Here is a 54356-nt window from a genome sequence, read left to right as displayed (position 1 = left end):
GTCCTGATTCTTGGCGTCAACGGCTTCATCGGCCACCATCTGACGCGCCGCATCCTGGAAACCACGCAGTGGGAGGTCTACGGCATGGACATGTCGTCGGACCGCCTGGGCGACCTGGTGAACCATCCGCGCATGCACTTCTCCGAGGGTGACATCACCATCAACAAGGAGTGGGTGGAGTACAACATCCGCAAGTGCGACGTGATCCTGCCGCTGGTGGCCATCGCCACGCCGGCCACGTACGTGCGCAACCCGCTGCGCGTGTTCGAGCTGGACTTCGAGGCCAACCTGCCGATCGTGCGCAGCGCGGTGAAGTACGGCAAGCACCTGGTGTTCCCGTCGACCTCCGAGGTCTACGGCATGTGCGCCGACGACGAATTCGACCCGGAAGCCTCGCCGCTGATCTACGGCCCGATCAACAAGCCGCGCTGGATCTACGCCTGCTCCAAGCAGCTGATGGACCGCGTGATCCACGCCTACGGCATGGAACAGGGCCTGAACTACACGCTGTTCCGCCCGTTCAACTGGATCGGCGCGGGCCTGGACTCGATCTTCGAGTCGAAGGAAGGGTCGTCGCGCGTGGTGACGCAGTTCCTGGGCCATATCGTGCGCGGCGAGCCGATCAAGCTGGTGGACGGCGGCGAGCAGAAGCGCGCGTTTGCCGACATCTCGGACGGCATCTCGGCGCTGATGCAGATCATCGAGAACCGCGACGGCGTGGCCAGCGGCAAGATCTTCAACATCGGCAACCCGAAGAACATCCACTCGGTGCGCGAGCTGGCCGAGATGATGCTGAAGATGGCGGCCGACTACCCGGAGTACGCCGAGGAAGCCCGCAAGACGCAGATCGTTGAGACGTCGTCGGGCGAGTTCTACGGCAAGGGCTACCAGGACGTGCAGCACCGCGTGCCGAAGATCGACAACACGATCGACGAACTGGGCTGGAAGCCCGAGGTGACGATGGAGCAGGCGCTGCGCCGCATCTTCGAGGCCTACCGCGACAAGGTGGTGGACGCCCGCACGCTGGTCGACGGCAGCAACTGATCGCCGTATGGCCCGCATTGCCCTGAAAGTCGACGTCGACACGCTGCGCGGCACCCGTGAAGGGGTGCCCGCGCTGCTGTCGATGCTGTCTCCGCACCAGGCGGAAGCAACGTTCCTGTTCAGCCTTGGCCCGGACCACACGGGCTGGGCGCTGCGCCGCGTATTTCGTCCTGGCTTCCTGAAGAAGGTGTCGCGCACGTCGGTGGTGTCCAACTACGGCCTGCGCACGCTGATGTACGGCGTGCTGCTGCCGGGGCCGGACATCGGCCGCAAGGGTGCTGCCGAGATGCGTGCGGCGGCCGCTGCCGGCCACGAATGCGGCATCCACACCTGGGACCACGTCTACTGGCAGGACAACGTGCGCGGGCGCGATGCGGCCTGGACGCGGCGCCAGATGCAGCAGTCGTTCGAGCGTTTCGTCGAGGTCTTCGGCACGCCGCCCACCACGCACGGCGCGGCGGGCTGGCAGATGAACGAAGAGGCGTTCCGCCAGATCGACGACTGGGGCATGACCTACGCGTCGGATGGTCGGGGTACCGCGCCGTACATCCCGACCGTGGCGGGCAAGCCGTGCCGCCACGTGCAGATGCCGACCACGCTGCCGACGCTCGACGAGCTGATCGGCGTGGGCGACCTGACCGAGGACAATGTCCACCAGGCCGTACTGAAGCTGACCGAAGGCGACGCCGACCACATCTTCACGCTGCACACCGAACTGGAAGGCGGCAAGCTGGCGCCGGTTTTCCAGCGGCTGCTGGCTGGCTGGCGCGCCCAGGGGCACGATCTGGTGTCGATGGCCACCTACTACCGACACATCGATCGCACCGACCTGCCGCAACTGCCGGTCACCTGGGGCGAGATTCCCGGCCGCAGCGGCGAGCTGATCATCCAGCCGTAACCGACGCCGCCCTGGATTCGGTCGAATCCAGGGTCAGGCCACGCCCTTGCGCGTCAGGCGCAGTCCGTTGAACACCACCAGCAGACTGGCGCCCATATCGGCAAACACGGCCATCCACATGGTGCCCATGCCCATGACGGTCAGGGCCAGGAACACCACCTTGATACCCAGCGCCAGGGCGATGTTCTGCCTGAGGATGGACGACGTACGGCGCGACAACTGCACGAACGCTGGGATCTTGCGCAGGTCATCGTCCATCAGCGCCACGTCGGCGGTCTCGATGGCCGTGTCCGTGCCCGCCGCGCCCATGGCAAAGCCGATGTCGGCGCGCGCCAGCGCCGGCGCGTCGTTGATGCCGTCACCCACCATGCCGACCTTGCCCGCATGCGTATGGGCCTGGCCCGCCAGCGCGGCGATGGCATCGGCCTTGTCCTGCGGCAACTGATTGCCGCGCACTTCATCGATTCCCACAGCCTGGCCAATGGCATCCGCCGTGTGCGGGTTGTCGCCCGACAGCATCAGCGTCTTCACACCCAGCGCGTGCAGCTGCTCGATGGCCTGCCGGCTGGTCTCGCGCACCGTGTCGGCCACGCCGAACAGGGCCAGCGCCCGGGCAGGCCGCCCGCCGTCCGGCATCGCCGCCAGCATCACGATGGTCTTGCCCTGCCGTTCGATGGCCTCCAGCCGTGCTTCCAGAGCCGGCGAGCAGGCGCCCAGGTCGTGGATCAGCCGGTGATTGCCCAGGCTGTACGCCACGCCATCCACCGCGCCGCGTACGCCCTGCCCTGGCAGCGCCGCGAAATCGCTCACTTCCAGCCGCGCCACGCCGTCGGCGTCCGCCGCAGTAGCCACCGCACGCGACACCGGGTGGTCGGACCGGGCAGCCAGGCTTGCGGCGATGGCGCGGGCCTGCGGCGCGTCGTCGACGAGCAGCGCCATGTCGGTCTGCGCTGGCTTGCCGTGCGTCAGCGTGCCGGTCTTGTCCAGCGCCAGCCATGACAGATGCCGGCCCTGTTCCAGATACACGCCGCCCTTGATCAGGATGCCGCGCCGGGCCGCCGCCGCCAGCCCGCTGACGATCGTCACCGGCGTGGAGATCACCAGCGCGCAGGGGCACGCGATCACCAGCAGCACCAGCGCCTTGTAGATCCAGGCCAGCCAGGCGCCGCCCAGCAACAGCGGCGGCACCACGGCCACGCCGAGCGCAATGGCAAAGACCACGGGCGTGTAGATGCGTGCAAACTGGTCCACGAAACGCTGGGTCGGGGCGCGACTGCCCTGTGCCGCTTCCACGGCATGGATGATGCGTGCCAGCGTGGAGTCGGTGGCGGGCGCGGTCACCGCATATTCGAGTTCGCCCGACTGGTTGATCGAGCCCGCGTAGAGCGGGTCGCCCTGCGCTTTGTCCACCGGCACGCTCTCGCCGGTAATCGGCGCCTGGTCAAGTGCCGACTGGCCGCGCAGCACGCGGCCGTCCAGCGCCACGCGCTCGCCGGGACGCAGCCGCACCGTCGCGCCAACGCCCACGGCACGTGCCTCCACGGCCTGCCAGGTGCCGTCGGCCTGCAGCACGGTGGCCTGCTCCGGCGCCATCGCCATCAGCCCGCGCACGGCGTTGCGGGCGCGGTCCAGCGAAGCCGCCTCGATGCGCTCGGCCAGGGCGAACAGCACCATCACCATCGCCGCTTCGGGCCACTGGCCAATCACCATGGCGCCCGTGACAGCGATGCTCATCAGCGCGTTGATGTTCAGGTTGCCGTTGCGCACGGCGATCCAGCCCTTGCGATAGACGCCCAGGCCAGAAATCAGCACGGTCGCCAGCGCCAGCGCCGCCGGCAGGTACGGGGCGGCGACCTGGAACCACTCGGCCACTTCGGCGCCGATGGCGGCCGCGCCGGCAAGTGCCAGCGGCCACCAGGGCTTGCCGGGCTCGGCCACCGCCGACTCGGCGTTGTCATCCGACAGCGGTTCGGCCTTCATGCCCAGCGAGGCAATCGCCTTGACGACGGGATCGAGCGAATCGAGCTTGTGATGCACTGTCAACACGCGCTGCATCAGGTTGAAGTCGAGTGCCGCCACGCCGGCCATATTGCCGATCTTGTTCCGGATCAGCGTTTCCTCGGTCGGGCAGTCCATCGCCTCGATCCGGTAGGCAGCGGATCGCGTGCCCGCCAGGGCGACAACGGCTGGGCCGACCGTCAGCGGGGTGCCACAGGTGGTGCCGCAGCCGCAACTCGCCGGCGCCGGGCCGGGTGCGTGGTCATGGCCGTGATCGTGGTCATGATCGTGATCGTGATCGTGATCGTGGCGATGGTCATGGTCATGCCCGTGCGAATGGTCGTGGCCGTGCGAATGTTCGTGGTCGTGCCCATGACCGCGGGCCGCTGAACTGGGCGGCAGCAGGTTTTCAGGGGTGGTACGAGCCATGGCAGTTATCCGTTTGTGCGTGATTGCCTGCTATTGAAGACCCTGTAGCCACTTCAAGGTCAAGCGCAGGCCGCAAAGACCCCGACGATGACACCAACGTAATGCCCGCTGTGGGCGCAGCGGCCTATAATCGCTGCCCATGCGCCGCCTGCTGCTCGTCTTCCTGTCGATTCTGCTGCCGCTCCAGTTCGCCTGGGCCGGCGCTGCGGCCTATTGCGCACACGAATCGGCCGACCAGCCGGCCGCGATGACCAGCCACTTTGGCCATCACACGCACGAGCACGGCAGCGACGCGCACAAGGCGAGCAAAACCGCCGGCAAGGCGGCAGCCAAGTCGGCCAACCTGCCCGATGGCGACTGCACGGCCTGCCACTTCCCCGGCTCGCACGGCGTCTTTGCCGAATTTCGCATGCCCGGTGACTATCGTTACGTCACCCTGCGCTATCAGCCGCGCCACTTCGCGTTCGGCTCCATTCCAGCCCCCGTCCCCGATCGGCCCCAGTGGCTGCGCCTCGCCTAGCCGGCGGGACGCACGACTGACCCTGTCATCCCGATACTGCTGACCGGTATCGCATCGCGTCTCGCCGATTTTCTCCTGCCTGATCTGGTGAATTCGATGAGAAGCCTTTTATTGCCGCTGGGGCTGGCGGCCGCGTTGTGCAGCCCATTCTTCACGCCCTGGGCGTCCGCGCAGGACGCCTCGCAAAGCATCCAGGAGCCGCCCGGCGCCCTGACGCTCGACGCCGCGCTGGCCCTGGCGACGTCGCAGAACCCCACGCTGTCGGCCGCGCGGATCGAAGTCGATGCCAGCGAAGGCGGCATCACCCAGGCCCGCGTCATCCCGAACCCCGAGGTGTCGGTGCAGATGGAAGACACGCGCCAGGCCACGCGTGCCACCACCGCCCAGATGAACCTGCCGGTGGAACTCGGCGGCAAGCGTGGCGCCCGCATCGGGGCCGCGCAGCGTGCACGCGATGTGGCGCAGGCCCAGTTGGGTGCCGCGCAAGCAGATCTGCGCGCCACGGTGATCGGCGCCTTCTTCAATGTGCTGATCGCCCAGGAGCGCATCAGGCTGGCCGCCGGCTCCGTCGACATCGCCCGACGCGGTGCCGACGCCGCGGCGCGACGCGTGGCGGCGGGCAAGATCTCTCCGGTCGAGGAAACCAAGGCCCAGGTCGAACTGGCCAATGCCGAGCTGGAGCGCGCCGAAGCCGATGCCGGACTCGTGGCGGCCCGCCAGACCCTGGCCACGCTGTGGGGCAACCCATCGCCGCGCTTCTCCGAAGCCGATGGCAAGCTCAACGACCTGCCCGCGCGCCCCGCGTCCGCCCTGTTGCGGCAGTCGCTGGACAACGCCCCAGTATTGCTGGCCAGCGAACGCGAGCTGGATCGGCGCCAGGCCGACATCAACGTGCAGCGCAGCCGCCAGTACCCGGACGTGACGCTCAGCGTGGGCGCCAAGCGCGACAACGGCGCCCCCGAGCGGGGCACGTTCCCCGTGGTGGGCATTGCCATTCCGTTGCCGTTGTTCGATCGCAACCAGGGCAACCTGTACACCGCGATCCGGCAGGCCGACAAGGCCGCCGACGAACTGCGCGCCACGCGGCTGCGGCTGGACCACGACCTGCAGCAGGCGTCCAGCCAGTTGAACGTGTCGCGCACCTCGGCACTGACCTTGCGGGAGACCGTGCTGCCCGCCGCGGAACGCGCGTTCCAGGCGGCCACCCAAGGCTTCGAGGCCGGCAAATTCAACTATCTCGATGTGCTGGATGCGCAGCGCACGCTGTTCCAGGCCCGCATCCGCTATCTCGGCGTGGTCGCCAGCAGCTGGCAGGCTGCCACCACGATCGACCGCATTCTTGGCCGCTGACGCGCCAACGCAAGGACCACCGTTATGACATTGACTCGAAAACAAGGCGTAGCGATTGCCGCCATCGTGATCGCTGGCCTGGTCGCCGCGCTGGCGCTGCTGCTGACGGGCCGCGACGACGGCCACAGCCATGAAGGCGAAGGCGAAGCCGCGCATGCGGCGCCCGCCCCGGCTTCTGCCGCCGAAGCTGACCACGCCGACCATGCCGACCATGCCGACCATGCCGACCATGCAGACGACAGCGCCGGCCGGATCGCCATGACGCCGGAGCAGATCCGCAACGCCAATCTCTCCATCGCCAGCGCGGGGCCAGGCAGGATCCGCAGCGCCGTGGAATTTCCCGGCGAAATCAAGTTCAACGAAGACCGCACCGCGCACGTGGTGCCGCGTGTCGCGGGTGTTGCCGAATCGGTGGTGGCCAACCTGGGCCAGCGCGTGAAGAAAGGCGACCTGCTGGCAGTATTTGCCAGCACCCAGTTGTCCGACCAGCGCAGCGAACTGCTGGCCGCCGGGCGCCGGCTCGAACTGGCCCGCACCACCTACGCCCGCGAAAAGAAGCTCTGGGAAGACAAGGTCTCGGCGGAACAGGACTTCCTGGCCGCGCGTACGGCACTGCAGGAAGCCGAAATCGCCGCCCAGAACGCCCGCCAGAAGCTGACCGCGATCGGCGCCACGACGTCGGCCCGTGCCATCAACCAGTTCGAGCTGCGCGCGCCGTTCGACGGCATCGTGGTGGAAAAGCATCTCGCACTGGGCGAGGCTGTGGCGGCCGAAACGGCGGTCTTCACGATTTCCGACCTCAATACGGTATGGGCCGAGTTCGTAATCGCGGCCAAGGACCTGGGCCATGTCAGGCTGGGCGAGGCTGTCCGGGTCACATCGGCCGCATTCGACGGCGCCGCCGAAGGCAAGATCTCGTACGTGGGCGCCCTGCTCGGCCAGCAGACCCGCACGGCCACGGCGCGCGTGACGTTGTCCAACCCACAGATGGCCTGGCGGCCAGGGTTGTTCGTCACCGTCAGCGTCGCCACTGGCGAAAGCGATGCCGCCGTGGTCATCGACAGCGAAGCGCTGCAGACCGATGGCGACCGCCAGCAGGTGTACGTGGAGGTGCCGGGCGGCTTTGCCACGCGCGCGGTCAAGACAGGGCGCACCGATGGCAAGCGTATTGAAATCGTCGATGGCCTGGCGCCCGGCACGCGCTATGTATCCGCGAACAGCTTCGTGCTGAAGGCGGAACAGGGCAAGGCCAGCGCCGAGCACGCGCACTGACCGGAGGCCACCATGTTTGAACGTATCCTCCGGTTTGCCATCGCGCAGCGCTGGCTGGTCATGCTGGCCGTGCTCACCATGGCCGGGCTGGGCGTCTACAACTACAGCCGCCTGCCGATCGATGCCGTGCCCGACATCACCAACGTGCAGGTCCAGATCAATACCGAGGCGCCCGGCTATTCGCCGCTGGAAGCCGAGCAGCGCGTGACCTATCCGCTGGAGACAGCGATGTCCGGGCTGCCGGGCCTGGAGCAGACGCGGTCGCTGTCGCGCTACGGGCTGTCGCAGATCACCGTCATCTTCAAGGACGGGACCGACATCTACTTTGCGCGGCAGCTGGTCAACCAGCGTATCCAGGAAGCCCGCGAGCACCTGCCGTCCGGCATTTCGCCGCAGATGGGCCCGATTTCCACCGGCCTTGGCGAAATCTACCTGTGGACCGTGGAAGCCGACCCCGGCGCGCGCAAGCCCGACGGCAGCCCATATACACCCACCGACCTGCGCGAAATCCAGGACTGGATCATCAAGCCTCAGCTGCGCACCGTGCCGGGCGTGACCGAGATCAATTCGATTGGCGGTTTCGCCAAGGAATACCTGGTGGCGCCGAGCCCCGAGAAGATGGCGTCCTACGGATTGTCGCTGCAGGACGTGGTGCAGGCGCTGGAGCGCAACAACGGCAACGTCGGCGCCGGCTATATCGAGCGGCGCGGCGAGCAGTACCTGGTGCGTGCGCCCGGGCAGGTCAAGTCGATCGACGACATTGGCCAGGTGATCGTCGGGACGGCCCAGGGCCAGCCGATCCGCGTGCGCGACCTGGCCGATGTGGGTCTTGGCCGCGAACTGCGTACTGGGGCCGCCACCGACAACGGCCGCGAGGTGGTGCTGGGCACGGTTTTCATGCTGATCGGCGAGAACAGCCGGGCCGTATCGCGCGCCGTGGACACGCGCATGGCCGCGATCAACAAGTCGCTGCCGGCCGGGGTGAAGGCCGTCACGGTCTACGACCGTACGACGCTGGTCGACAAGGCCATCGGCACCGTCAAGAAGAACCTGCTCGAAGGCGCCGTGCTGGTGATCGCCGTGCTGTTCCTGTTCCTGGGCAATCTGCGCGCGGCGCTGATTACGGCGATGGTGATTCCGTTGTCGATGCTGTTCACGTTCACGGGCATGGTCACGTACCGGATCAGCGCGAACCTGATGAGCCTGGGCGCGCTGGATTTCGGCATCATCGTCGACGGCGCCGTGGTGATCGTTGAAAACTGCGTGCGACGCCTGGCCCATGCCCGGGAACGGCTGGGCCGGCCCCTGACCCGCGAGGAGCGCTTTGCGGAGGTATTCGCCGCGGCCCGCGAAGCCCGCCGTCCGCTGGTGTTCGGCCAGCTCATCATCATGATCGTTTACGTGCCGATCTTTGCGCTGACGGGCGTGGAAGGCAAGATGTTCCACCCGATGGCGATGACGGTGGTGGTGGCGCTGCTGGGCGCGCTGATCCTGTCGGTGACCTTCGTGCCGGCGGCGGTGGCGCTGTTCATCGGTGACCGTGTGGCCGAAAAGGAAAACCGCATCATGGGCTGGGCCAGGCGCTGGTACGAGCCCGCCCTCAAGCATGCGCTGGCCAATACGCCGGTGGTGCTGACGGCTGCCGTGGTGGCCATCCTGCTCAGCGGCCTGCTGGCCACGCGGCTTGGCAGCGAGTTCATCCCCAACCTGAACGAGGGCGATTTCTCGGTGCAGGCGCTGCGCATTCCGGGCACCAGCCTGACGCAGTCGGTGGCAATGCAGCAGCAGATCGAGGCCCGTCTCAAGGCGAAATTCCCCGAGATCGAACGCGTGTTCTCGCGCACCGGCACGGCCGAGATTGCCTCCGACCCGATGCCGCCCAATGCGTCGGACGCCTACATCATGTTGAAGCCACGCGACCAGTGGCCCGATCCGGGTCGCTCGCGCGATTCGCTGCGCGCCGCGATGGAAGCCGAACTGGAGACCATTCCGGGCAACCGCTACGAGTTTTCCCAGCCGATCCAGCTCCGCTTCAACGAGTTGATCTCGGGTGTGCGCAGCGACGTGGCGGTCAAGCTGTTTGGCGACGACAACGCCGTGCTGGACGCCACGGCACAGAAAATCGCCCAGGTGTTGCAGTCGGTGCCGGGCGCCACGGAGGTCAAGGTGGAGCAGACCACCGGCCTGCCCGTGCTGACCGTCGACGTGGACCGTGCCCGCGCCGCGCGCTACGGACTGAACATGATCGACGTGCAGGACACCGTGGCCATTGCCATCGGGGGACGCGATGCGGGGGTGTTCTACCAGGGGGACCGCCGCTTCAATATCGGCGTGCGGCTGCCGGAGGGTATCCGGTCCGATGTGGACGCCCTGCGGCGCCTGCCGATTCCGCTGCCGCGTGGCGCCAATGCCGGCACCAGCTATATCCCGCTTGGCGAAATTGCCACGCTCGACATATCGCCCGGCCCCAATCAGGTGTCGCGCGAAAACGGCAAGCGCCGCATCGTGATCAGCGCCAACGTGCGGGGCCGTGATGTGGGTGGTTTCGTGCCCGAAGCCATGTCGGCCATCGAATCGCGCGTGCAGATTCCGGCCGGCTACTGGATTGCCTGGGGCGGCACGTTCGAGCAGTTGCAGTCCGCTACCGGACGGCTGCAGATCGTGGTGCCGCTGGCGCTGCTGCTGGTCTTTGTGCTGCTGTTCGTGATGTTTGGCAACGTGCGCGACGGCCTGCTGGTATTCACCGGCATTCCGTTTGCCCTGACCGGTGGCGTGCTGGCGTTGTGGCTGCGCGACATCCCGCTATCGATCTCGGCGGCAGTGGGCTTTATTGCGCTCTCGGGGGTGGCTGTGCTCAACGGACTGGTGATGCTGTCGTTTATCCGCGGCCTGCGCGAAGAAGGCGAATCGCTCGATGACGCGGTGTTCCATGGTGCGTTGACGCGTCTGCGGCCGGTGCTGATGACGGCGCTGGTGGCTTCGCTCGGATTCGTGCCGATGGCCATTGCCACTGGCACCGGCGCCGAGGTGCAACGCCCGTTGGCAACGGTGGTGATCGGCGGAATCCTGTCGTCGACGGCGTTGACGCTGCTGGTACTACCGGTGCTGTACCGGTGGGCGCATGGGCGCCGGACAGAAACAGAGGCCGGACTCGCCGGCTCCGTCTCGCGCTGACGTTGGTCAGCCACGCCTGCCTGCGGGAGTGGCTGACCGAAACCTCAATGTTCGCAGTTCACCATCCAGGTCATCTTGAACTTGTCGACCACCATGCCGAAGCCTTCTGCCCAGAAGGTCTTCTGGTACGGCATGATGACCTGGCCGCCCTCGGACAGCGCGTCGAAAATGCGCTTGCCTTCGGCATTCGGCACGTAGCCGACGGACAGCATGAAACCCGAAAAGGCCGGGGTCTGCCCTTCGCGGCCGTCCGACGCCATGATCTGGCTATCGCCGATCTGGATGTTGGCGTGCATGACCTTCTCGGCCCATGCCGCTGACGGCGGCTCGCCGCCGCCCGGCGGGGTGTCCTTGTAGCGCATCAGGAATGTCACCTTTGCGCCCATCACCTGGCCATAGAAGGCCATGGCCTCGTCAAAGCGTCCGCCAAAGTCTAGATACGGTTGCACCTGCATGTCGGTCTCCTGTTAGGCCGCGGACGGATAGTCCGCGCGGCGCCATTATGCGCCTGCCCTACTGACAGAACTGTCAGGAAACTCAAGCTCGAATCGTGTCTGCTCCTCGACACTCGTCACCGACACGCTGCCGCCATGCAAGCGCATGATCGTGTCGACGATCGCCAGGCCCAGCCCGGTGGACCCCGACGAATTGCGGCGCGACGGATCGGCACGGTAGAAGCGGCCGAACAGGTGTGGCAAGGCGTCGGGCTCGATGGCGGGACCGCCATTGGTGACGCTGATCGCGGTCATGTCCGTGCCGTTGCGGCCCACGGCCATGCGCACCGCACTGCCTACCGGTGCGTGGCGCAACGCGTTGTCCAGCAGGTTGATGATCGCGCGCCGCAGCAGGGTCTGATCCGCCACGACCGTGGCGTGGCCCGATACCATCACCGTCAGGTTCCGGTCTGCCGCCACCGCTTCAAAATACTCCGCTACCTTGTCGAGTTCGGCGCGCGCATCGAGCGGCCGGGCGCCCAGGGCCACCTGCGCGTTGTCCGCGCGGGCCAGGAACAGCATGTTCTCGATCATGCGCGACAGCCGCTCGTATTCCTCCAGGTTCGATTCCAGCACAGCCTCGTATTCGGCGGGCGTACGGCGCTGCGCCAGCGTCACCTGCGTCTGCCCCACGAGGTTGCTGATGGGCGTACGGAAATCGTGCGCCAGATCGGCTGAAAACTGCGACAGGCGCGTGAAGCTGTCCTGCAGCCGCGCCAGCATGCCGTTCAACGCGCCGGCCAGGTCGCGCAATTCCTCGGGCGCGCCACCGACATCGAGCCGGGTCGCCAGGCGGCTGGTGGTGACCGCCGCCGCATCGCTGGCCATGCGCCGCAGCATGCGCAGGCCACGCCGGGCCAGCACGAAGCCCAGCGCCGCCGCGACAATCGCCCCGCACAGCACCGCGCCAAGCAGCTCGCCACGGTACTCGCGCATCAGCGCCACCCGGTAACCGGCGTCGCTCAGCACGATGATTTCGACGGTGCGGCCGGTGTCGCCAATCTGCCCCAGGGCCGCCATGCCGCGCGAGGGCACGCCATTGCGCGGATGCCAGGTCTGCAACTGCGTCTTGTCCGGCGCGGTGGAGAGCGGCAGCACGCGCAGCGGCGGCAGGGTTTCGTTATGGGGATTCAGCGAGATCAGGGGATCGCCCGACGCGGTGCGGACGACAAGGATCAGCCCCTCGTGTCCCATCGCAATATCCGCAAAGCGGTGTGTATCGGTGCGAATTTCGGTTTCGTCGGCCACCTCGCGCAACAGATGGCGCACCAGCAGCACTTCGCCGACGAGTTCGCTTTCGTCACGCGACTGCAACTGGTTTCCCAGGGCACTGGACAGATAGGTGGCCACTCCGACCAGAATCGCGGCCGTGGTCAGGCCATAGGCCAGCGCCAGCCGCGTGGTCAGCGACGCCGGCATCCACGCCTTGAGCGCACGCCGCATGCGCACCAGGCGTCTCATGCTTCGGCGCTCACGCTTCTTCGGACTCATCAAGCACGTAGCCCATGCCACGGCGCGTATGGATCAGCTTTTTCGGGAAGGGATCGTCGACCTTGGCGCGCAGCCGGCGAATCGAGACGTCCACCACATTGGTATTGCTGTCGAAGTTCATGTCCCACACCTGCGACGCGATCAGCGAGCGCGACAGCACCTCGCCACGGCGCCGCGCCAGCAGTTGCAGCAGCGCGAATTCCTTCGATGTCAGGTCGATCTTCTGGCCGGCACGTGTGACGCGGCGGCGGATCGTGTCGATCTGCAGGTCCGCCACTTCCATGAATTCGCTCTCGCGCAGGGGGCCCCGGCGCAGGATGGTGCGGATGCGCGCCACCAGCTCGGCAAACGCAAACGGCTTGACCATGTAGTCGTCGGCGCCCAGTTCCAGGCCCTTGAGACGATCCGAGAGTTCGTCGCGCGCCGTCAGGCACAGCACCGGGGTGTCCTTGTCGCGTCGCAGCTCGCGCAGTACCTGCCAGCCGTCGATGCCCGGCAGCATCACGTCCAGGACGATCAGGTCGTAGTGCTGCTCGCGGGCGTGGGACAGGCCGTCCACGCCGTCGCGCGCCAGGTCGGCCACGAAGCCGGACTCCGTCAGGCCCTTGAGCAGGTAATCGCCCGCCTTCGGTTCGTCTTCGACAATCAGGATACGCATGGGGATTCACTTCCGGGCCCGGCCAACGCCGGCGCCCCCTTTTCGGTTTATTGCAGAACCTAGACACTATCCGAGGTTAGACGCATTTTGTGGAACATTGCACGAATGTCATCGTCAATCGGCGAAATCCTGGTGCCAAACACAGTACAATGCCCGCTGCCCTGATTGTGGCAGCCTGCCGCGCCCCTGACCGGGCAGGTCTAGTCAAATTCTGATGAAACGTCTGTTCGCCAGCTTCCTGTTGTGTCTTGCCATGTTCGCGTTGCCCATCCAGGGCGCCGCGGCGGCGGTCATGATGATCTGCAGCGTCACGCAAGCCGCGGGCCTGTCGATGCCGGAACGGCATGCCGCCATCAAGGCGGAAGCCGAAGCCGAGGCGGTGATGGACCACGCGGGCCCCGCGGGTCAGATGGGCCAGATGGACCACGCGCACTGCCACCAGGCGAACGTGAGCGACATCAGCGGCAGCGACGACATGCCCGTCTGGCACGATGCCCAGCCTGCCGGCGCCACGCCTGACCAGCCGACCGATCATTCGCACCACGCCGCAGGCCACTGCAGCGCGTGCGGTGCCTGCGCAGCCAGTGCCATGCTGCTGCCGGAAATTCCCCTCGTGGCGTTGCAACACCGCCGCCACGCCCTGCCGCTGGCCACTCCGGCCAGCTTTGCCAGCCAACTCCCCCTGCCCGCCGACCGGCCGCCTGCCCGTCGCTGCTGACACCCGAGGTGCGTCCTTCGCACGCTCGTCCCCGCGCCTGACCAGGCGCCGAGGGCGCGGTCGACTGATTCGTCCGCGCCGATCCACTCCCGTATTTGCCTGCCGCACGGCCTGAACCGCCGCATGCGGCGGATCACGATGCAAGAGGTTGTCATGCCCGCCGTGCGTACCGTCGCCGTCGCCGTGGCCTGGCTGCTGATGCTTGCCCCGGCCCTGGCCGTGGCTCAGGCATCGGCGCCGGCCGCCCATCCGGCCCATCCGGCCCATCCGGCAGATTCGATCGCGCCGATCGCGCCGATCGATTCGATCAATCCCGCCGACCGGCCCGATCCCATGAACGCCGCCGCGCCCGTGCCGGCCCTGCCGGACATCGCACCGATGGCCGGCTATGTCCCGTACCAGAGCCCCGCGCGTTCGCCCTGGCGCCAGTCGAACGCGGACGTCACGCCGGGTGCCCAACCGGCGGCAGATCCGCATGCCGGTCACCGCATGCCGCAGGGCACGCCCGCCGCGCCAGCTTCCGCCCCGGCCGCCGGCCAGGGCGACCCTGGTGGCCATGCCGGCCATCACGCGCACTGACGGAGGCCCGCGATGATGAACGCTTTCTTCCGGCGCGCCGCCGTTCCGCTGGCTGCTGCGGTGCTGTTGACCGGGTGCGCGGGCTTTGCGCCCGATGGTGGCTTCGGCCCGGTTGCCGACGCCACGCGCGACAGGCTGGGCAAGGACGCCGTCTGGGCGCGCAGCGATGCCGACCGCCATGCGTTGCGCGACCGCACGCGCGAACTGCTGGCGAAGCCGCTCGATGCCGATGCCGCGATCCAGGTCGCGCTGCTCAATAACGCCGGGCTGCAGGCCCAGTATGCCGACCTGGGCATTGCCGAGGCCGACTACGTGCAGGCCACGCGCCTGCCGAACCCTGGCTTCTCGTTCAGCCGCAAGACATCGGGCGACGAACTCAAGATCGACCGGGCGGTCACCATCGGCTTCATGAACCTGCTGGCGCTGCCATTTGCCGCCCGCATCGAGGAAAGCCGCTTTGCCCAGACACGCCTGGCCGTGGCCGACGCCACGCTGCGCCGTGCTGAAGCCACCCGCCGCGCCTGGGTCCAGGCCGTTGCCGCCGAGCAGGCCGCGCGGTATGCCGAACAGGTACGCCGGGCCGCCGAAACCGGGGCGCTGTTTGCCCGCGATCTGGCCCGCGCCGGCAATGTCAGCGCCCTCGATCATGCGCGCGAGCAGGCCTTCTATGCCGATGCGGCGGCGCAGCTGGCACGCGCCCGCGAACGGGCGCTCACGGCGCGCGAACAGCTGACCCGCGAACTGGGGCTGTGGGGTGCCGACATCGGGTACGCGTTGCCAGACCGCCTGCCCGACCTGCCCAAGGCGCGCCCGGCCATGCAGGATCTGGAAGGCTATGCGATCGCGCAGCGCCTGGACCTGCAGGCCGGCCGCCTGCAGCTGGACAGCCTGTCGCGCTCGCTCGGCCTGACCCGCGCCACGCGCTTTATCAGCGTGCTGGACGTCAGCTATCTCCACAACTCCGAGACCAGCCGGCCGCGTGAAACGGGCTACGGCATCGACATCGAGGTGCCGCTGTTCGACTGGGGCGGCGCCCGCGTGGCGCGCGCCGAAGCCGTCTACATGCAGGCGACGGCGCGGCTGGCCGAGCAGGCCATCAACGCGCGCTCCGTGGTGCGCGAGACCTATGCCGGCTACCAGGCGCGCTACGACATCGCCCTGCACTATCGCGATGAAGTGGTGCCGCTGCGCAAGCGCATCGTCGACGAAAGCCTGCTGCGCTACAACGGCATGCTGGTCAGCGTGTTCGAGCTGCTGACCGACGCGCGCGAACAGGTCAGTGCCGTGAACGGCTATCTCGACGCGCAGCGCGACTTCTGGCTGGCCGATGCCGATCTGCGCGGCGCGCTGGGCGGCCGCCTGCCCGCCCCCACAGCCGCGCCCACGGCCGCCAACCCTGCGGCCACGACCCCACAAGGACAATGACAATGGTTTCCCGACGCAATTTCCTGGGGCAGTCGGCGGCTGCCATGCTCGGCACGGCAATGGTGTCGCGCGCGGGCGCGGCCGCCCTGCCCGAAGCGCCGCTGCAACACAGCGCCGCCACCCAGCCGCCGCTTGCGCCCGCCAGCGGCCGCCCCTATCAGCCCGTGGTCACGCTCAACGGCTGGACGCTGCCCTGGCGCATGCGCAACGGCTGGAAGGAATTTCACCTGGTGGCCGAGCCGGTCGAACGCGAGATGGCGCCCGGCATGACCGCCCACCTGTGGGGCTACAACGGTCAGAGTCCTGGCCCGACCATCGAATGCGTGGAAGGCGACCGTGTGCGCATATTCGTGACCAACAAGCTGCCGGAACACACCACCGTGCACTGGCACGGCGTGCTGCTGCCGGCGGGCATGGATGGCGTGGGCGGGCTGTCGCAGCCGCACATCCCACCCGGCAAGACGTTCGTCTACGAGTTCGAGATGCGCCATGCCGGCACCTTCATGTACCACCCGCACTCGGACGAGATGGTGCAGATGGCCATGGGCATGATGGGTTTTATCGTCGTGCATCCGCGCGATGCCGCCGCCCAGCGCGTGGACCGCGACTTCGTGTTCCTGATCGCCGCGTACGACATCGACCCCGGCTCGTATACGCCACGCGTGGCCGAGATGACCGATTTCAACATGTGGACGTGGAACAGCCGCGTGTTTCCCGGCATCGACGTGCTGCCCGTGCGGCTGGGCGACCGTGTGCGCATCCGCATGGGCAACCTGACCATGACCAATCACCCGATCCACCTGCACGGCCACCGCTTCGAGGTAACCGGCACCGATGGCGGATGGGTGCCGCCTTCAGCGCGCTGGCCGGAGGTGACCACCGATGTCGCGGTGGGCCAGATGCGGGCCATCGAGTTCGTGGCCGACAACCCGGGCGATTGGGCCTTCCACTGCCACAAGTCGCACCACACGATGAATGCCATGGGCCACAACCTGCCCACGATGATCGGCGTCAAGCAGAAGGACCTGGCCAGCCGCATGAACGCGCTGGTGCCCGACTACATGCCGATGGGTCAGGCGGGCATGGCCGACATGGGCAGCATGGAAATGCCGCTGCCCGAGAACACGCTGCCGATGATGAGCGGCCAGGGGCCGTTCGGCCCCATCGAGATGGGCGGCATGTTCACCACGCTCAAGGTACGCGCCGGCCTGGCGGCGAACGACTACCGCGATCCGGGCTGGTATCGGCACCCCAAGGGCACCGTGGCCTTTGAATACACCGAGCCCGTGGCGCCGGCGCCGCGCCGTGCGCGATAGGCGCGAATCGCACAGCTTCCCCCGCATTCCCGAAGGACAGACATGAAACACACGATGGCAACCGTAGCGCTGCTGGCCCTGTTGGCCCTGTTGGCCGGCGCATCCCCCGCACTGATGGCGGCGACGCCCGGTGCGCCCGACGCGTCGGTGGCAGCCGCTACGGCGCAGGCGCCGTTACCCGAGGTGGAAGGCGAAATCCGCAAGGTCGATGCGGAGGCCGGCAAGCTGACGATTCGTCACGGGCCGATCGGCAACCTCGACATGGGCGCGATGACGATGATTTTTCGCGTGAAGGACCCGGCGATGCTGACGCGGGTGCAGGCGGGCGACAAGGTGCGCTTCACCGTCGACCGTATCGACGGGCTGCTGACGGTGACCTCGTTGGCCATCGGGCAGTAGCCGGGCGGCCCTGGGCAGCCCTGTGCGGGACAGGCACGCGGCCCGGGCCGCGCGCCGCGTCTTAGTCGACGCGGTAGAAGTCGATCGATTGTCCGGCGTTGACGGCGCGCTGCAGCCAGTCCGGATATTCGCCGGTGCCGTCCCAGGTCTGCCCCATCGCATTGCGATACAGCACGCGCGGCGCGGCAGTGCCTGCCACGGGCGTTTCGGCTTCCTGGGCGGACGGCGCCACATCGGCGCCATCATCGGTGTCGGCATCGGTAAAGCAGCCTGCTTCGACGAGATGGTCGAACGTCAGGCCATGGTGATCCATCTGCTCGCGGATCCATGCCACCGCGGCTTGTTTGGCTGCATCAGATTCGGACATGACTTATCGTGCGCCCGCCATTTTGCGGGCGGGCCGGAGAATTCGATTCGGGGATCGGTCCGTGCAGGGAATCCGGCGGACCAGCACGGATTCTACAGGGTGTTGGGCAGGCACCCGCGGAATCCGGCGATTACCGCCGGAATGTTGCATTCAGCCGTGGCACTTTCCGGGGCCTCAAATGGCGCTGCGCGCCGCGCGCAAACGAATGACGAACATGTCATGCGTTGGTCATGTTGGCGTGGCTGCCCCGCTCATAGACTGCAATCCAAGGTCGCGTGACGACCGGTACAAACCACACCAAACTGCCTCCATCCTCGTATCCCAAGGAGTCTACATGCTCAAGAAAGCCCTGCTCTATACCGCCCTCGCCGCTACGCTGGCCGGCGCCGCCACCATGGTCAACGCTGCGCCGCGCAGTGCAGATCCTTACACCGACGGCGCACGTGTGACCAACCGTGATGGCCTGGTCGAGCGCGTCGGCGCGCGTGACGTCTACACCGATGGCGCCCGCGACGTACGCGATGCACGCAACCCGTTTGTCGACGGCGCCCATGATGTGCGCGATGCGCGCAGCCCGTTCACCGACGGTGCGTGATACAAGCCATGGCCCGCGTGGGCCAGATCCGGGCCGATACGGCCCGAACCGCCAGGCGGCGGCGCTTACTGCGTCGCCGCCTGGCTCATGAATTGCGCGGCGGGCACCGGCCTGCCCAACAGGTAACCCTGCAGCGCATCGCACCCCAGCCCCGCCAGGAATGACTGCTGCGCGGCGGTCTCTACCCCCTCCGCCACCACCTGCAGGTTCAGCGTACGACCCAGCGCAACGATGGCCGACACGATCGCCGCATCCTCCGAATCCTCCGCCAGATCGCGCACAAAGCCGCGATCGATCTTCAGCTCGCTGGCCGGAATGCGCTTCAGGTGCAACAGGCTCGAATAGCCGGTGCCGAAGTCGTCGATGGCGATGCGCACGCCCATCTCGTCAAGCTGCGTCATGATCGCGAGCGTTTCCTCCACATCGCGCATGGCCGTGCTTTCCGTGATTTCCAGCGTCAGGCTTGCCGCAGGGATACCGTGATGCGCCAGCGCATCGGACACGGTCTCGATCATCCCCGGATGACAGAACTGCAGTGCCGACAGGTTCACCGCCATCGACCAGTCCGCATGGCCGATGGCGTGCCAGGTGGCCAGTTGGCGGCAGGCCTCGTCCAGCACCCATTTGCCGATCGTCACGATGGCACCGGTCTTTTCGGCCAGGCCGATGAACTGGTCGGGCATCAGCAGGCCGTGCAGCGGATGATGCCATCGCAATAGCGCCTCGGCCCCCACCACGCGGTTGTCCGTCGCCGCGAACTTGGGCTGGTAATACAGTTCGAGCTGGCCGGTGCGCGTCACGCCGCGCAAGTCCTGGATCAGCGACTGCTGGACGCGCGCCTGATGATTCATCGACCGTTCAAAGAAGCAGTACGCGTTACGGCCCGACGCCTTGGCGTGATACATCGCGGCATCGGCGTTGGTCATCAAGGTGTCCTGGTCGGCGCCGTCGGCCGGATAGAGCGCGATGCCGATGCTGCCCGACACGTGCAGCGCATGACCGGCCACGTGCGCCGGCTCGCGCAGTGCCTCGATCAGCTTCTCGGCCATCACGCCGGCGTCGGCTGGCTCGTCCGCTCTTGCCAGCACCACGAATTCGTCGCCACCCACACGCGAGATGGTGTCCTCGGAGCGGGTGCATGCGCGCAGGCGTCCGGCAATCTCCACCAGCAGGCTGTCGCCCATCTGGTGGCCATAGGTGTCGTTGACGCCCTTGAATCCGTCCAGATCCACGAACAGCACGGCGAAGGTGCCGGGCTGCCGCGTGGCCGCCTGGATGGCCTGCTGGAAACGGTCTTCCAGCAGCACACGATTGGGCAGGTGCGTCAGCTTGTCGTGCAGGGCCAGGAATTCAAGCTCCTTGTTGGCCACGCCCAGGGCGTCGGCCAGCACGGCTGTCCGCATTTCCAGGCGCATGTCGAGCACCGATGTAATCAGCGCCACGGCCAGCACGCACACCGTGATGACCAGGATCGGCAAGGCCAGCGCACCGCTGTTCACGCCCGAGCCCGCCGCGCCGCAGACGCTGCCCAGCGGAAACCGCGCCGCCGCCATGCCCGTGTAGTGCATGGCGGCAATGGCCCCACCCATGACCAGCGCGGCCCCGAACCGCAGTTGATGCACGCGCGGCATGCTGCGTCGCAGACGGAAGGCGATCCACAGTGCCGCGCCCGACGCCGCCACGGCAATCACGATCGACAGCAGGAACAGCCAGGGGTCGTAATCGATGCCGGGCTGCATGCGCAGGGCCGCCATGCCCGTGTAGTGCATGCTGGAGACGGCCGCGCCCAAGGCAAGCGCCCCCAGCGCCAGGCGCCTGCGCGGCAGGTACTCCAGGCTGACCAGCCGCAGCGCGAAGGCCGACGCCAGCACGGCGATCAACAGTGACGCCCCGGTGATGGCCACGTCGTAGCCCAGCGGAATCGGCAGGCTGAAGGCCAGCATGCCGATGAAATGCATCGACCAGATGCCCAGCCCCATGGCCACGGCACCTCCGGCCAGCCACATCCACGCGTAGCGGCCACGGCCGGCCGTGGAAATGCGGCCAGCCATGTCCAGCGCCGTATACGACGCCAGCACGGCAACCAGCACGGAAATCAGAACGAGGGAAGCGTCGAAACGGGGCGACATCATGGCAGCGGGTGACGGGGCAGTGGCTTGCGGCAGGCCGCCATTCTGAAGGGTCAGGCGAACCCGGCGTGAAATTTCCGGCACCGCCAAGGGTTATCGGTCGTTTCAGCCCAGACTGAAGCGGGATTGTGTATCAGCCCGCTTGCCCTGCTGCCCGCCCGCTGATCCCGCTGATCCCGCTGCTTCCGCTGATCCCGGCGCCATACAGCCCACCCAGCCGGCCCATCCCGGTTTCGTACGTTTGCACGGTTGACACGCTGTCCGGGCCCCGTGTTGCGGCCGTCCGACAAATTCCTACAGTGCAATCAGCGCCCGCCGGAAAGGCCCGGCGGCGGCCCGGACCTATCCTTGAGGCGTGATGAACGACAGACGCCGCCGCGCAACACCAGGCAGGACCCGCGCGGCGCCACCGTAGGAGAACATCATGTGGAAACGAATCACAGGCGTTATCGCCATGGGCGCATGCTGCTGGGCCTTCTCGGGCTGCACGGCAACTGGCGCGGTGGCAGGCGGTGTGGTGGGCCATGAGGCCACCCACGGCAGCACGGCCGGTACGGTCGGTGGCGCCGTGGTGGGTGGCGTGATTGGCCACGAGCTAGGTAAGTAATCGACGATTTCCGCGGTCTGGATGGCGGGCAGGGTCATCCAGGTTTGCGCGGCATGGTCTCTTAGATGGGAAGAACATGCCGCCGCGCGTCGCGCCATGAGCACCGGCCTATTGTGTCCTTCAACGATGATCGGACGTTTTCATCGCTGAAAGGCATCGTGGCATGCAACGGTGAAAGATCCTCGCGGATCGTCATGGCGCGGCAGCGGGAAACCTGCACGGCAAAGGCCCCGGGTCCTCCACAGGTCCGGGGCCTTTCCTTTTTCCTGGCTCCTTTTTGCTCTCTTCTTCGGTACCGCGTGCCGATGCCCCCCCCCGGACGCCGTCACCTTCAGTACGACTTCGGCAGCCCCAGCACGCGCTCCGCGACGTGGCACATGATCAGCTGGGCGCTGACCGGGGCGATGCGCGGGATATAGGACTCCCGCAGATAGCGTTCCACGTGATACTCCCGCGCATAGCCCATCCCACCCAGCGTCAGCACGGCCGTCTGGCATGCCTGGTGCGCGGCCTCGGCCGCCAGGTACTTGGCCGCGTTGGCCTCTGCGCCGCAGGGCTTGCCGTTGTCGTAGAGCCAGGCCGCCTTCCACACCATCATGTCGGCTGCCTCCAGCGCCATCCACGCCTGGGCCAGCGGGTGCTGGATGCCCTGGTTCTGGCCGATCGGCCGCCCGAACACCGTGCGCTCTTTGGCATAACGCGTGGCGGCCTCCAGCGCGGCCCGACCCAGCCCCACCGCCTCGGCCGCGATCAGGATGCGCTCCGGGTTCAGCCCGTGCAGGATGTACTCGAAGCCCCTGCCCTCCTCGCCGATGCGGTCTTCGGCCGGCACCATCAGGCCGTCGATAAACAGCATGTTCGAGTCCACCGCGCCCCGCCCCATCTTGTCGATTTCGCGCACTTCGATGTGGTTGCGGTCCAGCGTCGTGTAGAACAGGCTCAGGCCCTGCGTGGGCTTGCTCACGGCATCCAGCGGCGTGGTGCGCGCCAGCAGCAGCATGCGCGTGGCCACCTGCGCTGTGGAAATCCAGATCTTGCGGCCGTCCACGCGGTAGGCGCTGCCGTCGGCGGTGCGCACGGCCTGCGTCTTCAGGTGCGTGGTGTCCAGCCCGGCATCGGGCTCGGTCACCGCAAAGCAGGCCTTGTCGCGACCTTCGATCAGCGGGGGCAGCGCGGCCGCCTGCTGGTCCTCGTTGCCGAACACCACCACCGGGTTCAGGCCGAACACGTTCATGTGGATGGCCGATGCGCCCGAGAATCCCGCCCCGGACGCCGACACCGTCTGCATGATCAGCGCTGCCTCGGTGATGCCAAGCCCCGCCCCGCCAAACCGCTCCGGCATGGCGATACCCAGCCAGCCCGCTCCGGCCATGGCCTGGTGGAACGCTTCGGGAAAGCGGTGTTCGCGATCCAGTTCGTACCAGTACTCGGCGCCGAAGTCGCTGCAGAGCTGCGTCACGGCTTCGACGATGGCGTTCTGCTCGGGTGTCCTCTCGAAATTCATCCGGTGCTCCTTATTCCGGCTGGATGCCCGCGTCCTTGACGAGCTTGTTCCACTTCACCAGTTCGCTGCCGACAAAGGCCGTGAACTGCTGCGGGGTCTGGCCAAACGCCTCGAAACCCAACGCCTCGAACTTTGGCGCCACCTCCTTGCTGGACGCGATCTTCGACAACTCGCGGTTCAACCGCTCGACAATCGGCTGCGGTGTCCTGGCCGGCGCGAATACGCCGTTCCAGGACGTGATGTCGAAGCCCTTCAGCTCCGGTGTGTCGGCAATCGGCGGCAGGTCGGGCAGCAGGCGGCTGCGCTGCGCGGTGGTCACGGCCAGCGCGCGCATCTTGCCCGCCTTGACGTTGGCGATGCCGGCCGCCACGTCGACGAACATCATCGGCACCTGGCCGGCGATCACGTCGGTCATGGCCGGCGGCGTGCTCTTGTACGGCACATGTAGCAGGTCGATGTTGGCCATGCGGCCCAGCGTGGCCCCGGACACGATGCCAGTGCTGTTGCCGCTGGCGTACGACATACCCGGATGCGCCTTGGCGTAGGCAATCAGCTCGCCCACCGTCTTGACCGGCAGCTTCGGATTGATGACCAGCATGAACGGCAGGTTGCCCATGCGCGCGACCGGCGTGAAATCCTTGATCGGGTCATACGGCAGCTTCTTCATCAGCGACGGGTTGGCCGAGTGCGTGGTGTTCGTCGTCATGAACAGCGTGTAGCCATCGGGGGCGGCCTGCGCCACCAGTTCGGCGGCAATCGCGCCGTTGGCCCCCGGCCGGTTGTCGACCACCACGTTCTGGCCCAGTGCGTCGCCCAGTTCCTTGGCGGTAATGCGCGCCACGGCGTCGGTGCCGCTTCCCGCCGCAAACGGCACGACAAGCCGGATCGGCCGGCTCGGATAAGTGTCGGCCGCCTGCACGGCCAGCGGCAGCGCCGCCGTGGGTAGCGCCAGCATGGCGGCAACAAGCGTGCGCCGCACGCGGAAATTCGGCATGGTGATCTCCTCCAGGGGTTTGGGCGGCTGCAAGGCCTTTATGGGTCCGGCTGAATGCGATGTTCAGGCCGGACGAATCACGCGGTCCGGCGATTCCTCGTATGGCGGGGCGTAGATCACCAGCAGCTTCACGGGCTCGTCGCTGATCACCGTGAAGACATGCATGGCATCGGCCGGAAAGAAGCAGCAGTCGCCCGGCCCCAGTTCGCGCGCGTGGCCGTTGACCTCGGCCCGCGCACGCCCTTCCAGCACGTAGCACACCTGCTCGATGCCGGGGTGCGCGTGCGGCAGCGCGCCTTTGCCGCGCTCGATGGTGCCGTGGATGACTTCGAGTTGCGTGGCACCGACATTTTCGCGGCCGATGATGCGGCGGTTCAGGGTGCCAACGTGGTTGGCCGGGTGATAGCCGGCAACCTCTTCGGTACGGACGAAATAGGCGGGGGCCGCCTGCTTGGCGGCGGAAGATGCGGTCATGGGTAGGCTGTCTCCAACATGGCGGCGCCGTACCGGATGGCCGGCGCTCTGTTTTCATGTTTGTGAAACAGATTTTATGCCCATGAAAAATGGCGTCAACTTGGGGTTGCTACCGATGGTGTGGCCCGGCGCCGTTCAGATTAGTCGGCGCCAGTCAGATTTCCGCCCGCGACAGCGACATGTCTTCCATCGTGCTCGTGAACTGGCTGCGGCAGACGGCGTAGAGCGTCTTGAGGCCGAGCCACGGATTCAGCAGGCATCGGCATACCTGCTCGCTGCGCCCCACGCCCGACACGCACCAGGTGCTGAAGTGCTCGCAGTTATTGGTCAGGATGCGATAACGGTCTTCGCCAATCCGCGATCGGGCGCGGGCGACGACATCGCGCCCCGCGAAGCGCGCGTGCGGTTCCGGCTGGACACGCACGCCCCGTCCGCCCGCAAAGCCGCAGAGTGGGACGGTCTCCACGGGACCCCGCCGCGCGGACCGATCGAAGCCGCCGTAATGGATGACCTCGCCGTTGCCCGCATAGATGCCGTGATGCACGTAGCCGTCGCGCTCGCTGACCAGATGGGCGCCAATCTCGATGGCGCGCGCCGCCGCTTCCAGTGCTGGCCAGGCCCCAAGCCGCTCAAGAGACAACGTTTCCATGATCGCTCCGCCCATCGCTGTACATCGCAAGGTCCCGCGCGCAGGCAAAAAGGTGCCCCCGGGGCGATGGCGCCCCGAATACGTCGCATTTGACGTCGTATTTCGCTTGGGAATGGATGCGTTGCCAGCCGGCACCGGCGCAACGCTTGCGGCTTTGGCGATGTACCCGGACTGCGCGGCACCCTCGCTCCTGCCTTGAGGAAATGGTAGGAACGCGCGCCGGGCGCGGCTATTCTACGGTCGGCTCGCAGGCCCCCTACATAGGCGTCGGGCTGTCATACCCACGTATATCCGGGCGCGCCGGCGCCGCGCGAGACGTGGCCGGGATGCCACCCGGCCACGTGCGTCGACGCGCAGTGTTCCACTCAATGCCGCACTCAATGCCGCACTCAATGCAGCACTCAATGCAGCACCCAGTGCCGCGGTCAGTCCAGCGTGATGTTCTCCCGCTGGATCACCGCATCCCAGCTCACCTCCTCTTTCTCGACCCGCTTTGCAAAGTTATCCGGGTCCACCATCACCACGTCGCCCTGCTGGCTCAGCGCCGCCTTGGCCTTCTCGTCCTCCAGCACGCCGCGCGTGGCGGCATGCAGCTTCTGTACGATGGGCTGCGGCGTGCCAGCCGGTGCCAGCAGGCCGATCCAGAACGTGGAATTGAACGGCTTGAGGCCGGCCTCCTCGACGGTCGGCACATCGGGCAGCTGGGTCATGCGCCGCGTGGAACTGACGGCGATGGGCTTGAGCTTGCCGGCCCTGATCTGCGGCAGCGCGGTCCAGGTATCGAACGCGGTATCCAGTTCGCCGCTGATCACGGCCATCTCTGCCTGGGCGGCGGACTTGTACGGCACATGGGTGGTGTTTATCTTGGCCCGGTTGTTCAGCATGGCAAAGCTCAGATGGGCGATGTTGCCGGGGCCCGCCGAGCCGTAGCTGATCTTTCCAGGATTCTGCGACGCGTAGCGGACCAGATCGGGCACCGTGGCCACCGCGTGCTTCTGCGACCATTCGGGGTTGGTCACCAGGATGAACGGCGCCTCCAGCACCAGCGTTACCGGCGCCAGGTCGCGGGCCTTGTAGCTGGCCTTCTTGTAGATGTGCGGATTGATGGTGACGCTGCTGGAATTGGTCACCAGCAGCGTGTAGCCGTCCGGCGCCGAGCGCGCGGCCTCGCCCACACCGATCAGGCCGTTCGCGCCGGCCTTGTTCTCCACCACCACCGGCTGGCCCAGCGATTTGGTCAGCCGCTCGGACAGCACGCGTGCCACGGTGTCGGTGAACGATCCGGCCGGGAACGGCACGATCATGCGGATCGGCTTGTTCGGCCAGTTTCCGACCTGGCCGCCCTGGCCGCTTTGTGCGGCGGCGGTGCCGGGCAACCCCAAGGCCAGCAGGCATCCCATTGCCATGGCGGCAGTCAGTGCGCGTCTTTTCATGTTGTCTCCTTGTGCTCGTTATGTCGTTATGTCGTGATGTTTGAGGTCGGCGTCCCGGCCCTGCGGACCACGACTATTCCCTGGCCGTCTTGGGTCTGGCGGTCTGGCCGGTGATACCCCGATGCTCCAGCGCCGCGCGTTGCTCGGCCCCCAGGCCGAGCACGCTGGCCAGCACCTGGTCGGTGTGCTGCCCCAGCGTGGGCGACACATGGCGAATTGGTGCCGGGCCGCCTGCGCCGCGGAACCAGCTGGTGCTGGCGGCATAGCGGCCAACGTAGGGGCGCTCCACCTCGCACCAGAAGCCACGCGCGTGCAGATGGCGGTCCTGCAGCACCTGCCACATGGGCTTGACCGCGCCGGCTGCGATACCGGCCTGCTGTAGCGCCTGCATGGCGTCGTCGGGCTCGCGCTTCGCGCACCAGGCGGCGATGGCCGCGTCGATGCGGTCATGCTGCGCGCGACGGCCTGCGGCATCGGCCAGCGCCGTGCCTTCGGCCAGGTCCATGCGCCCGATCACCCGGCATAGCGCAGGCCACTGGGCATCGGTCACGCTCACGACGACCCATCCGTCGTCGCCCGCGCAGCGGTAGCAGCCGTGCGGCGCGGCCATCGGATGGCGATTGCCCTGGCGCGGCGTCACCTGGCCCGACACCGACTGCTCGATCATGTACGGCGCGGTAAGCGCCAGCATGGCCTCCACCTGCGACAGGTTCAGATGCCGGCCCTTGCCCGTGGCCCGCTGCGCGAACAGTGCCACCAGCATCGCCGCGCCGGCGTTCAAGCCGCCAATCGGATCGCCGTAGGCATACGACGTCATGGCCGGCGGGCCATCGGGGTGGCCCGTGTAGCACGGCAGTCCGCTGGCCTGTTCCAGCGTGCCGCCATAGGCGCGCGTGTTGCTCCAGGCGTTGCCCAGCCCGAAGGCCGGCATCGACACCATCACCAGCCGGTCGTTGCGGGCGCGTAGCGTGTCGTAGGTCAGGCCGAGCTTGGGCAGCACCTCCGCCGAGTAGTTTTCGATTACCGCATCGGCGTGCGCCACCAGATCCAGCAGCAGCGCCTTACCTTCGGGCCGGGTCAAGTCCAGCGTGATGCCGAGCTTGTTGCGGTTCATCATGTTGAAGTTCGAGTTCTTCTCGTACAGCCTGTCCCGATAGAACGCCTCGGTGAAATTGGCGCCGCGCCACCAGTCCGGGTAGCCCGTGCTTTCCACCTTGATGACCTCCGCCCCCAGATCGGCCAGCGTTCGGGTGGCCAGCGGCCCCGCCCAGCCCATCGTCAGGTCGATGACGCGGATGCCCTCCAGCGGCAGGCGGCCAGCAGGCGCCGGGGCCAGGGCCTGGCGCGGATGACGATCCAGGCCCGCCTGCCGGTAGAACGCGGTGTCCGCACCCAGCGCCGGTGCCTTGCCGCCGGCCAGCGGCCCGGCGTCATCGAGCCGCAGCGGCACCACGGGGCCTTCAAACGTCACGCCATCCAGTTCCACCGGCACAAACGCGCCACGCTCTCGATGCACGGCCTGCCCCAGCAGCGTTGCCATGCTGGGCACCACCACGGCCGGGTGTTTCATTTCGCCCAGCAACGCAAACCATTGCTTGGCCGTCCGCTCCAGCAGCGCGGGCTTCAGGAATGCATCGATCTCGTCGGCCACCACCATGCGTTCGGGCCCGCTCGCAAAGCGCGGATCGTTGCCGAGTTCGGGACGCCCGATGGCCTCGCACAGCGCCTTCCACTGCGGCAAGGTGTGCGTGAAGATGCCGATCCACCCGTCGGCGGTCTCGTAGATGCCGCCCGGATGCGTGCCGCAGAAGCGATTCACGCCCATGCGGCGCAGTGGGTGGCGCTGGTCCTGGACCATGCCCGCTTCCATCTCCACCACGCTGAAAATGCACTCGTGCAGGCTCAGCACGTAGCGCCGGCTGCCCTGGCTGGTGCCCAGCAGCGCCGCCACCGCCGCCGAAAATGCGCTCAGTCCCACCACGATGCCAGTTTGCACGTCGTGCGGCATATGCGGCGGGCCTTCCACCGGGCCGCTGCCATGCACGGCGCCGGCCAGGCCCCGGCACACGGCCTCGGTACCCGCAAATTCGCTATAGGGGCCGCTTTCGCCGAACCACGTCAGCGCGATGTCGATGGGCACGTGTCCCTGTGGCTCGCACGACACGCTCCACACCGGCTGATCGAGCACGGCGATGCCTGCGTCAAGCGCGCGCGCATCGAGCACGACGTCGCACGTGCGGGCCAGTTGGGCCAGCCATGCGTCGTGCTCGGGGCCGCCCGCCGCAACGACACTGCGCTTGTTCGTATTGAGCCAGGCGAACAGCGCGCTTTCCGGCTGGCCGCCACCCGGCACGTCAACCAGCGGCGGCATCCGCCGCCAGGCATCGCCCGTTGCGTCTTCGACCTTGATGACCTCGGCGCCGAAATCCGCAAACAGCTTGCCCGCGTAGGCCAGCGCCGGCCCGGTACCAATTTCCAGCACGCGCAATCCACCCAGCGCCAGTTGCGCGGGGTCTGGACCATTCCTGGTCATGAATGCCTCCTGATTCCTTGGGTTCCGAACATCCACTGGGGGACTCACCAGGCGTCCACAAAGCCGCGGCGCGCCCGGCGGCTGCGCACGTCTGCAGACGCAATGCCCTGCGCGATCCATTTCCGCGTTTCGGCCGGATCGATGACCGCGTCGATCTCCACCGCCGCCGCCGTATTGATCGCGTGGCCACGCTCGTACGATTGCGCCACCAGCCGCTCGAACAGCGCCTTGCGCGCCGGGCCATCGGGCACCGCTTCAAGCTCCTTCTTGAAGCCCAGGCGCACCGCGCCCTCCAGCCCCATCGGGCCAAACTCGCCGGTTGGCCAGGAGATCGTGAAATTCGCGGACCGGAAGCCGCCGCCCGCCATGGCCATCGCCCCCAGGCCGTAGCCCTTGCGTAGCGTCACGGCCAGCAGTGCCACGCGCAGCTTGGCAGCGGTCAGGAACATGCGCGACACGTGGCGCACCTGGGCGCGCGCCTCGACGTCGGGGCCCACCATGAACCCCGGGGTGTCGATCAGCGAGACGATCGGCAGACCATGGGCATCGCACAGCTGCATGAAGCGCGACGCCTTGTCGGCCGCATCCGCGTCGATGGCACCGCCCAGGTGGTACGGGTTGTTGGCCATGATGCCCACCGGCTGCCCTTCCACGCGCGCCAGCGCGGTATGGATGCCCGCGCCAAAGCCGCCCCGCAGCATCAGCACGCTGCCCACATCGGCAATGCCCTCGATGGCCTTGCGCGTGTCGTAGACCCGCAGCCGGTTCTCGGGCACCACGTGCCGCAGGTCGGCCGGATCGGGCGCGCTCCAGTGCGCGACCCGGCCCTGGAACATCGACAGGTAATGCCTGGCCGCCTGCGTGGCTTCGGCCTCGTTTTCCACCAGGATGTCGATCACGCCATTGGCAAACTGCACCGGCGCCGGCCCCACGTCTTCGGGGCGGAAGATGCCCAGGCCGCCGCCTTCGATCATGGCCGGGCCGGCCATGCCGATATTGGCGGACTTGTCGGCGATGATGACGTCGCAGCAGCCCACGAATGCGGCGTTGCCCGCAAAGCATCGGCCCGACACGATGCCCACCACCGGCACCTGGCCGCTTAGTTCGGCAAACGCGGCGAACGATGGCTGGTACAGGCCCGACACCGACGGAAAGTCCACGTCGCCGGGCCGCCCGCCGCCCCCTTCGCCAAACAGCACCAGCGGCAGTTCGTCGCGCAGCGCCACCTCCACGATGCGGTCGGTCTTGATGTGGTTGCGCTTGCCCTGCGTGCCCGCCATCACGGTGGCGTCATAGGCCATCACCGCGCTGCGCGCGCGATCCTTGCCGACCAGGTCGGCGTTGACGTTGCCGATGCCGGTGATCAGGCCATCGGCCGGCGTATTGGCGATCAGGTCGTCCTTCGTGCGGCGGCTTGCCTGGGCAGCCAGCGCCAGCGCGCCGTATTCGACAAACGTGTCGGCGTCGCACAGGTCGGCAATGTTCTCGCGGGCGGTACGCTGGCCGCGCGAGCGGCGCCGCGCCACGGCGTCGGGGCGCGCGGCATCATGCAGAAAGGCGTGCCGGTCCAGCACACGCTGCAGGTCTGCGCGGATGGCACTGGCATCGTGCGCCTGCGCGGTATCGGCGGCCACGCCCTCGGCGTCGGCTTCCTCCAGCACGATCAGGATCTGGTTCTCGGCCGCCAGCGCGTTCCTTTCCAGGCGCAGGTCTACCACGCGGCCCGCGCACTCGGCCACGATGGCGTGTTCCATCTTCATGGCGTCGAGCACGGCCACGGTCTGGCCCGGCTTGACCAGCGCGTTCAGTTCGACCGCGATGTCCACCACGCGGCCCGTCAGCGGCGCGCGGATGGCCACCAACCCTTCTTCGACCTGCTCCTCGGGCCCAGCCGCATGCGCCAGGCCGTGGACCGGCGGCCGTGCCGCGCCGCCAAGCAGCGCGTCCTGCGCACGGCCCGCGTCGGCAATCGCTTCCGCCGCCGCAGCCAGTTCGGGCAGGATGGCCTCGAAATGGCGCGTGTGAACGGCCTGGGTCCGGAATTCGTCACGCTGCACCAGCGCGCGCAGCAGGTTCAGGTTGGTCGGCACGCCGCCGATACGGAATTCGCCCAGGCTGCGCTGCAGGCGACGCAGCACCGCCCCGAAATCGGACGTCGCACTGCTGACGATCAGCTTGGCCAGCAGCGTGTCGAAATTGGGCGACGGCTCGTAGCCCGTGTAGGCATGGGTATCGACGCGGACATCGGGCCCGGTCGGCGGGTCGAATCGCTCCAGCCGGCCATGCGCCGGACGCGCCAGGCCGTTGGCATCGGTCATCTCGGCGTTGACGCGCACCTGGATGGCAAAGCCGCGTGGTTGCGGCGGCGCGGCCGGGTCCAGCCCCAGGTCGCCCAGGGTGCGCCCGGCGGCCAGCCCGATCTGCAGCGCCACCAGATCCACGCCGGTGACCTGCTCGGTGATCGTATGCTCCACCTGCAGGCGCGGATTGGCCTCGATGAAGACAAAGTCCTTCTGGTCGCCCGCTTCGTTTTCCTCGACCAGGAACTCGAACGTCCCCAGGCTGCTGTAGCCCACCCGGCGTGCCAGCCGCAGCGCGGCCTTGATGATCTGATCGCGCAACTGCGGCTTCAGCACCGGGCTCGGCGCGATCTCCACGAGCTTCTGGAAGCGGCGCTGCAACGTGCAGTCGCGCTCGCCCAGCGCCACCACGTTCACGCCGTCGCCGGCAATCTGCACTTCGATATGGCGCGCCCGCGCCACCAGCCGTTCGGCGTACAGCGCGTCGATGCCGAACGCCGACGCCGCCTCCGAACGGCAGCGCGCATAGGCTTCGGCCAGGTCTTCGCGCCGACGCACCACGCGCATGCCACGTCCACCGCCGCCGCCCACGGCCTTGATGACCACACCGGCCGCGCCCTGCGCATCGAAGAAGGCCGTGATGTCTTCCAGCGTTGCCCCGCCGCGCGTGGCCGGCATCACCGGCACGTCGCTCTGTACGGCCAGCTCCAACGCGCGGCCCTTGTCGCCGAAGATCGCCAGATGCTCGACGCTGGGGCCGATAAACCGGATGCCGGCCGCCTCGCACGCCTGCGCAAAGTCTGCCCGCTCGCTCAGGAAGCCGTAGCCTGGGTGCACCGCATCGCAGCCGGTGGCCTGGGCTGCGGCGACGATGCCCGCAATGTCGATGTAGGCGGCCGGGCCTGCGCCATCGAGCGCCACGGCCTCGTCAGCCAGCACGCGATGCAGCGCGCTGACGTCGTCCTGCGAATAGACCGCCACGGTGCCAATATCCAGATCCCGCGCGGCCCGCAGGATACGCAGGGCAATTTCGCCCCGGTTCGCAATCAGCAGCTTCTTCAAGTCTCTCTCCTGTGTTGTTCTGATGTTCTGGTGTTCTGGTGTTCTGGTGTTCTGGTGTTCTGTATCGGGCTGCGATGGCCGGGCTCAGGGCCGCACGCCAAAGCGGCTGACACCGGGCTCGCGCAGCGGCGCGCCCAGGTTGGCGAATTCGCAGAGCAGCGCGCGGGTGTCGCGCGGGTCGATGATGTCTTCGATGACGAATGCCTCGGCGCTTCGGAACGGCGACGTCAGGCTGCGCACGCGCTGTTCGATCTCGGCGCGCTTCTGCACGGGATCGTCCGCGCCCTCGATCTCGGCCTTGTAGGCCACTTCGAGGCCGCCCTCTATCGGCAAGGCACCCCAGTTGGCCGATGGCCACGCGTAGCGGAAGTTGAACCGGCCCATGTGCTGGTGGCCCGCCGCCGCCACCCCATAGGCGCGCCGCACGATGACCGAGCACCAGGGCACGGTCGCCTGGTAGACGGCGGCCAGCGCGCGCACGCCATAGCGCATGATTCCGGCCTGCTCGGCCTCCGGGCCGACCTGGAAGCCCGCCGTATCCACCAGATGGACCACCGGCAGATGGAAGGTCTGCGCCAGGTCGACGAAGCGCGTGAATTTCTCGGCGGTGTCGCTATCCCAGTTGCCGCCGTGCCAGGCCGGGTCGCTGGCGATCACGGCCACCGGCCAGCCATCGAGCCGGGCCAGCCCCGTGACGATGGCGCGCCCCCATTGCGTGCCGGTCTCGAAAAACGATCCAGCATCGACCAGCGTGTCCAGGATCGGCCGGATCTGGTACGCGGCACGGGTATCGCGCGGAATGGCCGCCAGCAGCCATTCGTCCCGCCGAGACGGCGTATCGGCGGTGGCCGCCCTGGGCGGCAGTTCGTACACCGAGGCCGGCAGATACGACAGGAACTGCCGGGCGCGCGCAAACGCCTGCTGCTCGGTGGCCACCTCGTCGTCCACGACGCCATTGCGCGTGTGGATCTGGCTGCCGCCAAGCTCGTTCTTGCCGATGTCCTGCCCGGCACGCGCCACCAGCGGCGGCCCCTCGCTGAACAGCTGCGAGGTCTCCTTGACCATCACGGAGTAATGACTGGCCGCCACGCGCGCCGCGCCCATGCCAGCCACCGACCCCAGCGCCAGCGACACCACGGGCACGGTGGCCATGTTCTCCACCACGTACTGCCAGACCTTCATGGTCGGAATCAGCGTGTGGCCCTTGATCTCGATATTACGCACCGAGCCGCCGCCGCCCGTACCGTCGACCAGCCGGATCATCGGCAGCCGCAGGTCGTGGGCCATTTTTTCGGCATGGATCAGCTTGTCGCCGGGCGCGCCGTCGTTGGCCCCGCCGCGCACCGTGAAATCGTCGCCCACCAACACCACGGGGCGCCCGTCCACCTGCGCGCGGCCCATGACCAGGTTCGAGGGAATCAGGTCGATCAACCGGCCGTTGCTGTCATAGCGGCCACTGCCGCTCAGCCCGCCCACCTCGCGGAACGAGCCCGGATCGGCAATCGCATCGACCCGATCGCGCACGGTCAGCTTGCCCGCCGCCTTGTGACGCTCCACCTTGCTGTCACCGCCCATGCGGGCGGCCAGTCGCCGCCGCCAGGCGAGTTCATCCACTTCAGGCTGCCAGCTCACGCGTTTGTCTCCGACTTGTCTTTCTGGTGTTGATACGAAGACACTTTGCACAAGCCGTGCCAGCTTTTAGGTACCTGTCCTCGCCTTGATTACATTGAGAAATCCATGCGACACCTTTAAGATGTCCTCGACAAATACATCAAAGTGTCCGCATTGAGGACACAACAGGAGACATCCGTGTCCACGGAGACAACACAGGCGACAGTCGATCTGCATCCTGATACCGCGTTCCTTGGCGCGATGGTATGCACGGGCGACGGCACTATCGACACGGCGTTCGGCGTCTGCGCCGATGCGGCGGTGGCATCCGCCACCCTGTCCGCATGGATGCAAGCCAACCCGGCGCATGGCCGCCGGCTGTTTCCGGTGGAAGCTGGCCCGGCACGCTACCTGGGCCTGTCCCTGGAAGACAGCCAGCGGCACCTGATCCTGCTGCATCGCGCCGATGCCCAGGCAACGCTGTTCGATTTCCTGGGCACCGTGCCGTTTGCCGATGCCATCCTCGACCACTTCCTGAACGACCCCTATCAGGCCATCACCGTGGTCGACCAGGCGGGGCTGGTGCGCTTTATCAGCCCGGTCCACGAGAAATTCCTGGGTCTGGAACCGGGCGCGGGCATCGGGCGCGCTGCGGCCGAGGTCATTCCGAATTCGCGGCTGCCGCAGGTCGTCAGCAGCGGCAAGGCCGAGATTGGCCAGCTCCAGCAGCTGAATCACACCACCCGGGTGGTCAACCGCATCCCGATCCGCCAGCACGGCCAGGTGGTGGGTGCCATCGGCCAGGTCATGTTCAAGGGGCCGGAGGAACTGGTGCGCCTGCACAAGGAACTGGTGACGCTGCGCTCGGAGGTGGCACGCTACCAGCGCGAGGTGGAAGGCCTGCGCGAGCGCCAGTCCAATATGGGCCTGATCGGCGAAAGCGCGCCGATGCAGCGCCTGCGCCGCGAAATCCAGACCGTGGCCCGGCTCGATGTACCCGTGCTGATCCTGGGCGAAAGCGGCACCGGCAAGGAACTGGTGGCGCGCGCCATCCACGGCACCGGCCACGATGACACCGCCGACCGCCCGCTGGTCAGCCTGAACCTGGCCGCCCTGCCCGCCACGCTGATCGAGTCCGAACTGTTCGGTCACGCCCCCGGCGCCTTCACCGGCAGCAAGCGCCAGGGCCAGGCCGGCAAGCTCGAACTGGCCGCCGGCGGCACGGTATTCCTGGACGAAGTCGCCGATATTCCAATGGAAATGCAGGTGAAACTGCTGCGCGTGCTGGAAGACCACATGGTCGAACGGCTAGGCAGCGGACGCCCCCGCAAGGTGGATTTCCGCCTGGTATCGGCCACCAATCGCGACATTCCAGAGCTGATCGATGCCGGCCGATTCCGGCTGGACCTGTATTACCGGCTCAGCGGCGTGGTGCTGCGCATTCCCGCACTGCGACAACGGCGCGAGGATATTCCGGCCCTGCTGCAGCATTTCGTCGAGGCCTTCTGCACGCGGAATGGCATGCCTGCGCCACGGATCGAACACGATGTGGCGCGATACCTGGCCGGACAGCCATGGCCAGGCAATGTCAGGCAGCTACGGCAGCGCGTGGAAGAGGCGCTGGTGTTCTGCGATGGCCGCGCGCTGAAGGTGGCCGATTTTGCCCGGGGGGATGCGGCGCGGGGGATGGTTGTGGCGCTGGACGATGTCTCCGCGCCGCCTGCATTCGGCACGGCGTTGTCCAGTGCGTCTGGCGACGATGGCCCGGCCCTCGGCGCACCGTTGCCGAGTCTGCCGTTGGCGGATGCCGGCGGTGGCATGAGCGGGCTAGCGTATGCCGCGGTGCTCGACGCCATCGCCCGCCACGGGGGAAACAAGAAACGCGCGGCGGCACAACTGCGGATATCGCGGTCGCATCTGTACAAGATTCTGGAGCGCGGTGGGCAGTAAGGCGACCCTGGTACCACGCGCGCCAGAATGTCCATGCTTCAACTTCTGCATCCCCCGACTCTGATCAACACTCGCGCAAATCTGTGGCAATAGACTGAAAGCGGCGTGCCCGCCCGCCCCCGGGGCCGCCCTTCCGCCGAAGTCTTCAGGAGCCCAAACCATGCCCAGCATGCGCGCTGCCGTCTTTCAAGGTCCCGGCAAGATCACTCTTCAGGAAAAACCTATCCCCAGCGTCGGTCCCGGTGATGCCTTGATCCGGATCACCACCACCACGATTTGCGGCACGGACGTTCACATTCTCAAAGGCGAGTACCCGGTGCAGCCCGGGCTGACGATCGGTCACGAGCCGGTCGGTGTGATCGAGAAGCTGGGCAGCAACGTCACCGGCTATCAGGAAGGCCAGCGGGTGATTGCCGGCGCCATTTGCCCGAGCTTTTATTCGTACGCCTGCCAGGACGGCTGCGCGTCGCAGGACGGCCAGGCGCACGGCCATGGCTACAAGCCGATGGGGGGCTGGCGCTTTGGCAACACCATCGACGGCACGCAGGCCGAATACGTGCTGGTGCCCGATGCGCAGGCCAATCTGGCGCCGATTCCCGATGGGCTGACCGATGAACAGGTGCTGATGTGTCCGGACATCATGTCCACGGGCTTTGCCGGCGCCGAACAGGCCAACATCAAGATTGGCGATATTGTGGCGGTCTTCGCGCAGGGGCCGATTGGCCTGTGTGCCACGGCCGGCGCGCGGTTACGGGGCGCGTCGAAGATCATCGTGGTCGATGGCATCGACGAGCGCCTGGCGATTGCCCGCCATATGGGTGCCGACGAGGTGGTCAATTTCCGCAAGACCGACGTCGTCGACGAAATCCTGCGGCTGACTGGCGGCCGAGGTGTCGATGCCGCCATCGAGGCGCTGGGCACGCAAGCCACGTTCGAGGCGGCGTTGCGCGTGCTGAAGCCCGGCGGCACGCTGTCCAGCCTGGGCGTGTATTCCACAGACCTGCGCATCCCGCTGGGGCCGTTTGCCGCCGGGCTGGGCAACCACAAGATCATCACGTCGCTGTGCCCGGGCGGCAAGGAACGCATGCGCCGGCTGATGAACGTGATCGAGACCCACCGGGTGGACCTGGCGCCTCTGGTCACCCACCACTACAAGCTGGCCGACATCGAATCCGCTTATGACCTCTTCGCCAACCAGCGCGACGGGGTGCTGAAGGTGGCCATCACGCCGTAACGACGCCCGGGCGACTCGCCCCGTGGATCGCCCGGCTGCGGCACCTCCGTGTCTGAACCGGGCGACCTACGTGGCCGCGTGCGACAGCGCCACGAATTGCTACTACGGCCGCCGCCGCACCATCATCGGTACGGCCAGCTACCGCTGGTAAGCCCCGTACGGCCCGCTCCCACGGCGGTCCGTGCAACGATCCCGCCCCCTGGCGCGCCCGGCGCAGCCAAAGTCCCGGCGAATCGCGCTTTTGTACAGGGACGCGCGCCATGGCGTCCTCTATCTTAGGCGGCCAGGAGCCCGTACAAGGAAAAGAGCCGTCCATGGAGACCAGCCAGCCCAACCGATCCACCCCATCCAGCCAGTCCCCCGCCCCCGAAAACCCGTGGCACATCCTTGTGCTGCTGGCGCTGGGGCTGATGATTGCGTTCGTTGACCGCACCAGCCTGTCAGCCGCCCTGGCCGACCAGCGCTTCGTGCGGGAATTCGGCCTGTCCAGCATCGTGCGCGGCTGGCTCAATTCGGCCTTCTTCTGGTCGTACGGGCTGGTGCAGTTGCCGATGGGATGGCTGGTCGACCGCTATGGCGTGAAATGGCCGTACACGGCCTGTTTCCTGGTCTGGTGCCTGGCCGCCGCCGTGACCGGCATGGTCACCACGCTCCCGGCCCTGATCGTGATGCGGCTGCTGATCGGGTTGACCGAGGCCGTGGTGGTACCGGCCACCTATCGGTACCTGGCCAACAACTTCGACGAGACCCGCAAGGGCACCGCGCTCGGCATCTTCTCGATCGGCGGCAAGATGGGCCCGGCGCTGGGCGCGCCAATCGCCGCCTGGCTGATCGTCAACTGGTCCTGGCAGGTCATGTTCGTGGCCACGGGGCTGGTGGGCCTGCTGTGGCTGGCGCCGTGGCTGCGGCTCGTGCGCAACGATTTTCCGTCGCGCGAGCAACTGGCGGTGCGCGTGCACCGGGCGTCGTCGGTGCCGCTGCGCAACCTGCTGGCCAGCCCCGTGGTCTGGGGCGGTCTGGTCAACAACTTCTGCTACGGCTATTTCACGTTCTATTGCATGACCTGGATGCCCGCCTACCTGGTGGAACAGCGCGGCCTGTCGCTGACGCGCTCCGGGCTTTACACGTTCTTCAGCTTCGCCGGCATCGCCATCGTGGCCATGGCGGCCGGCTGGGCGGCCGACCGGCTGATCGCCCGGGGCCACGACGCCGTGCGGGTGCGCAAATCGTTCGTACTGGCCGGATTCCTCGGCGGCACCACCGTGCTGCTGGGCGCCTACGCGCCCACGCTGGAGATGGCGTTGTTCTGGAACGTGCTGTCGCTGTCGTTGCTGGGGCTGGTGACGGCCAACAACCTTGCGCTGTGCAAGCTGACACTGATCCCCCAGCAGGCTGTGGGCCTGAACACCGGCCTGCAGCAGGTGGCCACCAGCCTCGCGGGCGGCGTGTCGGCCAGCCTGTCCGGCTGGCTGCTGCACGTTGGCGGCAGCTATGAACTGCCGATGCTGGCGATTTTCGGCTTCCTGCTGACCGGCGCCGCCAGCACCGTGGTGCTGCTGCAGCGCAAGTGGGCGCCCAAGGTCAATGACGTCGATCCACTGCCCGCAGAGGCGGCCGTGCCAGCGGCATCGCACACGCCCGTCGAGCGGCCTGCGACCGGCGCGCCCTGACCCGGCAACAGTACACCCCGCCGCGCCCGCCCAGACCCACATGACGCAGGCGCGGCTCGACCATGGCAGTATTGCGGTCTTTGCCAATACCACCGCCTGCCCGGCCGCGTCACGATGGACCTCGCGTTTCTGATCCTCCCCATGTTTGCCGTCGTCCTTGCCGGCTGGGGCCTTGCCGCGACAGGCATCCTCTCCGCGCGCGTGGGCGAGGGGCTCTCCGAATACGTGTTCGCCGTGGCCGTGCCGGCGCTGATCATCCAGACACTGGCCCAGCCCGGCGACGGCACCACCGTCCACGTCGGCTACTGGATCGCCTATTTCGGGGGCTGCGCCATCGTCTGGGCGATGCTGGCCGGGCTGCTGGGCCGCCGGCAACGTCCGGAAGATCAACGGGACAGCCGTTCGGCCGTGATCGTCGGCTTCGCGTCGAGCCAGTCGAACACGGTGTTCTTTGGCGTGCCGATCATCCTTGCCGTCTACGGCGACGCGGGCAAGGTGCCGCTGTTCCTGCTGCTGGCCGTGCATCTGCCGATCATGATGACGGCGGCTACCGTGCTGATCGAACGTGGCGACGGCGGCTCGCTGGGCAAGCGACTGCTGGAGGTGGCGCGGCGCCTGGCCCGCAACCCCATCGTCCTGGCCTTGCTGATCGGCGGCGTGCTGCGGCTTACCCACGTCACGCTCGGCGGGGTGGTGGCCACGCTGGTCAAGGCGTTTGGCGACACCGCGTCCACCTGCGCCCTGTTCTCGCTCGGCGTGTCGATGCACCAGTACCGGCTGCGCGACGGCCTGGGCGCCGCAGCGGCCATCTCGGTCGGCAAGCTCGTGCTGCATCCGCTGTTCGTCTGGCTGATTGCCTTCCACGTCTTCGACATGCCGCCCGCCTATGCCGGCGTGGCCACGCTGTTCGCCGCCATGCCCGTGGGCATCAATTCCTACCTGCTGGCGCTGCGCTATCGCGCAGGCGAAGCGGCGGTGTCATCGGCCGTGGTGCTGTCAACCATCGTCTCGATCTTCACCATCGCCGCCTGGATCAAGTGGCTGGCTGTGGTCTGAGGGCCGGCCCAGCCGATTCAAGCGCGCCACCGTGGGCGCACCCGTACCGCACGGAGGTAGAATGCCGGCCCAGTCTGCGCCAGCACCCGGGCCAGGCAGACCCAACCGGAATTCCTCATGCAAGACACGGACATCGACGCCATCCGCCAGGCCTTTTCGCTGGTGGCCGAATTCGGCGAAGGCAAGACCCCGCGCTACCAGGTGACCAGCGAGGCCGAAGCGCTGAAGCTGGCCACGCACCGCCACTACAAGGGCGGACTGTATCGCCGCATCTTTGAAGCGAAGCACTCGGAGAATGCCGAGGTGCTGACCGTCTACGTGCATATCTGGCCGCACAACACGTCGCCGTGGGTGCGCCCGGCCGAGATGTTCCACGGGCGGCTGGAGGACGAACGCCTTCGCTTTGCGCCGCTGTCCGACGCCTGAGAGGGGCCACCATGCAAATTCATCAGCAATGCGTGCTGGTCACCGGCGGCGCGCGCGGACTGGGCGCCGCCATCGTGCGGGCCCTGGCGCGCGAAGGTGCGAACGTCGTCATCAACTACCGTCGCAGCGAGGAACAGGCCCGTGCCCTGGCGCAGGAACTGGGCCCCCGCGCCGTGGCGCTGCAGGCCGACGTGACCGATGCCGACGCGGTGCGCCGACTGTTTGACGCGGCGCAGGCGTACTTCAACCAGCCCGTGGTGTCGGTCATCAACAATGCGCTGGCCGACTTCCGCTTCGATGGCGATGCACGGCCCAAGCTCGAAGAGATCACCTGGGACCGCTTCCGCCAGCAGCTCGATGGCTCGCTCAAGGGTGCGTTGAACACGATGCAGGCTGCGGCGTCCGCCATGCGCGCAGCGGGCTTCGGGCGGGTCGTCAACATTGGCACCAACCTGTTCCAGTATCCAGTGGTGCCCTACCACGACTACACGGCAGCCAAGGCCGCGCTGCTGTCGCTGACGCGCACCGCCGCCAACGACCTGGGGCCGGACGGCATTACCGTGAACATGGTCTCGGGCGGCCTGCTGCGCGTGACGGACGCCAGCGCGGTCACGCCCGAAGCGGTGTTCGAGCTGATCGCCAGCCTCACGCCGGTGCGCCGCGTGACCACGCCAGAGGAATTCGCCGATGCGGCGCTGTTCTTCCTGTCGCCGTGGGCACGCGCCGTGACCGGCCAGAACCTGGTGGTCGACGGCGGGCTGGTGAAGGACTGACGGGCGCCTGGCGCGGATCGAAGCTCAATTCCATGCGGGTGCCGCCGGGCTCGGTCAGCATCGCATGGATCCTGGGCCCCGTGCCGGACGGCTCCGGGGCGCATTCCACGACCACGCCGGACCAGTCTTGCCCGGTCGCCGCTCGGCCTGTCAGGCCCTCAAGCCGGTCAGACCACCGCCGGCACCTGGAACGACGACACCGACGCCTTCAGCACATCGGCCTGCTCTTCCAGCGCCTTGGCGGCTGCGGCGGCCTCTTCCACCAGCGCGGCGTTCTGCTGCGTCATCTGGTCCATCTGCGTAACGGCCTTGCCCACCTGATCGATGCCGGCGCTCTGTTCGCGCGACGCCGTGCTGATCTCGCCCATGATCGACGTGACGCGCCCCACGGCCAGCACCAGGTCCTGCATCGTGGTGCCGGCCTTGTCCACCTGCTGCGTGCCCGATTCCACCTGGCTCACGGTGTCGTTGATCAGTTGCACGATTTCCTTGGCGGCCGATGCCGAGCGCTGCGCCAGCTCGCGCACCTCGCCCGCCACCACGGCAAAGCCACGCCCCTGCTCGCCCGCGCGGGCGGCTTCCACCGCCGCGTTCAGGGCCAGGATGTTGGTCTGGAACGCGATACCTTCGATGACCGCCGTAATTTCGCCAATCTTGCGTGACGCCTGCTGGATGCCGCTCATCGTCGACACCACGTTGCGCATGTCTTCGCCGCCGCGCGACGCGGTTTCCGACGCGGCCGTGGCCAGCTGGTTGGCCTGCTGGGCGTTCTCGGCGTTCTGCCGCACGATGGCCGTAAGTTGCTCCATGCTGGCAGCGGTTTCTTCCAGCGCGCTGGCCTGCTGCTCGGTGCGCTGGGACAGGTCCAGGTTGCCCGCCGCGATCTGGCGCGTGGCCGTGGCGATGGCGTCGCTGCCGCCACGCATGGTCTGGATGGCGTCGATCAGGCCCGACTGCATCTGGTGCAGGCCTTGGGTCAGGTCGCCCATTTCGTCCTGGCTGGTCACGCGGATGCGCTCGGTCAGGTCGCCGTGCGAGATCCGGCCGAAGCTCTCCAGCATGCGCAACAGCGGTTCGGAAATGGCGCGGCGCAGGCCAATGGCGCAGAACAGCGCCCCGACGATGCCGATCACGATGGCGCCCGTCACCATCCACAGGAAGCGCTGCGAGCGCGCCGTGGCGTTGTCGTACATGGCCTGGGCCTGGTCGCTCTGGTTGCGCTCCAGGGCGTTCACGGCGGCGGTGAGTTCGACGAACATCGGCGGAATCTTCGCCATGACCTGCTGGTCGATGGCGGCCGCGTCCTGGGCGCGCAGCGCTGCGATCAGCGGCTCCACGCCTTCCTTGAAGAATTTGCTACGCAGCGCTTCCACCTTGTCGGACAGCGCCTTCTCGTCGGCGGACTTGGCCAGCGCCTGATAGGCGCTCCAGGCCTTTTCGGATTTCTCGCGGTAGCCCACCGCCTTGTCGATGGTAGTCGGCACGTCGGCCGAATCGGGGTGGAACACCGCGCGATCCAGCGTGGTCCGCACCACGGCCGCATTGAGCTGCGACGCCGCCACAAAGCGCGTGGACGCCAGCTGGTTGGTGTAGATCTCCCGGATGTCGGCGATGGACGCGCGCATCCCGAAGACGCCGATGATGCCGATCACGGTCAGCAGGGCAGCCAGCACGGCCAGGGCCGCGTTAAGGCGGAATCGGATCGAAAGTTTGCTTGGCATGGATATACAGAACCCGGAGTCGATGCTGCAGCGCACTAACGGCCCTGAATCCGGCATCTGAAGGCATGCCGGCCCATGTAGACAAATGTAGACATGGGCACCCCCATAAAGCGGCGCATGCGCAACGCCGGTTTGCAAACAATCCGTCCGGATGGTATCTTCCGCCGCCATGAGTGAAGCCCACCGCCGTCCGAAGCAGCCCCAGCTGATCCGCGATCGCCTGATCGCCGCCACCATCGACCTGCTGGTCGAGGAAGGCATCGGCGCGGTGACGCTCAATGCCGTGGCGGCCCGCGCCGGTGTATCGAAAGGCGGACTGCAGCACCACTTCTCCAGCAAGCAGGAACTGCTGGAGGCGCTGTCCAGCGAGGTGCTGGACCATTTCAAGCGCCAGGTGACCACGGTGGCAGAATCCGATGCCGAACCGCACGGCCGCAACACGCGCGCCTACCTGCATGCATCGGCCGATGGCTTTGTCGAAGCGGGCGAACGCGAACTCTGGAAGGCCGCCATGATGCTGGTCATGGCCCGCCCTGAATTCCGCATGCCCTACCAGGAATGGGAAGCCGCGTCGCTGCAGCGTGACGCGGCCCAGTGCGAAGACGCCACGCGCCTGCTGCTGTGCCGGCTGGCCGCTGACGGGCTCTGGCTGGCCGACCTGCTCGGCCACCGCACGATCGATCCCGCACAACGCGCGGCGCTGGTCCGCCATCTCGAGCAGCTGACCCAGCCCCGCACGGAACAAGAACAAGCATGACTCCACAAGATATTCCGGCATCCGACATCGATGCCGTCCTGGCACGTGCGCGCGACGCCCTGCTGGACAAGCAGCACGCCGACGGCCACTGGTGTTTCGAGCTCGAATCCGACGCGACGATCACGGCCGAATACATCCTGATGATGCATTTCGTCGACGAGATCGACACGGCGCTGCAATCGCGCATGGCGAAGTACCTGCGCGCGCTGCAACGGCAGGACCGCCACGGCGCATGGGACCTGTACTACGGCGGCGACCTCGACGTGTCGTGCAGCGTCAAGGCGTACTTTGCGCTGAAGGCCGCCGGCGATTCGCCCGACGCCCCGCACATGGTGCGCGCGCGCGACGCGATCCTGGCACATGGCGGCGCCGCCAAATCGAACGTGTTCACGCGCATCCTGCTGGCCACGTTTGGCGAGGTGCCGTGGCGCGCCACGCCGTTCATGCCGGTGGAGTTCGTGCTGTTCCCGCGCTGGGCGCCGATCCATATGGACAAGGTGGCCTACTGGGCCCGCACGACCATGGTGCCGCTGCTGGTGCTGTGCTCGATGCGCGCGCAGGCAAAGAACCCGCTCGGCATCCACGTGCAGGAACTGTTCGTGACGGCGCCCGAGCTGGAGACCGAGTACTTCCCGCGCAAGCCGGGTCTGCAGGGCCTGTTCCTGAAGCTCGACCGCGTGGTCCGCCACGTGGAGCCGCTGATTCCGCGCGCGCTGCGCCGCAAGGCCATCCAGCGCGCCGTGCAGTGGAGCGAGGAGCGGATGAACGGCGAGGACGGCTTCGGCGGCATCTTCCCGCCGATGGTCTACGCCTACGAAATGATGGTGCTGATGGGCTACGCCAAGGACCATCCGATGCGCCGCGACTGCATGGACGCGCTGAAGAAGCTGATCGTCCACCGCGACGACGGCATCTCGTACTGCCAGCCCTGCCTGTCGCCGGTATGGGATACCGCCTGGAGCCTGATGGCGCTGGAGCAGGCACCGGCCACCGAGCGATCGAAGGCGGCCATCGCGCGCGGCTACGACTGGATGACCGAACGCCAGGTGCTGGACCTGGTGGGCGACTGGCAGCACAACGCCGCGCCGGCCACGCCGCCCGGCGGCTGGGCCTTCCAGTACGAGAATCCGTACTACCCGGACATCGACGACACGGCCGTGGTGCTGGCCATGCTGCACGCCCACGGCAAGCGCACGGGCCAGACCGAACGCTTCCGGCCGCACGTCGACCGCGCGCTGGACTGGTCGATCGGGCTGCAGTCGAAGAACGGCGGCTTTGGCGCGTTCGACGCCAACTGCGACCGCAACTACCTGAACGCGATTCCGTTTGCCGATCACGGCGCCCTGCTCGACCCGCCCACCGAAGACGTGTCGGGCCGCATGCTGCTGGCCATGGGCGTGACCAATCGCCCGCAGGACGCCAGTTCGCGCGAGCACTGCATCGGGTATCTGCGCCAGACGCAGCAGGCCGATGGCAGCTGGTGGGGCCGCTGGGGCACCAACTACATCTATGGCACATGGAGCGTGCTGGCCGGCCTGGCGCTGGCGGGCGTCGACCGCAAGCTGCCGATGATGCGCCGCGCGGTGGATTGGCTACGCGGCAAGCAGAACGCCGACGGCGGCTGGGGCGAGACCAACGACAGCTACCTGCACCCCGAACTGGCCGGCACGCACGACGCGGGCAGCACCGCCGAGCATACGGCGTGGGCCCTGCTGGGCCAGCTGGCACTGGGCGAGCACGAATCGGATTCGGTCAAGCGTGGTGTGGCCTGGCTGGTCGACACGCAGGGCGACGACGGCTTCTGGAGTCATCCGTACCACAACGCCCCCGGCTTCCCGCGCATCTTCCACCTGAAGTACCACGGCTACACGGCGTACTTTCCGCTGTGGGCGCTGGGGCGCTACCGGCGGCTGACCGCAAGCCGGCAGCCTGCGGCGAAACAGGTCGCGGCGGTTCCGGAGCAGGAACTGGCCTGAGGTTCATGAAGAAGGGGCGCCGAGGCGCCCCTTTTTTCATGCGTCGATGGTCACGGCGGTCACTGGGTACTGGCGGCAATCTGCGCCTCGCCCTCGATCAGGTCGCGCAGCATCGCAAACCGCTGCTGGGTCGAGCTTCCAAATAGTGGATCGGCCAATTCGGGCACGGCCGCGTCGACGGCTTCCCAGTCTTCGTGCGTCAGCAACTGCGTGGCGCGCGGCATGACGTAGCGCTCCTCCGTCGAAAGATGGTTCCGGTAGTAGACCAGGTACATGGCCCCGGCGGCTTCCAGCGCCGCGCGCGAACTGATCATGTCCCGCTCCGCTTCGTTCAGACGTTCCAGCAAGGCCTCGCCGACCGAGGCAATCACGCGGTGTTCCTGCTGCAGACGGCTCACGACGATCTGCATGTCCGGGTCGCGCGCCACCAGCCTTGCGTAGGCCACATCCTCGCGCGGATGGTGAACCCGGTCGCCGAAGTTGCGCAGGTAGTAAATGATGGTCTCCATCAGGTGGTAGTCCGGGCGCTCGCCCCGGTCGAACTGGATGACCTGGGCTTCCAGCAGATCAAGCAGCCGGGCGAAATGGATATGGTCTTGGTGCCATGTGGCAAGTGGATTGGGCATGGGGGTGCTCCATCGATTGAACGGGGTCTCCGCCGAGGCCTTGTCGAATCCGGGCCCCGTGCCTGCAACACTATCCTTCGGCCCACGGTTTTCTCTGATCTGGCGCAAACGGATGACACGGGATTTGAAGATTTTGCGAGGCGTCTACCCGCAGATGACGGCGCGTACGCATCAACCCCGATTTCTCATTGGCAGCGATGTGGTGGTGAATTCCATCTGACGGAATTCACTTTTAGAGCGTTCGCTCTAAACCGTTTTCGTGACACTGGCAATGCGTTTGAACGTGATTTTCTTGTGACGTCGCAGCCTCGCGACATGCGTCATTCGTTGACGACACAAAGAATCACGGAGTGATCTATCATCTGCCCCGCTTCAATTTGTACCAAAACTAAAACAATTGGAATGGGGTAGTTCAATGCAATCAAACTTTTGTCGTGGAATGCGGCAGGTACGCGCTCGCGCGCCGCAAGCGTCCTCTATCACCCTCGCTGTCGCGCTGTTGTTTCCGATGGGCGCATCGGCCGCCGAGTACCTGGTCGGCACCGAGGCCGAGCTACGCGCGGCGCTCGGGGCCGCCATGACCGATGGCGATCCGACGGCCACCATCCGCTTCACCGCCGACATCACCATCACGACGCCCGGCACGTCCACTTTTAATTCGCCCGTCAAGCCGGTCACCTTCGATACGCAGGGTTTTTCGTTGATCCGAAATTCGGGAGCTGCCGGGTTCACATTTACTGCGGCGTCGCCGCGGACATTCAACGGGAGTTACCTCGGCGGGACAGCCGCCCAGGGCGGCCTTGGTCTGTTGCTGCTGGGTCCCAGCGCACAGGCCACCATCAACGGCACGGTCGCCGGCGGGGCCTCGACGGGCGCCTTTGGCGGTGGAACGGGTGTTTCCGCCAACGGTGCCGCCCTGACGCTCACCAACAACGGCTCGATCACAGGGGGCGACGCATCGGGGGCCGGCATGGCCGGCGGTGCGGGTGTTTCCCTTTCCGCCGCCGCTGGCGCGACCGTCATCAATAACGGGTCGGTCACTGGGGGCGCCGGAACGACGGCCGGCGCAGCCGGTGGCGCAGGTATTTCCGCATCCGGTACAGGCGCAACGATCATCAACAACGGGTCGATCAAGGGCGGCGGCGGCGGGGTCGGCTTCAGCGCCGCCAATAATGGGCTCAGCACCGGTGTGTCGCTGGCGGTTGGCACCTCGCTCGTCAATTCGGCCACCGGCCTGATCGTTGGCGGCGATGCTTCTGGCGGCATGGCCGGCGCGGGGGTGACGATGAACACCAGCGCCACCGGCAGTGTGATCAACCAGGGCACAATTCGCGGCGGGGCCGACTTGAGCGGAGGCGCAGGCGGCGGCCGCGGCATTCGAGTGGGCGGCGGCACCAATACCATCGAGAACTCCGGACTGATCGAGGGCGGGGCTGGAAATGTGGCCATCTTCTCATTAGCTTCCGGCACGAACCTGACGGTCGTGAACTCCGGCACCATCCGCGCCGGTGCGGGCTCCGCAAATGCCGTCGAGTTTGGTGGGTCGGGTATCGGCGTGCTGGAGTTGCAGGCAGGCTCAAGCATCGTCGGTAACGTCGTCGCAGGTGCCATAGGTGGCAACGACATTTTCCGTCTCGGCGGCGCCAACAACGCCGTGTTCGACGTTTCGACCATCGGCGACACCTTGCAGTACCGTAACTTCGACAAGTTCGAGAAGAACGGCACCAGCACCTGGGCGCTGATCGGCGCCGGCACGGTCACCACCCCGTGGACGGTCGACCAGGGCACGCTGCAGATCGGCAACGGCGGCACCAGCGGCAGCCTGGCCAGCAACGTCGTCGTCAACAGCGGCGCCACGCTGGCGTTCAACCGCTCCGACACCTACGCCTTCGGCAACGCCATCACGGGCGCTGGCGGCGTGGCGCAGAACGGCACGGGCACGACCGTATTCAACACCGCCCAGACCTACACCGGCCCCACCACCATCAACCTCGGTACGCTGGCCGTCAACGACTCGATCACCAGCCCGGTGACGGTGAACGCCGCAGGTACGCTGTCCGGCACCGGCACAATCCTGGGCAATGTCACCAACGGCGGCACGGTCATGCCGGGCGGCGGCTCGGGTGTGCTGACCATCGCCGGCAACTACATCGGCAACGGTGGCGCCGTGCGCGTGAACACGGCGCTTGGTGGCGATGCGTCGGCCACGGGACGCCTGGTGGTGACGGGCAACACCTCGGGCACGAGCCAGGTCCGCGTGGTCAATGTCGGCGGCGCCGGCGCGCTCACCTCGGAAGGCATCCAGGTCATCGACGTGCAGGGCGCGTCCAACAGCACCTTCACGCTGGCGGGCGACTACACCTTCCAGGGTCAGCAGGCCGTGGTGGCCGGCGCGTACGGCTATCGGCTGTTCAAGAATGGCGTAGCGACGCCGAGCGATGGCGGCTGGTACCTGCGTTCGACGCTGCTCGATCCGGCAGTCGTCGGCGCGCCGGCTGCGGCGGCCGCCGGTCCGCTGCTGGCCCCGACCGTCCCGCTGTACGAGGCGTATTCGAGCGTGCTGCAGCGCTTCAACGAACTGGGCACGCTGCAGCAGCGCGTGGGCAACCGTTCGTGGTCGCCCAACGCTTCGGTGCAGGCCGAGCAGGACGCCGGCAAGCCGATCATCGGTCGCGGCGCCTGGGCGCGCGTGGAAGGCTCGAACACCCATATCGATCCGTCCACCAGCACGACGAGTGCCAGCTACAACGTCCGCACGTGGAAGTTCGAGGGCGGTGTGGACGCACCGGTGATCCAGAACCAGAGCGGCACGCTGGTGGTGGGCCCGACCTTCCACTACGGCATTGCCAACGCCAACGTCTCGTCGATGTTTGGTAACGGCGCGATCGATGCCACCGGCTACGGTTTTGGCGGAACGGCTACGTGGTACGGCAACAATGGCGCGTACGTCGATGCCCGCGCCACGCTGACGTGGTACGACACCGACATCCGTTCGTCGACGCTGGCCACCAAGCTGGCCAACGGCAATCGTGGCAGCGGCGTGGCCACCAGCCTGGAAGCCGGCCATCAGCTGGCGCTGGGCGGCAACTGGTCGATCACCCCGCAGGCCCAATTGGCCTGGTCGCAGGTGCGTTTCGACGCGTTCACCGACCAGTACGGCGCCAATGTGTCGCGTGACAACGGCAACAGCCTGGTCTCGCGCCTGGGCGTGTCGCTCGATCACGAAACCAGGTGGACGGCCGCCAACGGCAAGACCAGCCGCTCGCACGTCTACGGCATCACGAACCTGTACTACGACTTCCTGCACGGTACGTCGGCACGTGTGGCCGACCTCAGCGTGGTCAGCAAGGAACAGGCGCTGTGGGCCGGCCTGGGCATCGGTGCATCGATGAACTGGAATGACGACCGCTACACGGTCTACGGCGAGCTGCTGGCGCGCACCAGCGTGCAGAACTTCGGCGACAGCAACGCGATTGGCGCCAAGCTGGGCGTGCGCTACCGCTGGTAAGCACGCCCGCGCGCGTGTGATGACCGGGAAGGTGCCAACTGCGGCGCCTTCCCGGCTTGGTCAGGACGTCAGGCTGGCACCTGCGTCCCGCCTCGCTCCTCGGCAAAGGCGCGTTTCGATGCCGCCACATGGCTCGCGAACACCGGCCTTAGCACCGTGAACGCCAGGAACGCGGCCATCAGGTCCATCGTCGCCACGGTATAGAGCACCGTCGACCACGTGCCGGTAGCTTCCATCATCAGGTTGCCGATCGGCACGAACAGCGCGCCAATCCCCTTGGCCGTGTAGAGCACGCCGTAGATCTTGCCGATGTGCTTGGTGCCGAACGCGTCGCCGGCCAGGGCCGAGAACAGCGAGTAGACCTCGCCCCACGCCAGGAACACCACGCCCGACAGGATCAGGAACGCGTACGGATTGCTGCCGAAGTAGCCCAGCGCGATGATCCCGATGCCTTCCAGCGAGAACGCGATCACCATCGTCTTCTCTCGCCCGATGTTGTCCGAGATCCAGCCGAACAGCGGCCGCGAGATGCCGTTCATCACGCGGTCGAGCATCAGCGCCAGCGGCAGCGCGGCCATCGTGAAGAAGTACAGGTCGACCTTGAACTCCTTGACGCCCAGGTCCTTGGCGATCACGCCAAGCTGCGCCACGGCCATCATGCCGCCAGTGACCACCAGCACGAACATCACCAGCATCAGCCAGAACAGCTTGGTGGCCAGTGCCTCGCGCAGGGTGTAGTCGCGCGTGGACTGGTAGATCTTGCTCGACGCCTTCACCTCGTTGGCCTGCGGCCCGCGCAGGAACCACGCCGCCATGAACGCCAGCGCGCCCTGCAGGATGCCGAAGAACAGGAACGTGTGCTGGAAGCCCTGCGACTCGATCATCGCGGCAATCGGCAGGATGGTGGCGGCCGAGCCGGCACCGTAGCCGCCAGCCGTCAGGCCCACGGCCAGCCCGCGGCGGTCCGGGAACCACTTGATCGCGTTGTTGATACAGGTGGCATAGATCGACCCCACGCCCAGCCCGCCCACGGCGGCGCCCACGTAGAAGCCCATCAGCGTGGTGGCCTGCGAATTGATCACCCAGGCGAAGCCGATGAAAAGTGCGCCAAACGCCACCATCAGGCGAGGCCCGAATTTATCGATGAAATAACCCTCGATCGGGGCCAGCCAGGTCTGTACCAGCACGAAAATCGTAAAGGCAATCTGGATATTGGCGCGTGACCAGCCAAAGGTGTCCTGGATTTCCGGCACAAACAGTGTCCAGGCGTACTGGATATTCGCGGTGGCGATCATGCAAACTACGCCAACCAGCAACTGGAACCAGCGCTTGCTATCGGAAACCTGTGGATTGGGGTGCAAGGCCCCCGTCGGTGCGTGAGTCATTGCGCGCTCCCTGTTGTCGTGGTGTGGTCTGCAATTCGTGGGGATGCGGTTCGATACACTGGCACTGTGCGCCCGAACCGTAATGTCGTCGCCTGCATTTGCGTGTCTCCTGTGTCATCGTTCTTGTTGTTGTTTTGGTCTTCCGGTTTCGCGGGTGAAACCTTTTTGCGCAGGACCGCCATTGCTCAAACCACGAGTTGGTACCGAGTGCGCGCCGAAACCCTTGTCCAGCCTTGGTTTCCAGGCAATTCAATGACTGGTTATTCGTTTTGCATCTGAAATCTCCTCGATATTCAAAATCACCGAATGAATTACACGTTTGTAATGTTCAGTGGAATGTCGGATTACAAATCTGTAATGTTCGCTGTAATGTTCGCGTAATCCGAGGCGCGACAGATACAAGGTATGTGATATACCACCATAGTCAAGTGAAAAACGGGAGAGGGTTTTCACCACCCCAAATGCCATTCATTACCGGGGCCAATAAAAAATCCGCCATTAATCATGACCGTGCATTCATGGCCAAAAAATGGGCAAAAAAAAGCCCGCAGGCTAGCACAGGCGGGCGGAGGCGTGATGCGTGACACCAGTTCGCAACACGTAGGCTCTAGTTATAGGTGAAGTTTTAACGCCCATTCGCAATTCGAGGGTTTTCTCTTAATCGCAGAGCATTACAATTTTGTCAGAATAATCGGCACGCGCGGAAAATCACGGTAATCCGCGGCATTCCGCCGGGACATTCCTGGGAATGTCGCCGCCGTCACCCGCCGTCATGTCACCAATGTCTGTGTTGTGGACACAACGTGCCTGTCACGCCGCATCGGCGTTGTTGTTTGACAGTCACCTGGCGGATCTGTTATTAATAATGATTATCATTTAAATGTCTTGATGCCTGCATGGCTAGCCGGGTACGCGCACGGGGCTACGTGTAGTCGACCGATGACGGGCTAGATCATGAGTACGCCAGGCTCCCTTTTCCCTTCGACCATCGAGTCGCTTTACTGCCACCACCGCGCGAGCGGGTCAGCGGCACCTACGCCACGGTGGCAGCCCCTCGCACCGTACTTCTTTCCGCACAGTTCGATTTCTGACGTCCAACCCGACGAGGCCCGTTTCACATGAACAAGACCATCTCCCTTGCCGCTGCCCTGCTTGCGTTGTCCGGCGCGGCCCATGCCCACCAGATCTGGATCGAGCAGGCAGCCGACCAGCCGGCTTCGATCCGCTTTGGCGAATTCGGTGACAACCTGCGCGAGGTATCGCCGGGTCTGCTCGACAAATTCGGCGCGCCCACCGCCACGCTGCTGGCGGCCGGTGGCGACAAGACGGCGAACGGCGTGAAGACCGCCAACGGCTTCCAGCTGCCGTTCACGCTGGGCGAGCGCGACGCGCTTGTGGCCGAAGACGCCCGCTACCCGCTGCGCACGTTCAAGCGCGGCGATGCCGAGGTCACCAGCCGCTACTACCCGGCGGCACGCTGGGTATCGGATTTCACGGCCCAGCAGCCCAAGCTGACGCTCGACCTGGTGCCGGCCGGCCAGCCTGGCGCATTCAAGGCGTACTACCAGGGCAAGCCGCTGCCCAAGGCGAAGGTGGCGCTGGTGACGCAATCGGGCTGGGCCAAGGAAGGCCGCACCGACGAACAGGGCCTGGTGACATTCGACATGCCGTGGAAGGGGATGTACGTCGCGGAAATCATCCACACCGACGCACAGCCGGGCGAGCGCCAGGGTGCCAGCGGCGCGGAGAAGTACACCACCACCAGCCACGTGACATCGGTCACGTACGTGAAGCGCGACGGCATCGATCCGCTGCCGGCAGGGCCTGCGGCGACGCCCAACAAGTAAGCGTGGAACACCCCTCTCCCACGTATGGGAGAAGGGCCGGTGGAGAGGGCCAGGCGGTTCCACTGCTGCGGTCGCCCGTTGCAATGCTTGCCCTCCCCGCCTCCCCTCGTCCCCTGTTCAGACCGGGGACATAGGTGACAGGTGTGCGAGGACATGGTTGACACATTCTAGGTCGGGGCCGTCGAGATCTGAGTGCCCTGCGGGGCGCTCAGGTCGATCTGTCCGATCCGGATGGCGCCAAACCAGAGGGCATAGATGCCATCGTGCCGTGTTTCGCGCAGGGCAATGCGTTGGCCAATGAAGGCCTTGCCAATCTTCACGCGTCGGTGCCCGATCATGATCCGGGCCGCGCTGTCTACCTTGTAGATCCGGTCGCCCGGCAGGTATTCGGGTTCGGGCAGGCTTTCGGGATACGGCACCGGACTGACCTGGTAGCGCGTAGCCGGCACCGCCATTCCCAGCGCCTCGTGCGGGCGCTCATGGTTGTAGATGGCCCGATACCGGTCAAATGCGCGTTGCGCGTCGGTGTTGTCCGCGAAGCGGCGGTACTGCAGCAATTCCGCATTGAGCGTGCGATGGAACCGCTCGTCCTTGCCCTGGGTCTGCGGGTGATAGGGCCGCGAGTGGCTGACCCGGATTCCCAGCCTGAGCAGCCATACCGTCAGCCGCGTATATCCCAGCCCCTCCTCGTCGCCACCCCATGGCGATCCGTTGTCCATGGTCATGCGCCGCGGCAAGCCATAGCGCCGAAAGACCGCTGCCAGGCACTGCTGGACCGTCGTCCCACGTTCGTCATCGCACGCATCCAGGCACAGGACATAGCGCGAATGGTCGTCGAGCAGCGTCAGCGGATGACACAGACCGCGCTCATTGCGCACATAGCCCTTGAAGTCCATCTGCAGCAGTTCGTTGGGGCCGGCATGTTCGAAGCGGTGCCACGCGCAGTGCTGGCCCGTGGCGTGTTCGGGGATCAATCCGTGGCGATGAAGGATGGAGGTAACCGTGCTCGGTGCCGGTGGATCGGCAAGGCCAAGATCGGCCAGGCGCCGGCTGATCTTGCGTCCGCCCCACGCAGGATGCTGCTCGCGCAGCTGGACCACCTGCCTCTCGATCCCGGCCCCCGTACGCTTTGCTGCGGACGCCTGGAGCGATCGCGCAGACCATCCGTGCCTTCACTCGAATGGCGTGCAAGCCATTTATAGGCAGTTTGCGGACTGACGTGAAAGCGCCGGCACAGCTCGCGACGATTGCAGCCGGGCTGGGTGGCCAACGCAATGAATTCCAGACGCAGGCTCATAGTGTCTCGTGTGTTCCAAGGCATGGTTTGAACCTCCGGACGGCAAACCGTCCGGAAGTGTCAACCATGTCCTCGCACACCTGTCACCTATGTGTCCGGTCTGAACA

At 66.7% G+C, this 54356-nt stretch carries 40 protein-coding genes and 1 pseudogene; 23 read left to right on the top strand and 18 right to left on the bottom strand.

Annotated elements, in window-relative coordinates; genetic code table 11:
• Both CYJ10_RS31890 and CYJ10_RS31885 read left to right on the top strand, forming a co-directional pair.
• Positions 1–1044: bifunctional UDP-4-keto-pentose/UDP-xylose synthase (locus CYJ10_RS31890; RefSeq protein WP_101682447.1), on the top strand; the 1044-nt coding region annotated here is incomplete at its 5' end.
• A 7-nt stretch (positions 1045–1051) separates the two neighbouring features.
• The gene (locus CYJ10_RS31885) at positions 1052–1942 is read left to right on the top strand and encodes a polysaccharide deacetylase family protein (RefSeq protein WP_101685439.1); all 891 of its coding nucleotides are present in this window, start codon (positions 1052–1054) and stop codon (positions 1940–1942) included.
• Between the two features lie 33 nt (positions 1943–1975).
• Here the strand turns inward: CYJ10_RS31885 and CYJ10_RS31880 are convergent, their stop codons facing one another.
• Positions 1976–4369: a heavy metal translocating P-type ATPase gene (locus CYJ10_RS31880; RefSeq protein WP_101685438.1), complete on the bottom strand. Its 2394-nt coding sequence runs from the start codon at positions 4367–4369 to the stop codon at positions 1976–1978.
• A 139-nt stretch (positions 4370–4508) separates the two neighbouring features.
• On the opposite strand from CYJ10_RS31880, the gene czcI reads away from it, so the two are divergent.
• From czcI to CYJ10_RS31860, 4 genes are all read left to right on the top strand, one after another.
• Positions 4509–4889 carry a cation efflux protein, CzcI family gene (gene czcI / locus CYJ10_RS31875; RefSeq protein ID WP_101685437.1) on the top strand — a complete coding sequence of 127 codons (381 nt, stop codon included), beginning with the start codon at positions 4509–4511 and terminating at the stop codon, positions 4887–4889.
• Positions 4890–4985: 96 nt separating this feature from the next.
• Complete coding sequence (locus tag CYJ10_RS31870) at positions 4986–6239, top strand: TolC family protein (RefSeq protein ID WP_146002160.1); 1254 nt, start codon at positions 4986–4988, stop codon at positions 6237–6239.
• A 24-nt stretch (positions 6240–6263) separates the two neighbouring features.
• On the top strand, positions 6264–7511 hold the full coding sequence (locus CYJ10_RS31865) for an efflux RND transporter periplasmic adaptor subunit (protein ID WP_101685436.1): 1248 nt from the start codon (positions 6264–6266) through the stop codon (positions 7509–7511).
• 12 nt (positions 7512–7523) lie between these two features.
• Positions 7524–10685, top strand: a complete 3162-nt coding sequence (locus tag CYJ10_RS31860; RefSeq protein ID WP_101685435.1) for a CusA/CzcA family heavy metal efflux RND transporter — start codon at positions 7524–7526, stop codon at positions 10683–10685.
• Positions 10686–10729: 44 nt separating this feature from the next.
• Here CYJ10_RS31860 and CYJ10_RS31855 read toward each other — a convergent pair whose 3' ends face one another.
• From CYJ10_RS31855 to CYJ10_RS31845, 3 genes are read right to left on the bottom strand one after another with little or no spacing between them, the layout of a single operon-like run.
• Positions 10730–11140, bottom strand: a complete 411-nt coding sequence (locus tag CYJ10_RS31855) for a VOC family protein (RefSeq protein WP_101685434.1) — start codon at positions 11138–11140, stop codon at positions 10730–10732.
• A 45-nt stretch (positions 11141–11185) separates the two neighbouring features.
• Positions 11186–12640: a heavy metal sensor histidine kinase gene (locus tag CYJ10_RS31850; RefSeq protein WP_180863131.1), complete on the bottom strand. Its 1455-nt coding sequence runs from the start codon at positions 12638–12640 to the stop codon at positions 11186–11188.
• Between the two features lie 10 nt (positions 12641–12650).
• Positions 12651–13328 (bottom strand): heavy metal response regulator transcription factor, encoded by a 678-nt coding sequence (locus CYJ10_RS31845; RefSeq protein ID WP_092598032.1) that lies wholly within the window; start codon positions 13326–13328, stop codon positions 12651–12653.
• A gap of 214 nt (positions 13329–13542) precedes the next feature.
• Between CYJ10_RS31845 and CYJ10_RS31840 the strand changes: the two genes are divergently transcribed.
• The 5 genes from CYJ10_RS31840 (at position 13543) to CYJ10_RS31820 (ending at position 17765) form a co-directional block, all read left to right on the top strand.
• On the top strand, positions 13543–14046 hold the full coding sequence (locus CYJ10_RS31840) for a hypothetical protein (RefSeq protein WP_101685432.1): 504 nt from the start codon (positions 13543–13545) through the stop codon (positions 14044–14046).
• Between the two features lie 138 nt (positions 14047–14184).
• On the top strand, positions 14185–14625 hold the full coding sequence (locus CYJ10_RS31835; protein WP_257993622.1) for a hypothetical protein: 441 nt from the start codon (positions 14185–14187) through the stop codon (positions 14623–14625).
• Between the two features lie 12 nt (positions 14626–14637).
• Entirely contained in the window at positions 14638–16050 is a 1413-nt protein-coding gene (locus tag CYJ10_RS31830; RefSeq protein ID WP_374703328.1) for a TolC family protein, read from the top strand.
• 2 nt (positions 16051–16052) lie between these two features.
• Positions 16053–17366: a multicopper oxidase family protein gene (locus tag CYJ10_RS31825; protein WP_101685431.1), complete on the top strand. Its 1314-nt coding sequence runs from the start codon at positions 16053–16055 to the stop codon at positions 17364–17366.
• Between the two features lie 42 nt (positions 17367–17408).
• On the top strand, positions 17409–17765 hold the full coding sequence (locus tag CYJ10_RS31820) for a copper-binding protein (RefSeq protein WP_257993621.1): 357 nt from the start codon (positions 17409–17411) through the stop codon (positions 17763–17765).
• A 61-nt stretch (positions 17766–17826) separates the two neighbouring features.
• Here CYJ10_RS31820 and CYJ10_RS31815 read toward each other — a convergent pair whose 3' ends face one another.
• Entirely contained in the window at positions 17827–18132 is a 306-nt protein-coding gene (locus CYJ10_RS31815) for an H-NS family nucleoid-associated regulatory protein (RefSeq protein ID WP_101685429.1), read from the bottom strand.
• A gap of 334 nt (positions 18133–18466) precedes the next feature.
• Between CYJ10_RS31815 and CYJ10_RS31810 the strand changes: the two genes are divergently transcribed.
• Entirely contained in the window at positions 18467–18727 is a 261-nt protein-coding gene (locus CYJ10_RS31810; protein ID WP_101685428.1) for a copper resistance protein CopQ, read from the top strand.
• 65 nt (positions 18728–18792) lie between these two features.
• Here the strand turns inward: CYJ10_RS31810 and CYJ10_RS31805 are convergent, their stop codons facing one another.
• Complete coding sequence (locus tag CYJ10_RS31805; protein ID WP_101685427.1) at positions 18793–20859, bottom strand: putative bifunctional diguanylate cyclase/phosphodiesterase; 2067 nt, start codon at positions 20857–20859, stop codon at positions 18793–18795.
• A gap of 451 nt (positions 20860–21310) precedes the next feature.
• Here CYJ10_RS31805 and CYJ10_RS31800 point away from each other — a divergent pair, with 451 nt between their 5' ends.
• Entirely contained in the window at positions 21311–21463 is a 153-nt protein-coding gene (locus CYJ10_RS31800; RefSeq protein WP_257993625.1) for a glycine zipper 2TM domain-containing protein, read from the top strand.
• Between the two features lie 331 nt (positions 21464–21794).
• On the opposite strand, the gene CYJ10_RS31795 is transcribed toward CYJ10_RS31800, so the two are convergent.
• From CYJ10_RS31795 to CYJ10_RS31760, 8 genes are all read right to left on the bottom strand, one after another.
• Positions 21795–22967 (bottom strand): acyl-CoA dehydrogenase family protein, encoded by a 1173-nt coding sequence (locus CYJ10_RS31795; RefSeq protein ID WP_101685425.1) that lies wholly within the window; start codon positions 22965–22967, stop codon positions 21795–21797.
• A 10-nt stretch (positions 22968–22977) separates the two neighbouring features.
• Positions 22978–23922 (bottom strand): Bug family tripartite tricarboxylate transporter substrate binding protein, encoded by a 945-nt coding sequence (locus CYJ10_RS31790; RefSeq protein WP_257993624.1) that lies wholly within the window; start codon positions 23920–23922, stop codon positions 22978–22980.
• Positions 23923–24024: 102 nt separating this feature from the next.
• Entirely contained in the window at positions 24025–24435 is a 411-nt protein-coding gene (locus CYJ10_RS31785; protein ID WP_101685423.1) for a cupin domain-containing protein, read from the bottom strand.
• Between the two features lie 154 nt (positions 24436–24589).
• On the bottom strand, positions 24590–25084 hold the full coding sequence (locus CYJ10_RS31780; RefSeq protein WP_101685456.1) for a lecithin retinol acyltransferase family protein: 495 nt from the start codon (positions 25082–25084) through the stop codon (positions 24590–24592).
• Between the two features lie 425 nt (positions 25085–25509).
• Complete coding sequence (locus CYJ10_RS31775) at positions 25510–26517, bottom strand: Bug family tripartite tricarboxylate transporter substrate binding protein (protein WP_101685422.1); 1008 nt, start codon at positions 26515–26517, stop codon at positions 25510–25512.
• A gap of 73 nt (positions 26518–26590) precedes the next feature.
• The gene (locus tag CYJ10_RS31770; RefSeq protein ID WP_101685421.1) at positions 26591–29050 is read right to left on the bottom strand and encodes a CaiB/BaiF CoA-transferase family protein; all 2460 of its coding nucleotides are present in this window, start codon (positions 29048–29050) and stop codon (positions 26591–26593) included.
• Positions 29051–29094: 44 nt separating this feature from the next.
• Positions 29095–32412, bottom strand: coding sequence for an acetyl-CoA carboxylase family protein (locus tag CYJ10_RS31765; RefSeq protein ID WP_101685420.1), 3318 nt, complete (start codon positions 32410–32412; stop codon positions 29095–29097).
• Between the two features lie 84 nt (positions 32413–32496).
• On the bottom strand, positions 32497–34044 hold the full coding sequence (locus CYJ10_RS31760) for an acyl-CoA carboxylase subunit beta (RefSeq protein WP_101685419.1): 1548 nt from the start codon (positions 34042–34044) through the stop codon (positions 32497–32499).
• Positions 34045–34284: 240 nt separating this feature from the next.
• Here CYJ10_RS31760 and CYJ10_RS31755 point away from each other — a divergent pair, with 240 nt between their 5' ends.
• The 6 genes from CYJ10_RS31755 to CYJ10_RS31730 all read left to right on the top strand — a co-directional run bounded on the left by CYJ10_RS31755 (position 34285) and on the right by CYJ10_RS31730 (position 41132).
• Positions 34285–35973 (top strand): sigma-54 interaction domain-containing protein, encoded by a 1689-nt coding sequence (locus tag CYJ10_RS31755; RefSeq protein WP_101685455.1) that lies wholly within the window; start codon positions 34285–34287, stop codon positions 35971–35973.
• Between the two features lie 160 nt (positions 35974–36133).
• A complete protein-coding gene (locus CYJ10_RS31750) occupies positions 36134–37207 on the top strand; it encodes an NAD(P)-dependent alcohol dehydrogenase (protein WP_101685418.1) in 1074 nt (357 codons plus the stop codon).
• Positions 37208–37521: 314 nt separating this feature from the next.
• The gene (locus CYJ10_RS31745) at positions 37522–38877 is read left to right on the top strand and encodes an MFS transporter (protein ID WP_101685417.1); all 1356 of its coding nucleotides are present in this window, start codon (positions 37522–37524) and stop codon (positions 38875–38877) included.
• 141 nt (positions 38878–39018) lie between these two features.
• Positions 39019–39933: an AEC family transporter gene (locus CYJ10_RS31740; protein ID WP_219621568.1), complete on the top strand. Its 915-nt coding sequence runs from the start codon at positions 39019–39021 to the stop codon at positions 39931–39933.
• A 201-nt stretch (positions 39934–40134) separates the two neighbouring features.
• The gene (locus tag CYJ10_RS31735) at positions 40135–40359 is read left to right on the top strand and encodes a DUF1653 domain-containing protein (RefSeq protein WP_257993623.1); all 225 of its coding nucleotides are present in this window, start codon (positions 40135–40137) and stop codon (positions 40357–40359) included.
• 11 nt (positions 40360–40370) lie between these two features.
• Entirely contained in the window at positions 40371–41132 is a 762-nt protein-coding gene (locus CYJ10_RS31730; RefSeq protein WP_101685414.1) for a 3-oxoacyl-ACP reductase, read from the top strand.
• Positions 41133–41299: 167 nt separating this feature from the next.
• On the opposite strand, the gene CYJ10_RS31720 is transcribed toward CYJ10_RS31730, so the two are convergent.
• Positions 41300–42853 (bottom strand): methyl-accepting chemotaxis protein, encoded by a 1554-nt coding sequence (locus CYJ10_RS31720; RefSeq protein WP_101685413.1) that lies wholly within the window; start codon positions 42851–42853, stop codon positions 41300–41302.
• Between the two features lie 169 nt (positions 42854–43022).
• Between CYJ10_RS31720 and CYJ10_RS31715 the strand changes: the two genes are divergently transcribed.
• Both CYJ10_RS31715 and shc read left to right on the top strand, forming a co-directional pair.
• A complete protein-coding gene (locus CYJ10_RS31715) occupies positions 43023–43610 on the top strand; it encodes a TetR/AcrR family transcriptional regulator (RefSeq protein WP_101685412.1) in 588 nt (195 codons plus the stop codon).
• Complete coding sequence (shc, locus tag CYJ10_RS31710; protein ID WP_101685411.1) at positions 43607–45586, top strand: squalene--hopene cyclase; 1980 nt, start codon at positions 43607–43609, stop codon at positions 45584–45586. The genes CYJ10_RS31715 and shc overlap by 4 nt, the downstream gene beginning before the upstream one ends.
• A 59-nt stretch (positions 45587–45645) precedes the next feature.
• Here the strand turns inward: shc and CYJ10_RS31705 are convergent, their stop codons facing one another.
• Positions 45646–46212 carry a hemerythrin domain-containing protein gene (locus tag CYJ10_RS31705; protein WP_101685410.1) on the bottom strand — a complete coding sequence of 189 codons (567 nt, stop codon included), beginning with the start codon at positions 46210–46212 and terminating at the stop codon, positions 45646–45648.
• Between the two features lie 508 nt (positions 46213–46720).
• On the opposite strand from CYJ10_RS31705, the gene CYJ10_RS31700 reads away from it, so the two are divergent.
• Positions 46721–49720, top strand: a complete 3000-nt coding sequence (locus tag CYJ10_RS31700) for an autotransporter family protein (protein WP_180863130.1) — start codon at positions 46721–46723, stop codon at positions 49718–49720.
• Positions 49721–49788: 68 nt separating this feature from the next.
• On the opposite strand, the gene oxlT is transcribed toward CYJ10_RS31700, so the two are convergent.
• A complete protein-coding gene (oxlT, locus tag CYJ10_RS31695) occupies positions 49789–51105 on the bottom strand; it encodes an oxalate/formate MFS antiporter (RefSeq protein ID WP_101685408.1) in 1317 nt (438 codons plus the stop codon).
• A gap of 1118 nt (positions 51106–52223) precedes the next feature.
• On the opposite strand from oxlT, the gene CYJ10_RS31690 reads away from it, so the two are divergent.
• Positions 52224–52952 carry a DUF4198 domain-containing protein gene (locus CYJ10_RS31690; RefSeq protein ID WP_101685407.1) on the top strand — a complete coding sequence of 243 codons (729 nt, stop codon included), beginning with the start codon at positions 52224–52226 and terminating at the stop codon, positions 52950–52952.
• A 167-nt stretch (positions 52953–53119) separates the two neighbouring features.
• Here the strand turns inward: CYJ10_RS31690 and CYJ10_RS31685 are convergent.
• Positions 53120–54273, bottom strand: a pseudogene (locus tag CYJ10_RS31685) (IS481 family transposase).
• Positions 54274–54356 lie beyond the last annotated feature (83 nt).

The sequence above is a fragment of the Cupriavidus pauculus genome (assembly GCF_002858765.1).
Lineage (GTDB): Bacteria > Pseudomonadota > Gammaproteobacteria > Burkholderiales > Burkholderiaceae > Cupriavidus > Cupriavidus pauculus_B.
The sequence above is the reverse complement of the archived record's forward strand: the minus strand, read 5'-3'. Positions and strand labels throughout refer to the sequence as shown.

Excerpts from the sequence above, each read along its gene's own strand:
- CYJ10_RS31885 (WP_101685439.1), top strand. The coding sequence starts at position 1,052 with ATGGCCCGCATTGCCCTGAAAGTCGACGTCGACACGCTGCGCGGCACC.
- CYJ10_RS31880 (WP_101685438.1), bottom strand. The coding sequence starts at position 4,369 with ATGGCTCGTACCACCCCTGAAAACCTGCTGCCGCCCAGTTCAGCGGCC.
- czcI (WP_101685437.1), top strand. The coding sequence starts at position 4,509 with ATGCGCCGCCTGCTGCTCGTCTTCCTGTCGATTCTGCTGCCGCTCCAG.
- CYJ10_RS31870 (WP_146002160.1), top strand. The coding sequence starts at position 4,986 with ATGAGAAGCCTTTTATTGCCGCTGGGGCTGGCGGCCGCGTTGTGCAGC.
- CYJ10_RS31865 (WP_101685436.1), top strand. The coding sequence starts at position 6,264 with ATGACATTGACTCGAAAACAAGGCGTAGCGATTGCCGCCATCGTGATC.
- CYJ10_RS31860 (WP_101685435.1), top strand. The coding sequence starts at position 7,524 with ATGTTTGAACGTATCCTCCGGTTTGCCATCGCGCAGCGCTGGCTGGTC.
- CYJ10_RS31855 (WP_101685434.1), bottom strand. The coding sequence starts at position 11,140 with ATGCAGGTGCAACCGTATCTAGACTTTGGCGGACGCTTTGACGAGGCC.
- CYJ10_RS31850 (WP_180863131.1), bottom strand. The coding sequence starts at position 12,640 with ATGAGACGCCTGGTGCGCATGCGGCGTGCGCTCAAGGCGTGGATGCCG.
- CYJ10_RS31845 (WP_092598032.1), bottom strand. The coding sequence starts at position 13,328 with ATGCGTATCCTGATTGTCGAAGACGAACCGAAGGCGGGCGATTACCTG.
- CYJ10_RS31840 (WP_101685432.1), top strand. The coding sequence starts at position 13,543 with ATGAAACGTCTGTTCGCCAGCTTCCTGTTGTGTCTTGCCATGTTCGCG.
- CYJ10_RS31835 (WP_257993622.1), top strand. The coding sequence starts at position 14,185 with ATGCAAGAGGTTGTCATGCCCGCCGTGCGTACCGTCGCCGTCGCCGTG.
- CYJ10_RS31830 (WP_374703328.1), top strand. The coding sequence starts at position 14,638 with ATGATGAACGCTTTCTTCCGGCGCGCCGCCGTTCCGCTGGCTGCTGCG.
- CYJ10_RS31825 (WP_101685431.1), top strand. The coding sequence starts at position 16,053 with ATGGTTTCCCGACGCAATTTCCTGGGGCAGTCGGCGGCTGCCATGCTC.
- CYJ10_RS31820 (WP_257993621.1), top strand. The coding sequence starts at position 17,409 with ATGAAACACACGATGGCAACCGTAGCGCTGCTGGCCCTGTTGGCCCTG.
- CYJ10_RS31815 (WP_101685429.1), bottom strand. The coding sequence starts at position 18,132 with ATGTCCGAATCTGATGCAGCCAAACAAGCCGCGGTGGCATGGATCCGC.
- CYJ10_RS31810 (WP_101685428.1), top strand. The coding sequence starts at position 18,467 with ATGCTCAAGAAAGCCCTGCTCTATACCGCCCTCGCCGCTACGCTGGCC.
- CYJ10_RS31805 (WP_101685427.1), bottom strand. The coding sequence starts at position 20,859 with ATGATGTCGCCCCGTTTCGACGCTTCCCTCGTTCTGATTTCCGTGCTG.
- CYJ10_RS31800 (WP_257993625.1), top strand. The coding sequence starts at position 21,311 with ATGGGCGCATGCTGCTGGGCCTTCTCGGGCTGCACGGCAACTGGCGCG.
- CYJ10_RS31795 (WP_101685425.1), bottom strand. The coding sequence starts at position 22,967 with ATGAATTTCGAGAGGACACCCGAGCAGAACGCCATCGTCGAAGCCGTG.
- CYJ10_RS31790 (WP_257993624.1), bottom strand. The coding sequence starts at position 23,922 with ATGCTGGCGCTACCCACGGCGGCGCTGCCGCTGGCCGTGCAGGCGGCC.
- CYJ10_RS31785 (WP_101685423.1), bottom strand. The coding sequence starts at position 24,435 with ATGACCGCATCTTCCGCCGCCAAGCAGGCGGCCCCCGCCTATTTCGTC.
- CYJ10_RS31780 (WP_101685456.1), bottom strand. The coding sequence starts at position 25,084 with ATGGAAACGTTGTCTCTTGAGCGGCTTGGGGCCTGGCCAGCACTGGAA.
- CYJ10_RS31775 (WP_101685422.1), bottom strand. The coding sequence starts at position 26,517 with ATGAAAAGACGCGCACTGACTGCCGCCATGGCAATGGGATGCCTGCTG.
- CYJ10_RS31770 (WP_101685421.1), bottom strand. The coding sequence starts at position 29,050 with ATGACCAGGAATGGTCCAGACCCCGCGCAACTGGCGCTGGGTGGATTG.
- CYJ10_RS31755 (WP_101685455.1), top strand. The coding sequence starts at position 34,285 with ATGGTATGCACGGGCGACGGCACTATCGACACGGCGTTCGGCGTCTGC.
- CYJ10_RS31750 (WP_101685418.1), top strand. The coding sequence starts at position 36,134 with ATGCCCAGCATGCGCGCTGCCGTCTTTCAAGGTCCCGGCAAGATCACT.
- CYJ10_RS31745 (WP_101685417.1), top strand. The coding sequence starts at position 37,522 with ATGGAGACCAGCCAGCCCAACCGATCCACCCCATCCAGCCAGTCCCCC.
- CYJ10_RS31740 (WP_219621568.1), top strand. The coding sequence starts at position 39,019 with ATGTTTGCCGTCGTCCTTGCCGGCTGGGGCCTTGCCGCGACAGGCATC.
- CYJ10_RS31730 (WP_101685414.1), top strand. The coding sequence starts at position 40,371 with ATGCAAATTCATCAGCAATGCGTGCTGGTCACCGGCGGCGCGCGCGGA.
- CYJ10_RS31720 (WP_101685413.1), bottom strand. The coding sequence starts at position 42,853 with ATGCCAAGCAAACTTTCGATCCGATTCCGCCTTAACGCGGCCCTGGCC.
- CYJ10_RS31715 (WP_101685412.1), top strand. The coding sequence starts at position 43,023 with ATGAGTGAAGCCCACCGCCGTCCGAAGCAGCCCCAGCTGATCCGCGAT.
- shc (WP_101685411.1), top strand. The coding sequence starts at position 43,607 with ATGACTCCACAAGATATTCCGGCATCCGACATCGATGCCGTCCTGGCA.
- CYJ10_RS31705 (WP_101685410.1), bottom strand. The coding sequence starts at position 46,212 with ATGCCCAATCCACTTGCCACATGGCACCAAGACCATATCCATTTCGCC.
- CYJ10_RS31700 (WP_180863130.1), top strand. The coding sequence starts at position 46,721 with ATGGGCGCATCGGCCGCCGAGTACCTGGTCGGCACCGAGGCCGAGCTA.
- oxlT (WP_101685408.1), bottom strand. The coding sequence starts at position 51,105 with ATGACTCACGCACCGACGGGGGCCTTGCACCCCAATCCACAGGTTTCC.
- CYJ10_RS31690 (WP_101685407.1), top strand. The coding sequence starts at position 52,224 with ATGAACAAGACCATCTCCCTTGCCGCTGCCCTGCTTGCGTTGTCCGGC.